Raw genomic sequence first — 57,671 nt, 5'->3', positions numbered from 1 at the left:
TTCAGAATAAAGCAGCCACGACCTTAGGCCAAACGACAAAGGTATCGTTGGATAAGCTCAATTATGAGTATAAGTGGAATAACAAGCGAATCTTTTTCGCGCCAAAACAGGTATTTGATGATGGCGAAAAAACTTTTATTATTTTGCGGGAAGCTGTCAAGACAAGAGAAATTCCGGTTGTCTATATCAAAGACGAGCAGACTGGGAACTTGGCTATCGTAAATTCCAGAATGAATGAAAATACGATCGTAATTGACAGGCTGTTTGATGCTGCGACATTGAAGTTAGGCAAAAAAGAGGTTGTAATCAAGCGAAAAGGCGCTTATACAAGACGGGCTGACAGTGCGTCGCGGGTACGAAGGTAAGGGGGCGAAGAAAATGGCAGAAAATAATAACGTAACACAACCTGTTGGCGGGTCACAAAACGCAAATACTTCAGCCAAGAAGGTTAAAAAAGTTTTTATCCTTGTCCCGCTTCTGGTGATTGCGGCAATAACCATTGTGACTGTAGCGTCAAGCGGGAAATCAAAGGCCAATGTCAGTATCGCAAAGGAAGAGGACACGCAAATTAGGGCAGAAAATCCTTTTTTCGCTTCATATTCTGAAAATAGAGAGGACGAAGCGATACCTGAGGTCAAAGATTTCACAAGAAAAGTGGAGCCTTCGGCGTCTCAATTTCGGGAAGATTACCGGATGGCCCCGGCTGACGCGAATCCTACGGCTGAATATAAGAAGGAACTTTTGAGAAAGTTCATGGAAGAATCTGAACAGGCCAGAAAGGCAGCGCCTTCATTCAATAGCGTGGGACGAAGTAACGGCGCCCCCAGTCCTCTTGTAGATGTCGGGGCGGCTCAGTCGCCAGAAGACTATGACCAAAACAGGCAAGGAAGCAAAGTAAAATTCTTGGAATCGAAACGAGCGCAAAATTTTTATCTTGGTTCAACCACAATTCCTGCAATTAGTCCCTATGAGTTGAAAGCCGGATCATTCATTCCGGCTGTCTTGATGACGGCAATCAATTCAGATCTTCCGGCAAAAACCATCGTGGCTTTGGTTCGTGAGAATGTATTTGACTCTGTTACGGGGAATTTTCTTTTGATTCCGCAAGGGACGCGTGTAGTTGGGACCTATGATTCGAACGTTACTTTTGGGCAAAACAGGCTTCTTGTGATCTGGCAGCGGTTAATTTTTCCGAATGGTTCATCGCTCAATTTGGAAAATATGCAGGGCATTGATCTGACAGGAAAAGCAGGGCTTACCGGAAAAGTGAATAATCATTTTGCGCAATTGCTGAAAGGCGTTGTGTTGGCTTCTGCCATGGGAGCGGCAGCGGCCATTATGGATAACGATGAAAGATCATGGGAAGGTAGGGCTACAAATGGCGCCGGAGAAGAGATTGTAACGATTGGAAACTCGTTCGCGGAAAAAGCCCTTGGTAGACAACCCACGATTGAAATTGCACAAGGGGCACGGATCAATATTTCGGTTCATTCGGATATGATCCTGGAACCTTACACCAAGTAAGTGATTCTTATGGTTAAGTCAGTCAAAAGATTTTTTTACAGGTGCAAAAGGCTTGGAATCAAAGAAGCTCTGAATGACAGAAAAGTTGAGGCAATTATCATCTTGGCGTCTTTTTTTGTGGGGGCTCTTGTCGCAACACAGATTTTTGCCCGGTGCGTCTATTATAACCCGCATCTTTGGGGGCTGAAAATTGGGAATATCCATCTTTATTTCCCGTTTCAGATATTCTTTTGGGTGTTCCGGTATCAAAAGGCTGCGCCTGCTGCTGTGGGGATATCGTTAAGTCTGTTTCTGTTGATATTTTTGACGCCTGAAATATTGATTTTTTCGCTTTCGAAAAATGAAGAGCCCACAACCCATGGGTCTGCCCGCTTTGCGAATACAAAAGAGATCGGAAATATGCTTTTATTTCCGGCAAAGAAAGAGATTTGGGATTCTTTCCGAAAGGCTGGGACAGATAAGGTCTATAGTGTCACCCTTGCCGGGCGTCCTGAACGTGATCTTGATGGTATTGTAATCGGACGCGATCTCTATGGTCATGAACTTTATGACTTGGAGCCTCACCCTATTGCACTTGGAGCGCCCACGAGATCAGGAAAAGGGGTGTCGGTAATTATCCCGACGTTGCTCACATGGAAATCTTCGGTCATTGTGAACGATATCAAAGGGGAAAATTGGCAAATAACCAGCGCTTACAGGCGCAAAATGGGCCAACTTTGTCTGAAATTTGCGCCGACAGATTTGGTGAGCTGTCATTATAACCCACTGCAGGAAATCAGAAAGGGGACAGTCTATGAATATCAAGATGCTATGGCGATTGCAAATATCATCATTGCACCGGGAAAAGATAAAGATGGGTTCTTTGCCCCAAGTGGCGTCAATTTCTTGACCGGTGTCATTCTCCATGTTCTCTATGTCGTGAAAGATAAAGAATGTGCCTCATTGGCCGATGTTTTGAATTTCGTAAAACCCGCGAATTTCAAAGGTTTCGACGACGAAGAAAGCGAAGCCTTGATAGAGGCTGCTATGAAAGAGATGACGAAAGCTTATCACAATACCACTGCTGATATCAATCTCTTTCACGAGATCTATGGTTCTGTTGTTAAAGATGCCATGGGTGAAGAAAAGCCAAGGATACACCCTATTGCGGCAAGAACTGGTTTTGATATGCTGGGTCGGCCGGGTCCGGAGAGATCGGGTATCATATCAAGCGCAATACTTAATTTACAGCCTTTTGGGTTTCCGACAATCATGCGAAACACAGAAGATTCTGATTTCAGAATAGATGACTTGATGAATCATGAAAGGCCTATTTCTTTGTATTTTGTGATTCCTCCGTCTGAGCTTACCAATACGGCAGTTTTGATGCGACTTATCATAACACAAATCATTTATCACCATACAAGGCAAATGAAAATCGAAGATGGACGTGCAAGCTACAGACACAGGCTTCTACTCCTAATAGATGAATTTCCTGCTTTGGGTAAAATTGAGCTATTGGAAAAGGCCATGGCCTATGTGGCAGGGTATGGAATCAAGCCTTTTATTATCTATCAGGATATCAATCAACTGGCGAGCATCTATACCAAAGACAATTCCATCCTGTCCAATTGCAGGATTTCCATTTTCTACACGCCTAATGACGATAAGACCCCTGGGCTCATTGAAAAGAAGCTGGGGAAAAAGACGGTTATGCAGAAATCGCATAGCTTTTCGGGTATTTTCTCTGTGTTTTCCAAGATCAATTACAGCGAATCGTATATTTCAAGATCCCTGATGACGGTTGATGAGATCCTGACTATGGATAACGATGAAACACTGATCTTTGTTACCGGAGAACACCCGATCCGGGGAGAAAAAATAAGATATTACCGCGAAGAAAGGTATTTGGAACGCCTCCGGTGGGGCGGGAAATTTCAAGATACAATTGATCGGGTTGAACATAATTATTTCGAAGAGTCTAATTTTGAAGCATGAGAAAAGTTATCACCCAATGGGTGAAAAGTTTTTTGGTTTGGACATAACCCATGCCAGCCAGGACCCCGGCGCCCCAACTGGCATGGGAGAGGGGACGTCACTTTGTTGGTTCGGCCTCCGGCCGGCTTGGCAGCGGCGGCGGCTCCCCTGATTTTTTTGGGGTGGTCAACTGTAGGTTGGTTGGCCTTCGGCCAGCAGCAGCGCAGCGGCCCCCTCATGATATTTTTCTTGGGGTATGGACTATCATTAAAAGATTCCTGCTGACTTTCGAAATCAGCCAGAATCTATGCCTGCCGGGGCTCCCGGCTAACCAATGCCGTCGGGGGGGGCCCCCGCCGCCGGAGGCAATTACTTCGAAAGTTTTCACCCAATGGGTGAAATGTTTCGTGGAAATGTCCACCAGTTTGTTGTTTCCAGTACCCGTCCGAGGTCACTGCGTGACCGTCGGATGTGAGCTGATCGGGGAATCCGGCTGATAATTGTGATTGCGAGATAGCTGGGTTTGCTGGCTTTCGTGATCCGCCATAACCAATGCCCGCCGTGGCTCACGGCTAACCCATGTCTGTCGTGGCTCACGGCCCGCCGGAGGCATCTCAAATTAAGTTTTAGTAACAGCGTGAAAAGTTTTGAAAGGAGTTGATGAAAATGGGATTTTTGAAAGAGAAAAAAGAACTTGATGAACGAATTGACGAAGAAAAGGAAGTGATGAATGTGATGGAAATGGAGAAAGAAGAGACGGACGAGATTTTGGATCTCAAAGATGAGGCGTTATTTGACGCAAAGTTGGAAGCTGAAAGGAAACGGGCAAAGTTGGCCGCTGAACGTGCCAAAAAACTGAGAGCTGAAAAGGAATTTGCGGTAGCTTCAAACAAGGCCAAGTTGGAGCGCGTTTTCGATTGCAACGCAAGTGATGCTTTCAGGTGGTATAGGATCGCAAGCCCAGCAAGAAAAAAGGAATTGCAAGAACTGATCAGGCGCTACATAAAAGATGATTTGGGTGCTGAGGGAGTGGGAGGAAATGACAGATAAGGGAACTGATCTGCGGGATATTTTGAGAGATTCGCTGGGTGAAGGGATACTTACTTTTCTGGCCGATGAGGAGGTTACTGATATACTTCTCAATGATGACGGGCATTTGTGGGTGGACAGGCTGGGCTTTGGAATGTCAGATACTGGGTTGCTGGTCGATCCGGATGATGCTCAAAACGCAATCAGGCTTGTTGCTTCCAATGTGCATAAGGTAGTAAATCCGGAAAATCCGGTAATTGATGCGGAATTACCTTTGTCGGGGGAACGGTTTCATGGAGATATTCCGCCAATTGTGAAGATTCCTACGTTCGCAATACGCAAAAAGGCGATTAAAGTGTTTTGTCTTGCGGATTATGTCGCAAGCGGAATCATGACAGAAGGCCAAAAGGCTGTAATCGAAAGAGCGGTCAAAGACCATAAGAATATTTTGGTGGTCGGTGGGACGGGATCGGGCAAAACAACGCTCTGCAACGCTATTTTACGTGAAATGGCGTCTTATCATGAGAGAATCATCATTATCGAAGACACGCAAGAATTGCAGTATTGCGGGGAAAATAGAGTCTATTATAAAACGAGTGAAACAAAATCAATCCGCGATTTGATCGCTCATGCCATGCGGATGCGGCCGGATCGCATTGTGGTAGGAGAGCTTCGTGATAGCGCTGCATTGGATTTGCTTAAAGCCTGGAATTCCGGTCATCCGGGCGGAATTTGCACAATTCACGCAAATTCGGTTATTGGCGGATTGCGGAAATTAGAGCAATATATATCTGAGGTAAGTGCAAATCCACAAAGCAGGACAATTTCCGATGTGGTAGATTTGGTTATTTTTATCAGACGAAAAGATAAAAGCAGGATCGTCGAAGAGATTGTTGCGGTTTTTGGATACAAGGATGAGAATTATATTGTCGAGAAGGTGGTATAAGTGAGAATGAAAATTTGCAAAGCTCTTGTAACGGATGTTACTATAGCCGGCGGGGCTCGTGTTCCCGTTATCTTAAATGCCGGTATTGGATTTTGCATGTTTTATGGTAATGTATGGCTTGTTCCGATTTTTATCATTACGCATATTCTGATTGTGAGGCTTACGAAAAAGGACGCCAAGTTTTTTGATCATTTTCTTGCGGCAATGAAGCATGAAGATCGATATGAAGCGTAAGGAGAAAGGAGAAACGAATGTTTTGGAGAGATTACGAAAAATCCACAACTGATGTGGTTTATCGGGAGTTTAGACCCAAGGGGGCACGATTTTATCATGCCCTGCCATGGGCTTACATCGAAGAAGAAGGAATTGTGGTTAATAAAGCAGGCGGGTTTCAGGTTACTTTTAGGTATAGAGGCGCAGATTTGGCAAGCTCAACCCAAGGGGAGCTTGATAATATGAGCCAGATACTGAATAACGCTTTGAAACGGCTTGATGAAAATTGGGCGTTTCATGTGGAAATGAGACGATCCAAGGCAAATGCCTATCAGGTAACGAAAGGGATCAAAGAAATTCCGGTATTTATCGTTGAAAAAGAAAGGGAAAGTTTCTTTTCTTCTGGCGTTCATTTTGAATCTGATTATTACCTTACGATTTCATATTTTCCGCCAATAGACAATATCAAGAAGCTGAATAACATTTTCTTTACAGCAAGCGCTGAACATGAGCTCAAAGATACCTTTATGGAAAATCTCACGGAGTTTAAGCAAGAAGTCTCTAATATCAGACAAATGTTGAGCCCGGTTTTCCCAAAATTGTCGCTTCTCACATCGAAAGAACAGATCAGATATTATCATTCAACGGTTTCGGATGAAGATCATCCGATTGCAGTGCCGGATACGAAAATCTCTTTTCAAATGCTTGATAGTTATCTCTCAGATTGTGACTTGGTTACTGGATTAGAGCCTATGCTCGGCGAAAGGTATTTCAAGGTTGTTTCAATTCTGAATTTTCCCTCCGATTCGTATGAGGGAATCCTTGATTCACTTAATTCACTCAATATGGAATATCGTCTGGTAACAAGGTTCATACCGCTTGATAAACTGACTGCATTGAAAGAGCTCAATACCCAATGGAAACGTTGGTTTGGGAAAAGATACAGTTTCAAAGATTCTATGATTGCGGCAATGACTGGAAAACAGCCGTCAAATGTGGATAGAGATGCCGTCATAAAAGCCCATGAAATCAAAGATGAAATGTTGAATGTGCAAAATGACGCAATTTCAATAGGATATTATACGCTTACCGCTGTGATATTTGATCGGGATAAGGATGTGGTTTTAAAGAAAGCGCAAACTGTAAAAAATGTCCTCAATACAGCTGGATTTACAGCTGTTGTCGAGACTTATCACGCAGTCGAGGCGTTTATGGGAACAATTCCTGGAAATATTTTATCTAATGACAGAAGGCCGCCAATATCATCTTTTTCTGTTGCTCATATGCTGCCAACTTCGGCCATTTGGGCTGGCAATGTGAGAAACAAGCATTTGAATGAACCGCCTCTTGTATATTGTCAGACGACAGGAAACACGCCGTTTCGGCTAAACTTACATTTTGGGGATGTCGGGCATACTTTGGTGTTCGGGCCAACGGGTTCTGGTAAGTCGGTGTTTTTGGAGCTTTTGATTGCTCAATTTCTGCGATATAAAGAGGCACGTGTGTACGTATTCGATATGGGGGCATCTTCAAGAGTTTTGGCTTATGCGGCCGGTGGTGAATTTTATGATCTGGGAGAAAATGACGATCTTGCTTTTCAGCCGCTTATTAATGTTGATGATGAGAAAGAGCGGGAATGGTGTCAAGAATGGATAGAAACTCTGTTGGAAGATCAAAATATGATTCTGGATCCTCAAAAGAAGATAGAAATATGGGAGGCGTTGACTGGTCTTGCAAAATATGATCCTGAGAAGAGGACAATCAAGACGTTTAAGTTTTTGTTGGCCGGTGTTGATCCAAAACTTGCCGAAGGGCTCGCCCAATATTGCGGTTCTGGGACTTACGCAAAATATTTTGATGGAGCAAACGAGAGATTCAGAGCTGCCAAATTTACTGTTTATGAAATGGAAAAGTTGGCTGAATCAAAGAATGCGGTTGCACCGGCTCTGGATTATTTGTTTCACAAATTGGAATCATCTCTTACAGGGTTTCCCACAATGATTGTGCTGGATGAAGCGTGGCTGTTTTTGACAAATCCGAAGTTTGAACATAGGATATCAAGGTGGCTTAAAACATTCAGGAAATTAAATGCTTTTGTTGTGTTTGCCACGCAGTCAATCAGTGATGCCAAAAATTCCAAGATTTTTTCTGCGTTGAAGGATAATTGTCCGACAAAGATTTTTTTGCCGAATCCGAATGCAAAAGAACTTGACCAGAAGGAAAGCTATGTTGGATTTGGCTTGAATGAAACCGAAATTTCGAGAATTGCGTTATCAATTCCCAAAAGACAGTATTATTTTAAGAATCCGGAAGGATCACGACTTTTTGAGTTGGCGCTTTCCAAATTGGAGCTTTGTTATGTGGCGGCTTCCAGCAAACAGGATCAGGCCAAGGCTATAGAGATCAAAGTGGCTTGTACAAAGCCAAACGGTACATTTGATGTTGACCGATTCAATTCTCTGTGGCTTGATTACAAGAGCTTGAATGGGGAAATTATATTGCGACTTACAAAAAAACTCATGGCTGCCGAAGATGAGACAGAAAAGAAAATTTCTCGTAATTCTGTATTCTCGGTTGCATAAATCTAATCGAAAAGGAGCACAAAATGAAAAAAATTCTGATGATATTTACTTTGCTTACAACTTCTCTGGCTTTTGCCGGAGATGAGATTACTCCAGCCAATTCAGTAGGACTTATGGGGAGCTATAACAAAACACTGTATCACGCTGATGCGGCAATTGTCGCAATTCCCGCAGTGAATTTTGAATTTGATCGCGTCTTCTTACGAAGCCCGCTTGAATTTGGTGTAATCGTATATGAAGAATCTGGATTTCGCTTTTCACTTGTGGCCAATCCCTTGATTGGATATTTTGATGGATGGTCAGCCAAAAGTACTGATTTCAAAGGTGGGTATGATGAGATCAGAGACAGAAAATCTTTCCCGGCTGTCGGAGGATCAATTGAAGCCATGTTCTCTGATGACTTTTTTACTGATTTCAGTGGGTATTGGGGAGAAAAGGGAATCAAAGCAACGGCTTTATTTGGGAAAACATTTGAACTACCCGATAGGTTCACACTTATTCCGTCTCTTTCTGCGAGATATTATAGTAGAAGCTATATCGATCACTTTTTGGGAATAAATGCTCGGGAAGTAGCAGAAAATTTGGGAATTACGAAGACTTATAGGGGAAAATCCGTTTTTAGCGGCTGTTTTGATCTGTCGCTGGAGATGGGAATTACAGATAATGCGGCGCTAAATCTATTTGGCGGCATGGAGCTTTTTGAAAAAGAAGTGCAGAAATCTGACATCGTCAAAACGAATGTTCAGTTTTATGGCGGTGTTGGATTGAGGTTTGTTTTTTAAGGAAAAGTTATCGCCCAACGGGTGAAAAGTTTTCACCCAATGGGTGAGAAGTTTATGTGCTTGGACATAACCCATGCCAGCCAGGACCCCGGCGCCCCAACTGGCATGGGGGAGGGGACGTCAGGTTGTTGTTTCGGCCTCCGGCCGGCTTGGCAGCGGCGGCCCCCCAGAATTGCACGCGAATTAAGATCAACTTGCATGAGGAGATTTCGCTGACGGATAATGCCCGCCAATAACCGACGCCGTCACGGGGCTCCCGCGCTGTCGGAGACAGTCATAATTTTGTGGAAGTGTCCACCAGTTTGTTTCTGTTTCTAGTACCCAGACCGAGGATCACTGCGTGACCGTCGGATGTGGGAATTACTTATTTCCATTTGCAGGTCGTGAAAGTCGGATAGTAGAGTTCAGCTGGCTTCAGTGATCAGCCAATAACCGATGCCCGCCGTGGCTCACGGCTAACCCATGCCTGTCGTGGCTCACGGCCCGCCGGAGGTTTATAAAAAGGATCGGTTTTTGTGAATTTTGGGAGTTGGACGGCAAGAAAGGGTATCATACGTGATACAATGAAAAAAGAAAAGGAAATTCGATTACGAGTTTCTTTTTTTAAGGATATTAGATTGTTGTTGTGATGGAAATTGTATTATTTTACATATATTGGTATTAAGGAAAAAATATTTTTTACTTTTATTGAGTAAAGTGGCTAAAACGAAATTTGAATTTTCGAAATTTCAAAAATACAGCGGATTAGATTGTGGCCACACGAAAATTTAGCTTCAGTGTTGACAAAAGGCCGTGTTTATGCTATAATTGTGGAGGTTATATTTTTCCGGAAAAATATTTACCGTAACAGAAGGAGCAGAATATATGAGACAGAAAACCGGACAGGAAATTGAAAATCGCAAGATTATTGGTAAAAATTTACAACTTGTAAGAATCAAATTTGATATTGGGCTTATGCAAATGGCTCAAATAATAGGGAGATCTGAAAAATCAATTATATCAAAGATTGAAAAAGGATTGAGGCCTGTGTATTCGGAGGAACTTGATCATTTGAGTAATCTTTTCGAGGTTGATTTTTCTTTATCCGAAAAGGATTTTACGGAAAAATTGGAAGCGCTTGATCTTGATAGGATAAGAAAGAAACATCCGATACTTGCAGAATCAAAGGTAATATGGGGAAAGACTCCAATAGGGCGAACACATATAGAGCTTGAAAGACAGATAAAATATATCGAAAAAAAGATGGAAATCTACAGTACAAAAGCAAATACTTTAGCAAAAAAAATGCAGTTGCTTGAAGAGATAAAAACAAAAGTTGTGCATCAGTTACAAACATTGTAACATAAATTTATATGGGTTATGGGAGAGTGAAAATGCGAAGATTTGAAGATTTGGCCAGAATATTTTGGCTGGATGTCGAACAGGTCAGAGTGATAATGGGATGTAGCAAGTGTAAGGCATATCAGGTCGTCAGAGAATTCAACAATGAACTTGAAAAAAAGGGAAAAATAATACGGCCGGCTTATGTGCCAGCGAAATTATTTTTACAAAAACTTTTTTTGAATGATGAAGAAATCGAACTGATATTGGAAGATCTGAGAACAGGAGTACGAGAAGATGCCAGTATACGAAATAAGCAAGAGAAAATCATATCAGAAACTGCTTGATGAAAAAAAGAGGAAAAATAAAAGCAAAAAAAATTGGGGATATAAATTTCAAGGATTCAACCCTGAGACAGGAAAAAAGAAGGCATACACCAAAGAAGGTTTTTTGACGAAGGATGAAGCAGAAAAAGCCGAACGGATAAGAAAAAATGAACTTGAAGCGCTTGAAAAAGAATTCAAAGAAAACGGATGTTTGGTAAAGCCTTTCATGTTTTCTGAATTGATCGAAAAATTTCTGCTTGAATCCAAGAGCAGAGTTCGGCCGGGGGTTCAAAGAAATAAGGAAGTGTTTGTTAGAAATCATATAATGCCTGATTTCGGTCATTACGTGGCTTCAAAGATTTCTAATTACGACATTATCGAATGGCAGACGAGAAAACGAACAGAGTTGTCTGCCAAAACTGGACAACCATACGAAAAAACAACCCTTAGATCAATGAGCTCGATATTAAGTGGTATATTTAACTTTGGAATCAAGATCAAAAAACTTGCCGTCAACCCGCTTCGTGATGTTAAACACATGGGCACTGCTCGAACTCAGCATGAAATGTCTTTTTTGACATTAGATGAGTTCAAGACCTTTATCGCAGCATTTGACGATAGTACTTCAATGGGGCGTGTATACAAGTTGATCTTTGAAGTTCTCTTCGGTACAGGAATGCGAATTGGAGAACTCTTGGCACTGAGAGTCATGGATGTTGATTTGGAAAATAGCATAATCAACGTTCGTCATACATATATAAGGTTATTTGGCCATGATCTTGTTCAAGACCCCAAGACAGTTAATGGAAAGCGCCAGATTGCAATTACGCCTTCACTAAAAGATTCATTGAAGACTTATATTGATCGATTGGTCGATCCTGATCCACAATTCCGGCTTTTCCCTTGTTCTAAAGATCAGATAGAACGACAAAAAAATTGGGCACTACGTGAAGCCTTTGGAATAGTTGAAGGAACACAAAAGATTGGAAAAAAAGGCAACCGAGGATACCCCGGAGATCCAAAAAAATTTGTGCGTCTCCATGATTTCAGACATTCGCATGTGTCTTTACTTATTAGTAAGAATATGGACGTCATCTTAATTGCGAAAAGACTGGGACACGCAAGTCCGGATATCACACAAAAAATCTATGGTCACTTATACCCGCATAAAGAACGGGAAATGATCAATGAACTGATGAAACTCAATTTGTAAGTTAATATGGCTGATCAAAAAGCAGACCAATTATAAAAAATTCAATAAACCAAGTCATTATATTGACAAATATTTTGTTTTGATAAAATTGTTTTGATGTAGGTGTGCGATCAGAGAAAAAAGATTTTGATGGTTTCTTTGAATGCTGGAGATTGGAAATCTATAATTTGGATGTCCTCTTGGATGGAAGAAAGTCTTTTGCGTCCTGAAATGCCAATTTAATGCAGTTGATGAGTTTTGCAGGATAATCTCTTTACGATTTACATAATTTATTAGATGAAGCGAGACCCAGTAAACAAATTTTTTTGAGAATGAAAAAATTGTCTATCGTTTTTTTCTTCCGCAGGTATACCAAGACGAAATTTTGGTTTTTGTCGGTTTCTTTGGACGTTGAAAATTGGAAAGAGCTGTCTTTGGATGTTCCTTTGGATGGAAGAAAGTCTTTTGCATCCTAAAAAGTCAATTTACTGCAGTTGACGAATTTTTCACGACAATCTGTTCCTGATTTGCGTTATTTATTAGATGAAGCGAGACCCAGTTAACAAATTTTTCTGGGAACAGAATAGTTTCCTGTCGTCTTTATCTTCCGCAGATATATCAAGAAAAAATTTTGGTTTTTGTCGGTTTCTTTGGACGTTGAAAATTAGAAAGTGCTGTCTTTGGATGTTCATTTGGATAGAAGAATAATTTTTTCCCCGAAAGATGCCAATATATCCCAACTGATGAACTTTGTCCGACAATCTCTTTACAGAGCTCGGTTTTGACTGGGTATACAGCAGCAATGGAGGCATTACCGAAGCCCGGGGAACAAACGCGTCTCTGCTGAAAAGCGCCGTCGTCGACGGCCTCGGCTCCAATTACTCCGCCGGGTTCGGGCTCGTCCGCCAGTTTCGCGGCGGGAAAGACATGCTGAGCGTGGGCCTCCACATGTTGGAAGCCAATCAGGATCTTGTCATTAGCGCCATTCCCTCGATTCTCATCGCGGACGGCGAGACAGGAGAGTTCAAAATCGCCGAAGAAGTCATCGTAGGGGAATCCAAGGATGAAAACGACGAAACCGGAAAAACAACCTACACCCCGCTGTTTCGGGAAGCGGGGATTATCCTCAACGTCCAACCCTTTATCCAGGACGACGACACAATCCTGCTCAAAGTCAAGATCGAAGTCAGCAATTTCAAGCTCCGGAAGGAAAACTCCTCCGAGGATACGGGCACCTACAACGCCGAGGGCGGCTCCAAAGTCGGGCGCTCCGTCGTCACCACGATTCGCGTCAAAAACGGCGAGACGATTTTTATCGGCGGTCTCAAGCGCGCGATTATGCACAACCTTCAAAGCAAAGTGCCGGTACTGGGCGATGTGCCGCTGCTGGGAAAATTGTTCCGCAGAAAGTCCGTCAAAAACGAAACAACCGACATCTACATCAAAATGACCGTCGACGTCGTCGGGACGGACGCGAGCACGGGTTGATCCGGTCGGGACCGGCAGATTCCCCCGACAGGTTTCCCCCAAAAAAACATTTGACAGAAATTCCCGGGAATGTTATAATATGTATCGGCCATGCAAGGCATTCGGAATATAGCGCAGCCAGGTAGCGCACCTGCCTTGGGAGCAGGGGGTCGCAAGTTCGAACCTTGCTATTCCGACCATTTTTGCGGGAATAACTCAGTTGGTAGAGTGTCAGCCTTCCAAGCTGAATGTCGCGAGTTCGAACCTCGTTTCCCGCTCCAAATTCATAACTTTCAGACGGTGACTGTAGTTCAGTTGGTAGAGCGCCAGATTGTGGATCTGGTTGGCGCGGGTTCGAGCCCCGTCAGTCACCCCAAGTGCGTCATTAGCTCAGCTGGTAGAGCACGCGACTTTTAATCGTGTTGTCACAGGTTCAATCCCTGTATGACGCACCATTTTATTTGCCTGAGTGGTGAAATTGGCATACACGCCAGACTTAGGATCTGGTGCCGCAAGGCTTAAGAGTTCGAGTCTCTTCTCAGGCACCATGAATCGGATAAAATCAATATAAAATAAAAAAGACATCCGTAACGTTGTCTTTTTTATTGGTCTTCCGTTATTATTTCGCCAAAAGTTTCGTAATCCTCGGGCTCAGCGTTTCGCTGTTTTCCTTCAGATACTGCATTACTTCCGCCTCGTTGGAACTCTTCAATTTCTTCAGTGTTCGCGCGCAAACCTTGATTTTAAGCAGATTTCCATTTATGTTTATGGTCGCAACTTGAAGATTCGGCTTCCAGACTCTCTTCGTCAGTCTGTGCGAATGCGAGATCAGGTTTCCGCTGGTAAGACCGGTCCCGGTTATTTCACATCTTTGCATCGTAACACCTCTTTTGAAAATTTATCTCCGGCTTATAATTATAGCATTATTTCGGAAAAAATTCAAATAATTTTTTGAAAATTTGAAATTTTCTTTGCGACGTGATAAAATAAGATAATCGAATTTGTAGAATTTTCAGGAGGAACCATGGATATCAGAAAATTGTCCGAAGATGCGAACCCCTACATCATCGGAAAAAGAAGGGAGTTTCACGAGCACCCGGAACTGTCCTTTGAAGAAGAATGGACGACGGGGCATATCCTCGAGGCGCTGGCGGAGCTGGGCATTCCGGCCGCAACCGTCGATGGCGTCTATGGTTGCGTCGCAACCATCAAGGGCGGTAAAGCGGGAAAAACCGTCATGCTCAGGGCCGATATCGACGCCCTGCCGGTGTCCGAAGAGACCGGCCTTCCCTTTTGCTCAAAAATTCCCGGAAAAATGCACGCCTGCGGGCATGACGCCCATACCGCCATGCTTCTTGGAGCGGCAAAAATCCTGGTCGCCATGAAGGACGAACTGCGGGGCGACGTGAAGCTATTGTTTCAATCCGCGGAAGAAAGTTGCTTTGGCGCGAAAAGCTATGTAGAGCGCGGCGTCCTCAAAGGCGTCGACGCCGTTTTCGGCATGCATGTCTGGGGAACGCTGGAAGCGCCCTATATCAACTTTGAGGCGGGAAACCGGATGGCGTCCTGCGACAATTTCAAAATCACGATTCACGGCAAGGCCGCCCACGGATCTACGCCCCAACTGGGACATGACGCCGTGGTCGCGGCGGCTTCGGCGGTCATGAATATCCAGACCATGGTCAGCCGTTTCAACAACCCGCTTAATTCCCTGGTCATTACCATAGGAACCATGAAAGGCGGCGAGCGGGCCAATATCATCTCAAACCACGTGGAGATGGAAGGGACCGTCAGGACATTTTCCCGGGAACTGCGCGGACAGATCGAGGAAAAACTCAGGAAGATCGTCGAAGACTCGGCGGACGTCCTCGGCTGTACGGCGACCCTTGACTATGACAGCCTCCTGGATCCCGTGATCAACGAAGACCCGGATCTTGTCCGGATCACAAGGGCTGCCGCCACAAAGCTTTTCGGAGCGGAAATCCTCAAAGACATGCCGCAGCTCATGGGTTCCGAAGATTTTTCCATGCTGATGAAGGAAGCGCCGGGGATTTACGGCTTCATCGGCTCCGTCAATCCGGAAAAGGGGACGATTTACAGCAACCACGACAACAAATATACCGTAGACGAGGATATTCTCCATATGGGCGCGGCGCTGTACGCCCAATTTGCCTGTGATTATCTCGCCGAAAAAGGGGGGAAATAATCATGGATATCCGAAAACTCGCCCAAGAAATAAAACCGTACACGATCGCCCGCCGCAGATGGTATCACAGCCATCCGGAGCTCTCCATGCACGAAACGGAGACGACAAAATCCCTCGTCAGGGACCTGGGGGAAACGGGAATCCCCGTCGAAACCTTCCGGGACGGACTGCCGGGCTGCATGGGAACCATCACCGGCGGCAAAGGCCCGGGAAGGACGCTTATGCTGCGGGCCGATATCGACGCCCTGCCCGTAACGGAAAAAACGGGGCTGCCCTTTGCCTCGGAAAATCCGGGCGCCATGCACGCCTGCGGACACGACACCCATATCGCCATGCTCCTTGGGGCGGCGAAAATTCTGAATACCGTAAAGGATGAGTTCCGCGGGACCGTAAAGATTCTGTTTCAACCGGCCGAGGAATTTATCGGCGGCGCGAGACAGGTCATCCATCAGGGCTTCCTCGAAGGGGTCGACGCCTGTTACGGTCTTCATACGATGCCTGCCATGAATACGGGCAAGATCAATTTTGAATACGGCGAGCGCATGGCTTCGGCCGACGGGTGCACAATCACCATAGAAGGTTACGGCGCCCACGGCTCGGCGCCCCATTTGGGCAAAGACGCCATTGTGGCGGCTTCGGCGGTTATCCTGGCCGTACAGACGCTGGTGAGCCGCCTGAACAATCCATTGAACCCCCTTGTCGTCACCATCGGGAAAGTAGACGGCGGACGGCGTTTCAACATCATCGCGGACAAAGTGACGATGGAGGTCACGATCCGCTGCTTCAACAAGAAAACCCGCGAGGACGTCAAGGCCAATATTGTCAAAATCGTGGAAACCGTGGCGGACGGCTACGGCTGCAAGGGGACGGCGACCTTTATCGGAGGACTTCCGGCCGTTTTCAATAATGACAGACGCATCGTGGACATCGCCCGGGCGGCCGTCGTCAAACTCTACGGGGAAACGGGACTTTCCGATATGGAAAAGCTCATGGGCTCCGAGGATTTCGCCTGGTATCTGGACAAAATCCCCGGCGTCTACGGCATCCTGGGCGCAAAAAGCGACGATGTCCCGGGTTCCGACATCAGCCTGCACAATGAGTGCTATTCCCCCGACGAGAACGCGCTTGAAATGGGGGTTGCCGTGACCGCGCAATTCGCCTGCGACTATTTGAATGAGGAATAAAAAGACATGAACGGAAAACACGCTGGAGGCAACATGGAACTGCCGGAAAATCCGGAGCTGATCCGTGAAAAAATGGAAACTTTGCGGGCTGATCTGCAACGATACAGCAACGCCTATTACGCGGAAAACGAGTCCCTGATCTCCGACGTCGAGTTCGACCGGATGCTCCGGGAATTGGAGGAACTGGAAGCGGCCTATCCGCAGTACAAAGCGGCGGAATCGCCCACGGCCCGCGTGGGCTCGAGCCTCAAGGACACAAAATTTCAGAAGGTCCGGCACAAAAAGCCCATGTTGAGCCTGAGCAACAGCTACAACATCGGCGAAGTGAAGAGTTTTGCGGAACGGGTGTACAAAACGCTGGAATACCGCTATAAGGACCTGCCTTTTGTGCTGGAGTTGAAACTGGACGGCGCGAGCATAAGCCTCCAGTACGAGAACGGAAATCTCGCCCGGGGAGTCACCCGAGGAGACGGAATCGAGGGGGAGGACGTGACGGAAAATATCTTCGCCGTGGCCTCGATCCCGAGGACGCTGCCAGAGCCGCTGACCCTTGAAGTCCGGGGGGAAATCGTCCTGCCGAAATCAAAATTCGCGAAAATCAATGAAATCCGCCTCGCCCGGGGCGAGGAAATCTTTGCCAATCCGAGAAACGCCGCCAGCGGAACGCTCCGGCAGATTGAATCCCAAATCGTCGCCGAACGAGGACTCGACGCCTATTTCTATTTCCTCGTTGACGCGCCGGCGCTGGGCCTCCACACCCACAGCGACAGTATTCGCTATCTGAAGCGGCTGGGCTTTCAGACGACCGGCATTTTTGAGTTGATCAGTGATATGGACGAAATGGAAGCGCGGATCGCCTGGTGGGAAAACGCCCGGGAAGAGCTCGATTACGAGACGGACGGCATGGTCATCAAGCTTGATGACATGGATCTCTGGGAAGAAGTGGGCTATACGACAAAATCGCCCCGCTGGGCCATCGCCTACAAATTCCCCGCAAAGCAGGTCACGACGCTGTTGGAAGACGTCACTTGGCAGGTGGGGCGCACGGGAAAACTGACGCCGGTGGCGGAACTGGCGGCCGTGGAGCTTTCCGGAAGCCGCATCAAAAGAGCGAGTCTGCACAATCTGGACGAAATCCGCCGGAAGGACATCCGGATCGGCGACAGGGTCTTTATTGAAAAAGCGGCGGAAATCATCCCCCAAGTCGTCAGCGCCGTCAAGGAGCTCAGGACCGGCAAAGAACAGGAGATTCCGGAACCGGCGGTCTGCCCTGTCTGCGGCGGAAAACTGGAACGGGAAGCGGGGCTTATCGACCTCAAATGCGTCAATCCCCAGTGTCCCGCGATTATCCAGGGAACAATCGAATATTTCGTCTCTCGGGACGGTATGAACATCACGGGCCTCGGCGCCAAAATCGTCGAAAAATTCCTGAAACTGGGGTATATCAAAGATGTGAGCGACATTTACCGCCTGGACCGCTACCGGGACGAACTGATCGCCCTTGACAAAATGGGCGAAAAGAGCGTCGACAACCTGCTGGCGTCCATCGAGGCCAGCAAGGCCCGACCTTACGCGAAAACGCTCTATGCCCTGGGCATCCCCAACGTGGGGAAATTTCTCGGCAATCTCCTCGCGAAGAAAAGCAAAACCCTCGAGCGCCTCGCGGAAATGACCGTTGACGAGCTCCTTGCCATCGGCGACGTGGGCGAAAAAATCGCGACGGCCGTCTATGATTTCTTCCGGCAGCCGGAAAATCAAGCGCTTATCCAAAAGCTGAAAGACGCGGGCGTCAATTTCTCCGAAACCGAAGAGGCGCCTTCTGACATGGCGGCGGATACGGACAACCCCTTCAGGGGAAAGACCTTTTTATTTACCGGAAAACTGGCCCGATTTACCCGGGAAAACATCAAGGATATCGTCGAGCGCCTGGGCGGAGAGAACCTGTCCGGCGTCAGCAAAAAGCTCGATTATCTCATCGTCGGCGAGGACGCCGGCAGCAAGCTCGCCAAAGCGCGGGCTCTGGGAACGGTCAAAATTCTCGGCGAAGAAGAATTTTTTGCCCTCTGCAAAGACAGGATAAATATTTGACTATCCTCCTGATTTGTGGTAGCATATAACATAGAGAAAGACAGAAAGCATCGGAAATTTCAACCCAAGAGGAAGCGAGGAAAACATGATCGGATTATTCAAATCAATATTCGGGACAAAAAATGACAGAGAAATAAAACGATACGGCAAAATCGTCGAAGACGTCAACCGCCTGGAACCTCAAATGAAGGCGCTCTCCGACGCAGAAATGCGCGCCAAAACAACGGAATTCAAAGAACGGCTCGCGGGGGGCGAGACCCTTGAGGATATTTTGGTCGAAGCCTTTGCCCTCGTCAGGGAAGCGGCCGTAAGAACCCTCGGGCAGCGGCACTACGACGTGCAGATTATCGGCAGCATCGCGCTCCATGAGGGAAAGATCATCGAGATGAAGACCGGCGAAGGAAAAACCCTCGTGGCTACCTGCCCCGTGTATCTGAACGCGCTTTTGGGAAAGGGCGTCCACGTCGTGACGGTAAACGATTACCTCGCCGCCCGCGACCGCGACAATATGGGCAGGATATATGAATTTTTGGGGCTTTCCGCCGCCGCCATCCTCAACGAAATGTCTAAAGAGGAACGTAAACAGGCCTATCTGGCCGATATCACCTACGGGACCAATTCCGAATTCGGCTTCGACTACCTGCGGGACAACATGGTGTCCACCATGGAGGACAAAGTCCAACGAAAGCTGAATTACTGTATCGTCGACGAAGTGGACTCCATCCTGATCGACGAGGCGAGGACACCGCTCATCATCTCGGGCGCCAGCAACGACGTCATCGAGATCTATAAAATTTTCAAACAGGTGGCCAATCTCCTGGAACGGAGTACGGAAACCGAAAAGATCAAAGACATCAAGGCCAAACGCCTGATCCCCATTACGGACAGCATCTGGGGCGACTATGAAATTGACGAAAAATCGAAAAATGTTGTGCTGACGGAAAAGGGCGTCAAAAAAGTCGAAAAACTGCTGAAACTGGACAACCTTTATTCCGCCGAGCACATTGAGCTGACCCATTACCTGACCCAGGCTCTTAGGGCCAAAGAACTGTTTACCCGGGACAAGGACTATCTGATCCGGGACGGCGAAGTCATCATTATCGACGAATTCACGGGCCGGGCCCTCAACGGCAGACGCTATTCCGACGGTCTCCACCAGGCCCTTGAGGCGAAAGAAAACGTTACGGTGGCCGGGGAAAATCAGACCCTCGCCTCGATCACGCTGCAGAATTATTTCCGGATGTATCAGAAACTGGCCGGCATGACCGGTACGGCCGAAACGGAAGCGGCTGAATTCATGCACACCTACGGCCTCGAGGTCGTCGTGATCCCCACGAACCGACCCATGATCCGCAAAGACATGCTGGATCTCGTTTACAAGACAAAAAAAGAAAAAATAGACGCCATCACCCAAAAAATCAAAGATCTCTATGAAAAGGGGCAGCCGATCCTGATCGGCACCATTTCCATCAAGAGCTCCGAAGAACTCTCCGAACGGCTCAAGGCGGAAAATATCCCCCACAGTGTGCTGAACGCCAAATACCACGCCAAGGAAGCGGAGATCGTGGCCCAGGCGGGTCGCTACAAGTCCGTAACCATCGCGACCAATATGGCCGGACGCGGTACGGACATCATGCTGGGCGGCAATCCGGAATTCCTCGCGATCAAACAGACGGGGAGCCGGGAAGCGGACGCTTATCCCGAAGCCTTCGCGAAATATACGGCCCAATGCGAAGCCGAACGTCAGCAGGTTCTGGAAACGGGCGGGCTTTTCATCCTCGGCACCGAGCGGCACGAATCCCGCCGGATCGATAACCAGCTCCGGGGACGTTCCGGCCGGCAGGGCGATCCGGGCATGTCCGAATTCTATCTTTCCCTCGAGGACGACCTCATGCGTCTCTTCGGCTCCGACCGGGCGAAAAAAGCCATGGAAATGTTGAAATACCCCGAAGGCGAGCCAATCATGCACTCCATGGTCAACCGGCGGATCGCCTCGGCGCAAAAGCAGATAGAATCACTCAATTTTGGCAGAAGAAAGAGCCTGCTCGAGTTTGACGACGTCATGAACAAACAGCGTTCGGCTATTTACGCGAGCCGAAACGAAGCCCTGGGCATCGATGATCTCGAGGATACCGTGAAAACCATGCTGCGGGATACGGTTTACGATCAGACGGCAATGCGCTTCCAGGGAGAATTCAAAGAGGATTGGGACATCAAAGGACTCGCCGAATATCTCTTTGAAAAATACGGCTACGACATTGAAGACCTTGAGGAATACAAGGCCCACAGCGTCGAGGAATACAGCGAAATCCTCTATCAGGGCCTGCTCGCCATCTACAAGGAAAAAGAGCGAAATCTCGGGCCCGATCTTATGCGCAAACTCGAAAAATACATCCTGCTGGATGTGGTGGACGGGCGCTGGCGCGAGCATCTGAAGTCCCTGGACGGTCTGCGGGAAGGGATTTATCTCAGGGCCTACGGACAGAAGGATCCCATCGTCGAATACAAGCTCCTTTCCGGCGAGCTCTACGAGCAGATGCTGACGACCATCAAAGAACAGACGACGTCCTTCCTCTTCAAGGTCATCATCCGCAATCCCGACGAAGAAATCCCCGAACCCAAGGAAGAAGAGATCGCTCAGGTCAAATACAGCGGCGGCAGTGAAGCGGCCATCGACAATACGCCCGAGGCCGAAGAACCCAGCAGAAACTCCCTCTGCCCCTGCGGCAGCGGTAAAAAATACAAAAATTGTTGTGGAAGAATCAAAAAATAACTATAAATTTCATCGAAGAAGTTCTGTGATAACGATTAAAATGTCTGTTACGAGGAGGTAACATGAAAAAAATTTTATTGGCATTGGTAATGGCGGCGTCCATCGTCTCCTTCGGCGGAATTTTCTCAAATTCCGACCCCGCGGAACTGCGATATGCCCTGACCTACGCGGACGCGAAGAACTGGGACAAGACCATCGACAAGATCATCCGGCAGGAGGCTTATATCGACGACTGGTACGGTGAAGACGGTCCGATATTGTATTTACGGAAATCCGGCATCATGAAGGAAAAGGAATTCCAATTCCTGATGTCCCTGAGCCAGAAAGACGAATATCAGATCTCTTCCGACGATTTCAAGGAATTCGTTGATCTTGTGGACAAGTACCGGAAAAAGATGCCCCGGACCTTCAGCCTCAAGAACGAAAACATCAAGGATCCCGCGGGTCTCGCCAAGACCATGGTCCTCGAGGGAAGCGTCGCGACCTACAAAAATCCCTCGTCCCATATCCGGCAGATCGCCGATCCCAAGGACTGGTCGACTCTCGTGGCCTTTTCCAAGAAACGGGATTTCACGAAAAAGGAAGTCAAAGAACTGCGGAAGATCCTGAACGATCTGCTGAAAAAAGACGCCCTCTTTGACGCCGATTCCTGGTACCACAAGGAAGTCTCCGCCCGGGTAAAGACCCTCGATGAGCTGAATAAAGGCCTTGGCGTAGGGAAACGGGAGCGGAACAACATCAACGCCAAAGCGCTTTATGTGGCTTATCCCGAATTTCTCTCCAGACCCGACCGCTGGGGCAAATAAGGATCGCGGCTAACATGATCCTTGTAACGGGAGCGGCGGGATTTATCGGAAGCGCCTTTGTCTGGAAGCTCAACCGGGAAGGCTGCGGCGATATTCTTCTGGCCGACAAGCTCCGCAGCGACGACAAATGGCTGAACTTGCGAAAACGGGACTACGCCGGGTGGATAGACAAAGACAGGCTCTTTGACTGGCTGGAAGACACGGAAAACGCCGGGTCTGTGGAGGCTGTCGTCCACATGGGCGCCTGCTCGTCGACGACGGAGCGGGACGCCGATTTTCTCATGGAAAATAACTCCGAATATACGAAAAAGCTCTGGATCTTCGCGACAAAAGCGCGGATTCCCTTTCTCTACGCCTCTTCGGCGGCGACCTACGGCGCGGGAGAATCGGGCTACAACGACGAAGGGACGGCGGCGGAACTCCATAAACTCATGCCCATGAACAAATACGGCTGGTCGAAGAAGATCTTTGACGACTGGGCCCTCAAGCAGACGGAAACGCCCCCCAAATGGGCGGGGCTCAAATTTTTCAATGTCTACGGCCCCCAGGAGTACCACAAGGGGCGCATGGCCTCCATGGTCTTTCACGCCTTCAATCAATTTCGCGACAGCGGAAACGTGCGGCTTTTCATGTCCCACAAGAAAGAGTACGCCGATGGCGGACAGTTGCGGGACTTCGTTTATGTAAAAGACGTGGTCGATATCCTGTACTGGATGCTGACCTCCCCTTTCCCCTCGGGCATTTACAACCTCGGGACCGGGAAGGCGCGCTCCTTCCTCGACCTGGCGCTGGGCGCGGTCCGGGTGGCCGCGGGAAATCCGGCCCTTTCGGAAAAGGACGTCATTCGCTACATCCCCATGCCCGATGATTTACGGGAAAAATACCAGTATTTCACCGAGGCGAAAATGGAAAAGCTGAGAAAAGCGGGCTATTCCAAAGACTTTACTTCCCTTGAGGAGGGCGTTCGCGACTATGTGGCGAACTACCTCGCGACGGAAGATCCTTACTTGTAGGAGAACGCAATATGAACCCGATTATCCTGATTTTTCTCCTTTCGGTATTGGAAGGACTGACGGAATTCCTGCCGATCAGCAGCACCGGCCACATGATCATTTTCGGGAGCCTTTTCGCGAAAGGGCTCCTTTCCAAACATTTTATGGACAATTTTCTCGTGGTCGTCCAACTGGGACCGATCCTGGCGGTCGTCCTGTATTTCTGGCCCGTCCTCAATCCCTTTACGCGGGATCCGGACACGCTGAAAAAGCGCTTCCTGCTCTATGTCAAGCTGGGGGTTGCCCTGATCCCCACGGTCATCGCGGGCCTCTTTCTCGAAAATATTATTTCCGATTACTTCATGGACAACGTCTTTGTGGTGGCCGCGGCTTTGGTTTTTTACGGCGTTCTGTTTTTGATTCCGGAAAGCGCTCTTTGCGGCAAATCCGACCCGATTTCCGCTACGGAAAACCTGAGCTGGTCGAAGGCATTTGCCATCGGCCTTTTCCAGTGTCTCGCCCTCGTTCCGGGCACGTCCCGTTCGGGATCCACGATCCTTGGGGGACTTTTTCTGGGCCTTTCCAAGCAATGCGCGGCGGAATTTTCCTTTCTGCTGGCGATCCCCACCATGTTTGGCGCGACGGGCCTGAAGTTGGTCAAAAACGGGCTTTCCTTTTCGGGCGCCGAGTGGGCCTTTCTTCTTTTCGGAAACGTCGTTTCCTTTGCGGTCGCCTGGATCGTCATCAAATGGCTGATGGCCTACCTCAAGAAAAAAAGCTTCCGGATTTTCGGCGTCTATCGGATCGTTCTCGGCGCCGCGGTTTTGCTTTTTACGCTGTTCGGTAAATAAAATAGACTTATTTTGTATAATTTTACGTAATCTAACCGGAGGGAGGCCCCATGGGAAAAATCATCGTTATCGAAGGAACGGACGCCAGCGGCAAGGAAACTCAGACGGCGCGCCTGTTTGAAGCGCTCGTTTCCCGGGGAACGCGCGTCCGGAAAATTTCCTTTCCCAATTACGGCGCTCCCGCCTGCGCTCCCGTGGAATTCTATCTCTCGGGGGGCTTTGGCGAAGACCCGCTCCGGATCAATCCCTATCCGATCTCGGCCATGTACGCCATCGACCGCTACGCTTCCTACCAGACCGATTGGGGGGCTTTCTACCGCGAAGGCGGCGTCCTAATCACTGATCGCTACGTGACCAGCAACATGATTCACCAGGGCGGGAAAATCAGTGATCCGGACGAAAAACAACGGTATTTTGAGTGGTTGGAAGATCTGGAATACGAAAAAATGGGGATTCCCCGTCCAGACTTGGTGATCTTCCTCAATATGCCGGTATCCGTGGGCATACAACTGATGAAAGCCCGTCAAAATAAAATGACCGGCGGGAAATCCCCCGACATTCACGAAAAAAGTCCCGACTATCTCCAAAAAGCCCATGACACCGCTTGCGAAGTCGCGAGACGCTACGGTTGGAGAGAAATCCGCTGTGTGCGCGGGAATTCCGAAGGCCCCGGAGCGGAAATGCGGGCCCTGAAAAGCGTCGAAGACATCGGAAACGAGATCCTGACCATGGTTCGGGAGCTCTTGTAAAGGAGAATCTATGCATATCTTTCAATTCCTGATCGCCGTCCTCATTCTGGGCGTCTTGGTCTTCGTCCATGAACTCGGTCATTTCGTGACCGCAAAACTGGCCGGAATGCCGGTCGCGGATTTTTCCATCGGCATGGGGCCCGTGGTGGTCGCCTTCGGCCGCGCGGACACGACCTACTCGCTGAGGGCCATCCCCGTCGGCGGTTCCGTCGCCATCGAAGGCATGGACCTCGACAGCGACAAGGAGGACGGTTTCAATAAAAAAGGCCCCTTCGCCCGGATCGTGGTCCTAAGCGCGGGCGTCTTCATGAATTTTCTCTTTTCGATCATTGTCCTATTTTTGAGCGGCGTCCTGATCGGCAAATATGTCACAAGTACGGAACCCGTCATCGGAGGCGTGCTTCCGGTAAGCCACGCCAACATATTCCTGCGCCCGGGGGACCGGATTCTCTCGATTAACGGCGCTCCGGTCGACGTCTGGAGCGACATCAGCAAAAATGTGCGAAAAAACGCGGCGGAAAAGATTTTGACGCTGCGCCTCGAATATCTGCGGGAAGGACAAAAACAGGCGGCCGACATTCCCCTGACCGAACTTCCCGAATCGGGGGACTTTGTGCTGGGCGTCACTTCTCAATCGGTAAAAGTGAATTTAAGCCCGAAAGAAAGCTTTATCCGCAGCCTTACGCTCACCCGGGACATCTTTTTCAATATCTTCCGGGGCCTGGGCAGTCTCGTCCGGGGGAAGGTCAAAAAAGAAGAGGTGTCCGGTCCCATAGGCATCGTGCGCCAGATCGGGCAATGGTCCGAAGACGGCGTCGGTACGCTCCTGTTCTTTGCGGCCATGCTCTCGGTCAATCTGGGGATCATCAATCTCCTGCCGATTCCGGCCCTTGACGGCGGACGGATCCTCTTTGTCCTGCTGGAACTTTTGCATATCCGCGTCAATAAAAAAATCGAGGAGCGCATCCATTACGCGGGCTATTTTATGCTGCTGGCGCTGATTTTCCTGATCACGGTCAACGACGTGGTCAACATCTTCAAAGGTTAAGGAGGAAAGCCATGAATATCCTCGTGATTGACGGCATGGGCGGCGGCGTCGGGAAAGCCATCATCGAGCGGCTCCGGGCCGCGAAGGAAGACTGGATCATAACGGCCGTGGGGACCAATACGGCCGCCACATCGGCCATGCTCACGGCAGGCGCGCACCAGGCCGCGACCGGTGAAAACGCCGTAATTTACAACTGCGCCCGCGCCGATTGCATCATCGGCCCCATGGGGATTCTCCTCGCCAACGCCATGCTGGGCGAGATCAGCCCCGGGATAGCAAACGCCGTTTCCGCCAGCCAAGCAAAAAAGATCCTCGTCCCCACCACGCGCTGTAACGCCGTTGTCGTAGGGACCGCGGATCTTCCTTTGGCCAAATATCTCGATGAGATTCCCGCTATTTTGCGAAAACTTGATCCTATTTTCCCGCCAGGCTCGTATTGAGCTTGTTGAAATATTGCTCGTTTTCCCGTTCGCACATGTTGATGAACAGCTGCATGGGTTTCGAGATGTACTTGTCCTTTTTTGTAATCAGCGCGATATCCCATGGAAAGTCCGGATTTTTCAGGGTAAGCATCCGGATGTTTTTGGAGTTGTATTTCTTCGTAATGAGCCGCGGCAGGATCGTGATGCCGTGATCGAGGGAAACGAGCTCCACGAGATAGTCCCACTGGGAGCTTGTCGACGTGATCTTGGGTGAAAATCCGGCTTCGTTACAGGTCTCCAAAATCTTGTTGTGCAGCATGTAGGTCTCATTCAGGATCAGGAAATTGTCGTTCTTGAGGTCGGCGACGGAAATTTCCCCCCTGTCCGCCAGCGGATGGTTCTTGTTGACGACGGCCACCACGTCGGACGAAAAGACCGATTTTTTGTTGAAATTGTGGGACTGGAACGGCAGAATCACCACGCCGATATCCACCACCCCGTTTTCCACCGAAGTCTTGACGATGTTGGCCCCCACCTCAAGGATGTTCAGCTTGATGTCGCTGTACATATTTTTGAATTTGTGGGCGATCCGCGTGAAATATACCGTGCTGATCACCGGGGGCACCCCCACGTTGATGGTCCCCTTTTCCGAGTTCAGGCTCTCGTTCAGCCGGTCGAAGAGCTCCGTAATCGTCTTGAGCGTCGTATTTCCGTTTTCAAACAGGATCTCCCCCTCGGCGGTCAGCTTGAAGCTCTTGGAGCTTCTGTCAATGAGCTTCAGGTTCAGCTCGTTCTCGAACTGCTGGATAGACTTGCTGAGGGCCGACTGACAGACATATAAATTCTTCGAGGCCTTCGTAAAACTCTTGAGCCTCGCTACTTCCAGAAAATATTCCAATTGTCTCAGATTCATTTGTTCCACCTCCTAACGCCAAAACAGGCAAACGATCGTTAATCATATACGATTAATGTCCATGATACACCGCAGCTATATCATAGCATATTTTTCCGTAAAATTTAAGAGTAATCCTACTCCATTATAATACATTTTTTCGATAAAGTCAATGAATATTTATCATACAACTAATTTTCAATGCCGAATTTATGCTATTTTGTGTTTTATTTTTGCCATATTTCGGTGTTATCGATGAATTTCATTCATAAAAAGACTTGACATCCTCTGACAAAAGGTCTATAGTGTTGGTATAGAATGAAAATTAAGGAATCTCTCAATATTTCTTTTATCCAGTCAAGACCGATTCACCCAAAGGAGGAATCATATGAATTTCAATGAATTGCATGTCGGCCAGAAAGCCAGTGTTACCAAAACCATTACGGAAACCGACGTGATCCTGTACGCCGGCGTATCCCTGGACGTCAACCCCGCCCACATGGACGAATCCTATGCCTCCTCGACATTTTTCAAAAGACGGATTGCCCACGGCATGTTGTCGGCCGGCCTCATTTCGGCCGTGTTGGGGACGAAGCTCCCCGGCGAGGGGACCGTCTACCTGTCCCAGGAATTGGATTTTACCGCCCCTGTCTATTTCGGGGATACGATCACCGCAAAGGCGGAAGTGACTGAACTTATTCCCGAAAAAAAGCGGGTCATCCTGAGCACCGTCTGCACGAATCAGGACGGCAGGGAAGTCATCAAGGGGCGGGCCACCGTTTCCCACAAGTAATTCCCCGCGTATAAACGTTTCAATCAAAAGGGCCGCCCTCACGGGCAGCCCTTTTTCTACATCACGGTTTTCAGATAAGTGTTGAGGAAGAAGATTCCGAAAAAGATCAGGATGAAGATTGCGAAGAACAGAATACTGATCAGGGAGCCTTTCCCGACGGCCTCGGCCGTCCTCGGGTTCCCCTTGCGCCAGACGAACCAGAGGATCACGCCCACATAGGGGAAAAGCAGGCCGAGCAGCGCCCAGAGACAGCCGCCTCTGTCCTGCATCCGTCCGCTCTCTTCCCGTTTGAGTCGTTTGGCCTCTTCGGAAAGGGCTTCATTTCCCTTGACTACCGGCTCTTCGCTCATGTTTTTTTCGTTCTCCGCCATGCGTCCTCCCTAGAATTTTTCCGCGAATCTGTCCTCGTATTCCGCCTTGAGCGCATCCCGGAAATTGGGATGAGCGATACCGATGAGCTGTCTTGCCCGCTCCCGCAGTGAATTGAACTTGAGTTTGGCGACGCCGTATTCCGTCACCACGTAGTCGACGTCGACTCTTGTGGTCGTGACCGGCGTTCCCTCGCTTAGCCAGGGCACGATCTTCGAGATCGTATCGTTTTTGGCAGTCGAGGGGAAGGCGATAATGGATTTTCCGCCCTTGGAAAAGGACGCTCCGCGGACGAAATCCAGCTGCCCGCCGATGCCGCTGAACTGGGTCTTTCCCATGGCCTCGGCGCAGACCTGACCGTAGAGATCCACCTCCATGGCGGAGTTGATGGAAATCAGGTTGTCGTTTTGCCCGATGATCCGGGGGTCGTTGACATAGTCCACGGGCATCATCTGCACCATGGGGTTGTTATCGACAAAATCATAGAGCCGTCTGGTCCCGAAAAGGAACGTCACGACGAGCTTTCCCTTGTGAAAGTTCTTCCGCTGGCAGGTCACGACGCCCGATTCCACCAGATCCACGACGCCGTCGGAAAACATTTCCGAATGGATGCCGAGGTCCTTCTTGTCTTTGAGGAAGAGGAGCACGGCGTCGGGTATGGCGCCGATCCCCAATTGCAGCGTGTCGCCGTCGTTAATGAGGCTCGCGCAGTTTTTCCCGATGGCTTCCTCCACGGGGCCGATCTTGGCCTGGGGAACCAGAGGAATTTCTTCGTCATGCTCCACGATCATATCGAGCTGCGAAATGTGGATAAAATTGTCCCCCATGACTCTGGGCAGATATTTGTTGACTTGCGCGATTACCACTTTTCCGTGGTCCACAATGGCCCGGGCGTAATCGCAGGAGACGCCAAAACTGCAAAAGCCGTTTTTGTCCGGAGTCGAGAGGGAGATCAAGGCCACGTCGGGGATAAACTTTTCCCGCATGAGTTTGGGCGCCTGATAGAAGAAGCAGGGGGTGAAATCCCCGTATTTTCCGGTCATGGTCCTGCGGTTGGATCCGCCCACGAAGGGGGAATTGAAGCGGAAATGCCCCTTCATCTCGGGCTTGGAATAGCTCGAGGGCGTAAGGGCCACCCATTGTACCACTTCGACATTTTCCAGGGAGGCGGCGTTTTTGGCCATGGCCTCCACGAGGTAAGCGGGTTCGGACCCCGCGTGATGCAGGACGACCCGGTCGCCGGATTTGATTACTTTCACAGCTTCCTCAGCCGTTTTCAGTTTTGATTTGTACAGTTCCTTCCAATCCATATTGCTTTTTCCTCCAATTCGTTAAAGAATACCTTATACCGTTTCATAATGCTTGTTGAGGCTGTCCGCCTGATGAGCGGGGGTTACGATGATTTCCGGGATCTGGATATTTTCAGGCAAATTGACGACCCAGGCGATGGCTGTCGCGATATCTTCGGGCGTCAGGGCCTCGATGCCCGTGTAGACTTTCTTCGCTTTTTCCTTGTCGCCCTTGAAGCGCACAATGCTGAACTCCGTCTCCACGAGGCCGGGCTCGATGTTTGTGACCCGGATCGGCGTATCCATGAGATCGACCCGCAGTCCGTCGCTGATAAAGCGCACAGCGGCCTTGGTCCCGCAGTAAATGGCGCCGCCGCCGTAGGCGATGTTGCCCGCCACGGACCCGAGGTTGACGACGACCCCTTTGGCCTTCCGCGCCGCCATCTGAGGCACGACGGCCTTTGTCACATAGAGCAGCCCCTTGACGTTGGTATCGACCATCGCATCGATTTCTTCGACGCTGTTGAGGTAGACCTTGTCGGTCCCTAAGGCCAGCCCCGCGTTGTTGACGAGGATGTCGACGTCCTTCCATTCCGCCGGGAGACCGCCCAGTTTTTCAGCCACGGCCTTGGAATCTCGCACGTCCAGCGCGACCGGCAGCACTTTTACCCCGTAGGTTTTTGTGATTTCCGCCGAGAGATCCTTGAGGATCTGTTCCCTGCGGCCTGTGATGATGAGGTTTACGCCCAATTTTGCCAGCTCCGCGGCGCAGGCCTTGCCGATGCCCGACGTCGCTCCCGTGATGAGCCCGATTTTGCCTTTGACCAAACTGTTGGAATCCATGGTATCATCTCCCTTGAAATTCATTTTATCGTGTTCCCGCAATAGAAATTATAGCACAGAAGCGGGTCTTTTAAAACATTTTTTTCTTTTTCAGAAGCCAAATCAGAAAAATCATCAGCAGGACGCTGATTCCCGTGATCACATAGTAGCTGTACCGCCAGCTCAGTTCGGGCATGTTGGTGAAATTCATGCCGTACCAGGTGGCGATCAACGAGAGGGGGAGGCAAATAATCGTCACGACGCCGAAAAATTTCATCGTATTGTTCAGCGAATACTCGAGATAGGCTTCATAAGCTTCCCGCAAATGGACAAGATTTTCCGAGAGCACTTCGTTGTACTTGGAGAGCCTCAGGGCCTTGTTGGAAAAGATTTTGAAAAAGCGCAGATGTTCCAGTTGGAAAATATTGTTCTCATTGTCCTCGAGTTCTTCCCCGATATAAATCAACTGCTCATAAAAATGGTTCTGGACAACGAGCTCTTTTTTGATGATGAAGATATATTCGTTGAGGTTTTTGTATTCTTTTTTGAGGATCAAATCATCCTCGAGCTGGATGATCTTCGATTCCTGGGCGTCCAGGATACGGGTTCCGTTGACGATCAGGCTGTCCAGTACGCCGTAAATGATTTTTTCCAGCGTCGGGAGCCGTTTGAAGCGCTGGACCGACGCCTCAAACATCCTTTCAAGCTCGTCGGTGGTATCGAAGCATTTGACGAGCAGGAAGAAATTTTCCTTGATGAAGAAGGCCATGCGCTTTTCGGTCGCGTCGATATCATAAAAATTGAGAATGCTGATAAAACCGAAGGTATAACCGTCGTACTGCTCGAGCCCGATCCCGAAGTTTTCGGCCTCGGCCATGCAATGCAGAAAGGTCGCCTCGGCAAAACCGAAGGCTTGGTAGCGCTCCTTCAATTCGCCGGTCCCGATACAGCCTGCCACCAGCTCCTTTCCGTCGATTTCCTCCGCTTTGATCTCAAGGACGTCCTTGTCCCGAAAGCAATAATACATCAACCCTCCTCTGGGATCCACCGGCGCATGTCGGCCGGCAACCCGACTTCCGTTTTTTTTCTTTCCCCGCTTTCGGGGTCCGTCCATTCGCATTTGCAGGAATGGAGCATCTGCCGGCTGACCCGGGGGTCTTCGCCGCCGTAGAGCGTATCGCCGAGAAGCGGGTGGCCGAGAAGCGACAGATGGGCCCGGATCTGATGGGTCCGCCCCGTGAGCAGTTCCGCCCGGATCAACGTCAGATCCTCGGTTTCAAGGCGCTTGAGGACCGTAACCTGAGTGCGCGCCTCCTGCCCGCCTTCTTCGGGGGAAAGCCGCGTCCGTCTCAATTCCTCGCCGCGCCTTCCGATGGGGATGTCCACGAGAAACGCGTCTTCGGAGAGAATCCCTTTGACGAGGGCCTGATAAGTCTTTTTGACCTCGCCCCGTTTTTGCAGGAAATTTTGTGTATAGGCGTTTTTGACCGCGATAATCAGCCCCGAGGTATTCATGTCGAGACGATTGAAAAAGCGCGGTACAAGGATCTTTCCGCTTGTTTTGAGAAAATAGCTGACGAGCCCGTTGGCCAGCGTCACGTCGACCTTTTTTTCCGTCGGGTGGACGACAATGCCGGGATCTTTATCGATGAGCAGCATATTTTTGTCTTCGTAGACGACCCGCAGAGGAATGTCGATAGGCGCAATGCCGGTCTCCTTTTCCCGTTCGACGACGATGACCCGGTTCAGCTTGCGGACCTCTTTTTCGAGGTTTTTGAGCTTTTTCCCGTTGACATAGATGTCCAGGCGCCGCAATCCCCGTCCCGAATAGCCCATGACCCGCTTCAAATAGCGGTCGATCTTGAAGCGGTCAAATTCCGGCGCTACGATCAGTTTGCGGATCATCGCGGCAACTCCTCGATATCTTCAGGTTCGGCGGCTTTCCGCCGCGGGGTCTCTTTTTCCCCGGGACTGTCCACGATCTCGATGTCGGGGATATCTTCATGGGGATCGAAGGGACGGCTCCTCTCTGTGTTCTGATTTTGGGTATTTCGTTCTGTTTTTGTATTATTCGGATAGCGAAAGATGGTCCAATTCTTATTTTTGACGCCGAAAAGGATCAGCATTACGATAAAGGCCAGAAAAATCAGCATAAACATAAAAGAGCCGAGGATAAAGCGCCTGAAAAAGGGGCTTGTAAACAAGAGCAGGACTATGGCCAGCCAAAACAGGGTTTTTCCGTTTTTCATTACAGGTTTTCCTCCGTTTCTTCCGTATCCGGAATTTCCGCGGACGCTTCCGCCGTTCCCGCCGGACTCAGGGGAAATTCGGACGCCGACCAGGGAAAGAGCGACTTTCGTTCAAGGACCTGTACGTCGTCCCGGTAGGTCAGTTCCTTTTCCCAGAGACCGTCCTCCGAGAAAAAGACCCAGGTTCCGTTCCGCTTTCCGTCCTTGTACCAGGCGAGGATTTGCAAATCTCCCGTGTGGGTGTAGTATTTCCAGGCGCCGTCTTTCTTTCCGCCCTTGTACTGCCCGATTTCCATGATGACGCCGCCGGGATAATGTTCCGCAAAGGGCCCGTCGGGGATAGCGAGTTCCGGTTGGGCGCTTGTTTTCTCTTCTTCCGGCGGGACGGGATCCGCTCCCCGGTCCGGTTGATAGCCCTCCAGGGGGATGATCTTCCGGTCATTTTGGGTGACTTTGATTTCTTTTCCGTCTTTGTCAGTAAATTTCCAGCCCGAGAGGAGCTTGTCGGCCTTGAATTCGCCGGTGACGGTAACGCCTTCTTGGGGATACCGGCCTGTCCAGATCCCCTCTTTGGCGCCGCCGACATAGTTGATCTCCAGTTTCAAGGCGCCGGTTTCATCGTATTCCTTCCAGGTCCCGTCGGGCCGTGATTCTCCGTCATAAGCCCCTTCCCGCCGGAGGGTCCCGTCTTCATAGCGCTCCGTAAAGGGACCTATTTTCCTGCCGTTGACGTAAGGAACGGCGCTTTTTTCCCCGCCGTCCGCGTAATATTCCCGGACAAGGCCGTCGGGCTCGCCGCTTTTCCCCATGGGCTCTTCCCTCATGAGACTGCCGTCGGGAGAATAATATTTGAAAACGCCGGTCTTTTTGTCCTCAAGCCAGGCGCCCTCTTCTTTTGTTTTTCCGTTCTCATACCAGGAAAATGACGGCCCCGTCAGCTTTCCGGCTTTGTATTGCTTTTCTTCCTTCGGATTTCCGTTTTCATAATACAGACGTTGGGTCCCTTCGGGAAGGCCCGCCGCAAAGTTCGCCTCCCGGATCCGAACGCCGTTTTCCCCAAAATACTGCTGCAAGCCGTCTGGTTTCCCGTCTTTGAAGTTCTCTTCGGCTTCCTTCTTTCCGTCGCCGTACCACTTCGTCCATTTGCCTTCTTTGCGCCCGAGGACATAAGCGCCCTCCTCGGCGGCGATGCCGTCGGGATAATATTGTTTTTGCGGGCCGTCGAGGATACCCCCTTTGTAATTGGCCTCCCGGACGAGGACTTCGTTGTCGCCGTACCATTTGAAGGTCCCTTCGGCTTTTCCGTCGGCGTAATTTCCCTCAAAGGAAGGAAGTCTGTCCGCTTCCCGGAACATTTTGACCGGACCGTCGAGCCGACCCTTGTCGTTATAATTTTCGGCGGTCTTCAGGGTTCCGTTTTCATGATAATAGCTCCAGGGGCCGATTTTCAGGTCTTCGGTATATGTGCCCTCAACCATGGTATTGCCGTTTTCACAATAGCCCCGGACCGCGCCGTCCAGCTTCCCCTCGCGGTAATGCTCCGAGGCTTTGGGCTCGCCGTCGGGAAAATGGTACGTCCACTCGTCGTTCTTCAGCCCCGCCTTGTACGTCCCTTCGGCGAGAACATTGCCGTTGTCGTAATATCGCGTCCACAGGCCATCCCGGAGGCCCGCGGCGTAAGCGCCTTTTTCCTTGTCTTTTCCGTTTTCATAGAAAGACGCGCTTTCGGAAATCGGGACCCCGTTGTTGAAGAGCTCCCGGTGGCTCGCCACATTGCCCGGGTAGAACCATTCCCAGAGATTGTGTCGCTTTCCTTCCTGAAATTTTCCGCGCAAAAGCGGTTCTTTTTTCCGGTAATAGAGCGTAAATTCCCCCTCGGGGAGGTCATTTTTGAAAACGCCCGTCCCCCGGAGCGTCCCGCCGTAGTCATAGACTTTCCAGGGCCCTCCGCGCTTCCCGGAGAGATATTCCATTTCCAGTTCCTTTTTGCCGTTGTCGTAGTAGCGGATGTAACTACCGTGCAGGCGTCCGTCTTTGTACTCGGCCTTCAGGGCCGTATAACGCTTCCCTCCGGGCGTTTTTGCCGTTCGCCTCATGACGCCCGTATAGGGGACGTTTTTTTCCACATGATACATCAAGAGGGCTCCGTCCGTTTCCCGTTCCTCCAGATGAAACACTTTCCGGAAGCAACCGGCGGCAAGCAGAGCGCAAAGGGTCAGGACCAACAGTATGCAGCGTCGAATTCTCTTCTCTTTCATCATTGCCCCCCTGGTTTGATTTTTCTGAATATATTATATCATATTTTGACTTCAATAATATATATAAAATTTCTGTTGTTCTGAGCGGCGAATTGTATTATAATGTCTGTAATCCTTTGTGATCAAAAATGAAAAGGGGTGTGTCTATGATCCAAAAATTATTATCCGAATTTCAGAATTTTTTCGGCCATGAAGGGCAATTCGGCGTATACTTTGCCCCGGGGCGGGTCAACCTGATCGGGGAACATACGGACTACAACGGAGGGCACGCCTTCCCTTGTTCGCTGGATTTCGGCACTTACGGCGTCGTCAGGAGACGCCGGGACAAAAAATGCAGGCTGTTTTCACTGAACATCAAAAATTCTCCGCTGAAAGAATTCCGGGTCGATCAGCTTGAAAAGCAGGAAGGGGAAGGATGGTCGGCCTACGAAAAGGGCGTGGCCAAAATTTTCTCCGATCGCGGGTACCGGCTGGACAAGGGCTTTGACATGCTGATGTACGGCACGATTCCAAACGGCGCGGGGCTTTCGTCCTCGGCCTCGGTGGAGCTTTTGACGGCCGTTATTTTAAACGATCTGGGCGGATTTGAACTCCCGATGATTGAAATGGTCAAAATGGCTCAAATGGCGGAAAATACCTATGTGGGCATGCAGTGCGGCATCCTCGACCAGTTCGCCATCGGCATGGGGAAGGCCAAAAGCGCCATTCTCCTGGACTGCAACACCCTTGATTATACTTACGCGCCTCTTGACTTGAAAGACGTGGACATCATTATCGGCAACACCAATAAAAAGCGCGGGCTCGTTGATTCCAAATACAACGAGCGCAGAAAGTCCTGCGAGGAGGCCGTGAAACTGCTCAACAAGAAAGGCGTCAAAATCTCGTATCTCGGGGAACTTTCGGCAGAACAATTCGAAGACGTCAAAGGGTACATCAAAGATCCGGAAAAGTTGAAACGGGCCCGCCACGCGGTCTATGAAAACCTCCGGACCGTGACCGCCGTGGATCTTTTGCAAAAGGGGGATCTGGGGGGTTTCGGAAAATTGATGAACGAATCCCATGTGTCGCTCAGGGACGATTACGAAGTCTCCTGTCCCGAACTCGACGTCATGACGGAAGCGGCCTGGAACTGTCCGGGGACAATCGGCGCGCGGATGACCGGCGGCGGCTTCGGCGGCTGTACCGTAAACCTTGTGAAACACGCGGCGGCGCAGGAATTTATCCGGACCGTGGGGGAGACCTACCGGGAAAAGACCCCGCTGAGACCGGAATTTTACGTCGCTTCCATCGGCGACGGGGCGAAAAAAATCGGTGATTACCATGAAGATCTATGAAGAACTGGACCGCCTGTGCCGTTACGCGGAAAAAAACGGCCTGATCGCCGCGCCCGATGCAATTTACGTCAGAAATCGCCTGCTTTCGCTGTTTCGGCTCGAGGAATGGATAGATCCGCAAGAGGAAGCGGTCGACACCCCCGACCGGGCTCAGGAGACGCTTGACAGACTTTGCGATTACGCGGCGGAAAAAGGGCTGATCGAGGATACCCCCACGATCCGGGACATATTCGATACGGAAATTATGGGGATTCTGACGCCTTTTCCCTCGACGGTGACGTCCGCGTTTCAGGACATCCGGGCAAAATCGGGAATAGCCGCCGCGACCGAATGGTTTTACGCCTTTTCCCGCGCGACGAACTACATCCGGGTCGAGCGGATCGAAAAAAATCTTTACTGGCTGGCGCCGACGGAATACGGCGACCTTGAGATCACGATCAACCTTTCGAAACCCGAAAAGGATCCCCGGGATATCGCCCGGGAAAAGACCGCCGCGGCCAAATCCTACCCCAAATGCCTGCTCTGCTACGAAAATGTGGGCTACGGCGGCAGGATCAACCATCCGGCGCGGCAGAATCACCGGGCGATTCCCCTTTCGATAGACCCTGATCCCGCGGAAAAATGGTATCTGCAATATTCCCCGTACATTTATTATAACGAGCACGCCATTGTCTTTTCCGGGGAACATCGGCCCATGGTCATCGACCGCAGGGCCTTCGAGCGAATTCTGCGCTTTGTGGGGGAGATTCCCCACTATTTTCTGGGCTCCAACGCCGATCTGCCCATTGTGGGCGGCTCCATTCTGACCCACGACCACTATCAGGGCGGAAACCATGAATTCCCCATGGCAAAGGCTCCCGTGGAGACCCCGCTGGCGTTTCAAGGCTACGAAGATATCGGCGGGGGGATTGTCAAATGGCCCATGTCCGTGATCCGTCTCAGGGGAGAAAATCCCGGCAGGCTGGCGGAACTGGCGGATAAGATCCTCGGCGCTTGGCGGGCCTGGAGCGATCCCGACTGCGACATTCTTGCCCGTACGGACGATACGCCCCACAATACGATTACGCCCATTGCCCGGCGGAGGGGAAAAGAGTACGAGCTGGACCTTGTCCTCCGGAACAACCGGACCACGGCGGAATTCCCGCTGGGGATTTTCCACCCCCACGCGGAAGTCCACAACATCAAGAAAGAAAATATCGGGCTCATTGAGGTCATGGGGCTGGCGGTCCTGCCGGGACGCCTGAAGGACGAGCTCGCCCTCGTGGGGAATTATCTCACGGAAAAGGACGGGCCCGCGAAAATCGAAGCGGATCCCCTCGTCGCCAAACACGCGGACTGGGCAAGGGACATTGTCGGAAGGCGACGGGATCTCGCGCCCGGTAATATCCGGGAAATCCTGCGGGAAGAGGTCGGCGGGACCATTCTCCGGGTTCTCGAATTTGCCGGAGTATACAAGCGGACGCCGGCGGGGCGGGAAGGTTTTTTAAAATTTATCCGGAATGTGAATCAAATCTGATCAAGCATGGCATAAAGAGGAGGAAAAATGGCAATATTGGTATGCGGCGGCGCGGGCTACATAGGCAGTCACGTCGTTCGGGCCCTTGTGGATGCGGGGGCGGAAGTGATCGTGGCGGACTCTCTGGTCACGGGCCACGCCGAGGCGGTCCATCGGGCGGCGAAGCTCTTTGTGGGAGACCTGCGGGACGGGGCTTTCATGGAGAAGCTCTTTTCGGCCGGTGAAATCGAAGGGGTCATCGACTTCGCGGCCTTTTCCCTCGTCGGCGAGAGCGTCACGGAACCCTTGAAATATTTCGAGAACAACTTTTTCGGGACCCTTTGTCTCCTGAAGCATATGAGGGCCCACGGCGTCAAAAAAATCGTGTTTTCTTCAACGGCCGCCACCTACGGAGAACCGGATCACATCCCGATCCTTGAAACGGACAGGACCTGTCCAACAAATCCCTACGGAGAAAGTAAATTATCTGTCGAAAAAATGTTGAAATGGTGTGACTTTGCCTATGGCATAAAATATAAAGTATTGCGGTATTTTAATGTCGCAGGGGCGCATCCTTCGGGAGAAATCGGCGAGGATCATTGTCCGGAAACCCATCTCATTCCCATCATTCTGCAAGTTGCTCTTGGGAAAAGAGACAAAATAAGTATTTATGGAGACGACTACCCGACGCCGGACGGCACATGTATCCGCGATTACATCCATGTCATGGATCTTGCGGACGCCCACATCCTGGCCATGAAACAACTGCAAAGCAACACGGAAAGCGATATCTACAACCTTGGCAACGGGGAGGGCTTTTCTGTAAAAGAGGTCATACAAATTGCGCGGAAAGTCACCGCACATCCGATCCCCGCGGAACATTCTCCAAAACGGCCCGGAGATCCGGCAAAACTCGTCGCCGGTTCGGAAAAAGCCCTGGAGAAATTGGGCTGGAAACCGCAATTTCAGCGGCTTGAGAGCATAATCGAGACCGCTTGGACCTGGCACAGCAAACATCCCGACGGTTACAAAAGGTAAAAAAAATTCGGGAAAATTCAAAAAAACGTTTGGAAAATTCTTCATTTAGTGGTAAAATATAGAAAATTATCTTGCCGACAAGAAGACCGGAGATGTGTGTTTTTTGTTAAAAGAATTTGTACAGCCCAACGCGAAGATCAACATCGGCTTAAATGTAATCGGACGACTTCCGACAGGTTACCACCAACTGGACATGGTTATGGCTCCGATTGGCATACAAGATAAACTGGAAATAAACATTTCTGACAAATCCGGTACACTGAAAATCAATACGAACAAAGATGACATTCCTACGGATCACAGAAACATCTTATACAAGGTCTACGAGTCTTTCTATACGGAGAGCGGACTGGAACGCAGAGAGACGGCCGTCTTCCTCGAAAAAATCATCCCCCATGAGGCGGGATTGGGCGGGGGAAGCGCCGACGGCGCCTTTTTCTTGAAAGTCCTGAACAAATACCACAATGATCATTTTTCGCCGGATGAGCTGGCGGCAATCGGATTGAAGACAGGCGCGGACATCCCCTTTTTCCTGCTGAACAAAACGGCAAGGGTCGGAGGGATCGGCGAGGTCCTGACCCCAGTCGTCAACAGGCTCAGACGCAAAATTCTCATCGTCAAGCCGCCCTTCGGGGTCTCGACAAGCGAAGCCTATCGCTTGAGCGGAACCCTTAAGGAAAAAAAAGCGGCGGATATCCCGGCAATCCTCCGGGGTCTCGCCGAAAACCGGCCGGATCTCGTCGACGGGGCCGTTCAAAATCAACTGGAACAGGGTTTACTGACCACAAACGAAAAGCTGGCCGCGTTTAAGCGGGAATTGGAAAAAACAGAGACTTACAGGTTTTTCATGTCAGGAAGCGGAAGCGCGTACTATGCCTTTGTCCCGGAGGATACCACGGAGGGAAAGATCGCAGAACTCAAGTACAAGTTAATTAATTGTGAAGTCTTTCTTTGCAATTTCTTATAAAGGATCTTTAATACTATGAAATAAGGGAAGGTGTGCGTGTGATGAGAATTACAGACGTTAGACTGAGAGCAGTCAAGAACGAAAATGAGCTGAAGTTGAAAGCCTACGCGGATGTCACATTCGAGGAATGTTTTGTGATCCACGGGCTGAAAATTATTGACGGCCAGAAAGGCATGTTTGTCGCTATGCCCTCCAGAAAGATGCCGGACGGGGAATACAAGGACATTGCGCATCCGATCACGCCCGAATTGCGAAAGGACATCACGGAAACCGTGATCGCCAAATATCAGGAACTGGTCGAGACAGGCGATCTTACTCCCGCCACCGCTACGATCGTAGCCGTGGCTCAGATCAATTGAACGGAAAATAAAAGCGCGTCAAGGAAAGCGGCGCGCTTTTTCTTTTGTCTCTTTTGGCGTTTCTCTCTATTCCCGCTCGAAATACAGCTCCCCTTCGAACAGATGTCTGGCCGTCCGGATCAGCGTCCCCATTTTTACGTTTTCGCCGCTGATCTCAAGAGGCACGGAAATACAGCCGGCGGGATGGCCGATCACGATTTTCCGGACAGGACCCGAGGGTTTTTCTTTCTCCGTAACGGCGTCGAGAACGGTCCCCGGGATGCAGGCGGCAGCCGCGGCGGCCACGGCGCCTCCGGCGGGAAAGGTCGGATGAAGGCCGGTAAAAATCGCCCGCGCGCAAAAATCCACGCCGGCTTCGACGACTTCTTCCCCCGTCGAGGTCCGGTACGTCGAGGACTTGGCGACTACGGCCAGGTGGGGGATGTAGGTCGAGCTGACCGCGGCTTCCTCCCAGTTTTTCACGAGTCCCAGGAGGGCGGCGGTCTTCCCGCGGATCATTTGCAGCAGGGTCATGGCGTCTTTTGTGATCTCTTCATTTCTGAGCTCCAGTCCCGTCATGCCCACATCGGCCGCCCGCACGACGGCGATGGGATTGACGCAGTCGATGACGGTCGCCTCCTTTTCCCCGAAGACCCCGCAATCGATCCGGTCCAGTTTATGCCCCGTGGGGAATAATTTTCCCGAATATCCTCCGCCCGGCGAGATAAAATCCAGCGTCACGGGGGAGCCGCTTTCGGCGAGACCGGGCAGAAGGACGTTTCCCGTCGCTTCCGCGCGGCCGTCTTTTACAAAAAATGTTGTCAGAAAGCATTTTTTTGTATTTACATTGTAAACTCGAAGTGTATTTTCTCCTTCCTTTACGGCCGCGAGACCGTGATCGGCGGCAAAGGGCCCCACGGCCGAGGACATATTTCCGCAGGTTCCCCTGTCGTCGGCAATGCCGGTGAGGTCATTCATCTGGAAAAAGTGATACTCCACGTCATATCCCGGCCGTCCGGAGGGGGAAATGACCGCGATTTTACTGGTGGGAAGCTGTTTCGGAAGCGCGCTTTTGGGGCCGCCCGTCCCGGGAGGGAGACCCAGGACGGCCTTGAATATGGCGTTCCATTCGTTTTTGTCGTCGGGAAGATTCTTTTTTTCGAAAAACACGGCCCGGCTTGTGCCGCCTCTGATGTAGGTAAAGGGAATCTTTCTCATCGCAAACACTCCTATAAGGCGTAACGCGCATAGTCGCCCTGACAGGGGGGACCCGCGCAAAACCACATTTCACAGTCTGTAAGATTCATGATCGCCGAGGAGACCGTAATCCGGTCCCGTACATAGGCGATGCCGCCGGGGTCGGGATGGGCGCAGATTGAGAGCGGGTGGTACTTGTGGTCGCGCATGCAGGTCATGACGTATTCCGAGGTGATCGCTCCCTTTTTCATCAGAAGAATCTCCCGGAGACGGGCGTCGCGATTCTTGGGTCTGTCCGTCAGGGCGTCCTTTCGGGGATCCACGACGAAGTGATTGGCGTGGGTCAAAAGGCCGTCGGTTTCCTCGATGGCGTCGACGCCGCCCGGATAAGTCTCATAGTCTCTGGCGTGACCGTAACCGTCGGCCACAAGCATATTGCAGGAGACGGTCCGTTTGGCTTTTTCGATCAGATCGCACGCTTCGTCAAAGGACTTTGCCTCCAGGAGCCGGCGGCGCAAAAAAGTAGCCGGAACGCCGATTCCGGGATTGTCTGTCACCGATTGCAGGTTGTTATTGACAAAGCCCACTTTGTATTGGTTGAAGCCGTCTCTGACGAGCTGCCCCGCTTCGGTGATCCCCCAGGCCTTGAACTCGGGCGTGTTGAAGTGCAGAAGCACCACATGGGGCAGAATGTGCGTGCTGTAGTCCCAATTTTTTACCAAAAATGTATTTTTTTTCGCCGTCGACTCCGGCAGTATAGCCGCCGTGGTGCATTCCGGCGTCTTGGGAAATTTGGAAATCTCGTAGCGGCAGTTGACGACCATGATCTCGGCCAGTGTCCGGCCGGATCCCGCGGCGATCCCCTTTGTCTCTTCCATCTGGATCGGCGTCTCCCCCGTCAGGCAGGCGACAAAATCCAGCGCGTAGCGCTCGAGGTCCGTGACTGTATAGCCTTCGTTTTGGAAGCGCTGATAATAGTGCGCTACGGCCAGATCGATCCATTTTTTCGCTTTTTTTCCGTATTCCACGCCCCGTTCGTAGGGCGCGGAGGCTGTGATTTCGATAACGGGATACATAATCACTCCTTTTTTCTGTTTTAGATGTTCCCCGCCCTGAGACAGGCGGTAAAATGACCCGGCTTCAGTTCCTTCAGCGGCGCGTTCCCTTCTTTGCAGGCGTTTTCGGCAAAGGGGCATCTGTCGGCGAAACGGCAACCCGGTTTGGGGTTGATGGGGCTTGTCACCTCGCCTTCGATGATATGAAGCGGCTTTCTGTGCTTCAGGCTCGCGATGGGAATGGAATTCAGAAGCGCCCTGGTGTAGGGATGGACGGGATTTGCAAAGAGCTCGTCCGTTTCGGCGAATTCCACGCACTGGCCGAGATACATGACCGCGATGTGGTTGCTGATGTGCTTGATGACCGAGAGGTCATGAGTGATAAACATATAGGTCAGGCCCATTTTCTCTTGAAGATCCATCATCAGATTGAGGATCTGGGCCTGGATCGAGACGTCAAGGGCCGATACGGGCTCGTCGCAGACAATAAACTCCGGATTTACCGCCAAGGCCCGGGCGATACCGATCCGCTGGCGTCTGCCGCCGTCAAGTTCGTGGGGATAGGTATTCACAAAGCGCTCGGCGAGGCCTACGGTCTCCATGAGCCGGTCGATGACCTCCTCCCGCTCCGCTTTGGTTTTTACCGTATGGCACACTTTCATGGGCTCGGCGATGATTTCGCTGACGGTCATCCGGGGATTGAGGGACGTAAAGGGATCTTGGAATATGATCTGCATTTTTTTCCGCATCTCGTTCATCCGATCCCGGCCCAATTGCAGGATGCTTTCGCCGTTGTAGAGGACGTCTCCGCCGGTCGGCTCCAAAAGCCGCAGGACGGTTCTCCCCAGCGTGGATTTCCCGCAGCCGCTTTCGCCCACGACGCCCAGCGTTTTTCCCTTGAAGATCTTGATGTTGACGCCGTCAACGGCGTGAAGCAGGCCGCGCTTGGTGGCAAAATATTTTTTCAGTTCTCTCGTTTCGATAAGCGGCGCAGGATTAGTCATTTTTCGCGCCTCCTTTGCTTTTTTGCTTCGCGTAAAGATGGCAGCGGATCATGTGATCGCCGAAAAAGAGCTCCTTGGGTTTCACAGTCTCGCAGATTTCCGTCCGGTGCGGACAGCGCTCGGCGAAGGCGCATCCCACAGGCAGGCTCGAGGGATCAGGCATCAGGCCGTCAATGGGACTGAGCCGCGCGGTCTTTTGCACGAGATCCGGGATGGAGCCGAAAAGGCCGTTGGTATAGGGATGCCGGAAATCCGTGTCGAAGATATCTTCCACAGGTCCGCTTTCGACGATTTCCCCGGCGTAGAGGATGGCGACCCGGGTGCAGACCTGGGCCACAACGCCCAGATCATGGGTAATGAGCAACATGGACGTCCCCAGCTGCTCTTTGAGGTCGTTCATCATTTTGAGGACCTGGGCCTGGATCGTCACGTCGAGGGCCGTCGTCGGTTCATCGGCCAAAAGCAGCCGGGGTCGACAGGCCAGAGCGATGGCGATCACGATCCTTTGTTTCATGCCGCCTGAAAATTGATGAGGATATTCGATTTTCCGCTCCGCGGGGATGCCGACCATTTCCATCATCTCATCGACTTTTTTCTCGATTTCCTCCCCTTTGAGGTCCGGGAAATGGAGCCTGACCACTTCCCCGATCTGGTCGCCCATGGTGTGGATGGGATTGAGGGCGCTCATGGGATCGGAAAAGATCATGGACATATCATTTCCCCGCATGGCGCGCATATCCGCTTCCGTCCGTCCTTTGAGCAGATCGACGCCGTCAAAGAGGATTTCCCCCTCTGTGACGAAGCCGACTTTTTCCGGCAGGAGCCGCATGGTCGAAAGGGCGATCGTGCTTTTCCCCGCGCCGGTTTCCCCGACGAGGCCCAGGCTCTCGCCTTTCCAGATATCGAGGGACACGCCGTTCAGCGCGTAAATATTGTCTTCGTCGGTTTTATACATCACATGCAAATTTTTGATTTCCAGTAATTTTTCCATAGTTTCCCTCCCCCTAATTCCTTAGTCTCGGATCCATGGCGTCGCGCAATCCGTCACCGACGAGGGTCAGCGAAAGTACGGAAAGCACGATGGAGATCCCGGGAAATATGGCCAGATGCGGATGATAGCGCATCAGGGATTTGGACTCGGAGAGCATGCTGCCCCATTCGGGCGTGGGCTCCGAAATCCCGAGGCCGATAAAGCTCAAAGACGCGATGGTAATCACGCTCCGGGCGATGGTCTGGGTGACCTGGACGAGGATGGGCCCCATGGCGTTGGGGAGGATATGCCGGAAAATGATTCTCCGGTCGCTGGTGCCGAAGGCCCGGGCCGCTTCCACAAATTCCTGTTCTTTTACGCCCAGGATGGCCGAGCGCACAATGCGGCTCATCCGCGGGATCTGGGAGATCCCCATGGAGAGGATCAGGTTGAAGAGGCTCGATCCGAAGGCCGAGATCAGCGTAATGGCCAAGAGCATACTGGGGATCGCCAGGAGCACGTCCATGATCCGCATGAGGATATCGTCGACTTTACCGCCGTAGTAGGCCGCCGCGGAGCCGATGACGGCGCCGAAGGTCAGCGAGACGAAAACGGTGGCGATGCCGACAAACATGGAAATTCTGCCGCCGTAAATGACCCGGGCGAATTCATCCCGGCCGTTGTGGTCCGTTCCGAACCAGTTGGCTGCGGAAGGCGGCGCGAAGCGGTTTTTGATGTGAATCGAAATCGCGTCAACGTCGTAGTTGAGGTAAAGGTCCGCGCCCAAAACCGCGATCAGCATAATGAGAAAGATCACCATACCCGCGAGGGCCAGCTTGTTTCGTTTGAAGCGCGTCCAGATGACCGCGATCTGGCTCTTTTTCCGGTATTTCTTCTTGGGTTTCAACACAGCCGTGGCTTCACTCATCGCTTCACCCCCTGCCCTTGCGTTTTTTCGAGGCGTACTGACTCGAGAGACGCGGGTCGATAAAGGAATACAGCAGATCGACCAGCAGATTGACCGAGCTCGCGATAAAAGCCGAAAAGATTACCGCCGCCATAACCATCGGCGTATCTTTCTGGCGAATGGAGTTGATCATCAGCTGCCCGATTCCGGGGATCGCGAAGACCTGCTCGATGGCGATGGATCCGCCCAGGGCCTGCCCGAAATTGACGCCGATCACGGTCACCACCGGCAGAAGCGCGTTCCTCAGCGCGTGATGGAAAATGACGGCCCGCTCCGACGCGCCCTTGGCCCGGGCGGTCCGGATATAGTCCTGACGGATGACTTCCAGCATGGTCGAGCGCGTCATCCGGATCAGGGACGCCGTCGTCGCCGAGGAGAGGGCGATGCTGGGCATGATGAAATTCACCCAGGTGTTGACGCCCATAGGCGGCAACCACCCCAATTTCAACGAAAACAGCAAAATCAACAGCATGGCCGTAAAAAAGCCCGGCATGGACGTCACAATCAGCGATATGCCGATGGAGAGCTGGTCCGTAATGGAATATTGCCGGACGGCCGAGAGGATCCCGATGGGGAGGCCGATCAGGACCGCCAGCGTGATGCTGACGACCGAAAGCAGGACCGTATAGCCGATCCGGGTCTGGATCTCGGAAAAGACCGGGATGCCCGTCCGATAGGACTGGCCGAAATTTCCCCGGAAAGCGTCGGCGAGATATCGGAGATATCTGAGAAAAAATGGCGCGTTGAGGCCCATTTCCTCCCGCTTTGCCGCCAGAGCCTCGGCGGGCGCTCCCTCGCCCAGGATCAGCATGACCGGATCGCCGGGCGTCATGTTCATGATCGTGAAAATGATGAAAGAGACGCCCAAAAGCACCGGAATCATGAGCAGCAAACGTCTGAATACATATTTACCCATATCTGACTCCTTTCACAAAAGGGCAGGGATAGCGAAATACCCCTGCCGCCTGAAGTTTTTCTTTCGTAGAGAGTTTTCCCGCGGATTGCGATCAATCCTTGTAGTAGAGCTTGGACCAGGGGGTTCTGTAAAGGGAATGTGGCGTCCATCCGCCGATCTTCGCGTTGACCACCTGCTGGTTGTTTGTGGTGTAGAGCGGGATAAAGGGAACGTCTTCTTTGATAATGTCATAGCATTGTTTGTAGAGCTCGAGACGTTTGGCCGTGTCGGGTTCCGTCCGCGCTTTTACAACGAGTTCGTCAAAGACGGGGTTGGAGTATCCGGCGTAGTTGTTGCCTCCGCCGATCATGCCCGTCGTGAGCCGTCTCGTGAGGATGTAATCCGCGTCCATAACGACGTGGTTCGTCATCCGGAGAGAAGCGACGTAGTTCATCTTTGAAGCCACGATATCGAGCCATGTGGCCCGTTCCAGCTTGTCAAAGGTGACGTTTATGCCCACTTCCTTGAGCTGGGCCTGCATGATTTCGGCCGAAAGCATATAGGTCCGGCTGGAATCCTGGGTGAATACGACGTCAACGCCGTTAGGATAGCCCGCTTCCTTCACGAGGGCTTTGGCTTTTTCCTTGTCCTGCTCATACCATTTGTAATCGGGCATGTAGCCGAAAGCGCCGGAAGCGCAAATTGTGTTGGTTACGACGCCGTCCCCTTCCTGGCCGCCCAAAAGGATCTCATCCCGGTCGATGGCGTAAGCGACGGCTTGCCGCAGTTTTTTATCGGCAAATACGCCGTTTTTCACGTTGAAGGTGATGTCATAGATGCCGGGTCCGTCATGGCTCTCATAGACTTTCAGCGTCGGAACTTCTCTCAAATGGGCGATGTCCCGATTCTGGGCGCCGTAGTAGTAATCGAGGGCGCCTTGTTCGAGGGCCAAAGCGCCGGAAGTCTGGTCGGCGATCAGCGTGCAGACAACGTCTTTTATGGCAGGCGCGCCGTCATAGTAGCCGTCAAAGGCCTTGAAGACCAACTTGTCGCCGCTCCGCCATTCTTTGAGGATATAGGCGCCGGTGCCGCAAGATTCGATACGACCGATGTCTTCGCCTTTGGCTTCGTGCTCTTCCACATATTTTTTGTTGACAATCCCCCAGCAGGGCGTGATCATGACCTCGAGGATCGGGGCATAACCGTATTTTTGTACGAGTTTGATCTGATTGTCGCCGACTTTTTCGAAATGATCAATGGAACCGTCGATTTGGTCCGTGAAGGTCGACTTGAGCGCGCGATTCAGGGAGAACAGCACGTCATCGGCCGTCATTTTGTCGCCGTTCTGGAATTTGATGTCATCCCGCAGCGTAAACAGGACTTCTTTGGAATCGTCGCTGACTTTCCAGGAACTGGCCAGCGCGGGGATGAATACCCTTTTTTCCTGGTCGTATTTGATCAGGGTATCATAGGTTTGCAGGATAAAAATCCAGGTGATCAGGTCTTTGGACTTGGCGGGATCCATCGAGGTGGGCTCCGCGCTCATGCCCATCTTGAAATCCGTCCTGCCCTTGGCGTTCAGCACGCCGCCGGTGAGAAACGCGCACGCCACAAGCAGTAATACCAGGATGCTTTTCAGTTTTTTCATAAAAGATGTCCTCCTTGAATGATGGTGAATTTCCGCAAAACGCCGCGGAGATCGCGGCTACAGGCAAGAAACCGTTGACAGGCGTCGGGGTTTCCTGCTAAAATATAAGATACAGACAAATCCGGCCCCGATGATCCGAATTTTCAGTCCTCTTATACCAAAATCCTATAATCATTATACGACAGAATCGGACGCTTGGGAAATACAAATTTTTGAATCGGTCTATTGATTTTATTGATCACAGGGAGGAATATCCGTCATGGATACCAGCGATTGGGAACTTTTGAAGGTGTTGCGTGAAGAACTGAGCATGACGAAAACGGCTGAAAAATTATTTATTTCCCAGCCTTCATTGACTTATCGCCTCAACAAGCTTGAAACGAAATTGGGCGTGAATATTGTGGAGCGGCATTCAAACGGGGTTTCCTTCACCCCCGAGGGGGAGATCCTCGTGGACTACTGCCGGAAAATGCTCGCGGAATATGAAAAACTGCGCCTCGATTTACACTGCTGCAAAGAGCGGCAGACGGGGACGCTTTCCATCGGAATCACGACGACCTGGGCCAAGTACTATCTGCCCGATATTTTGTCTCTGTTCAAAAAAGAAAACCCGGGGATCCGGATTGAAATGATTACGGCGCATTATTACGAGCTCATGGAGAATTTCAAGAAAAACAAGGTCGATCTTTTGGTGATCCGGGGAGAGACGGACTGGCATGAGAAGAAATTCTTGATCGGACGGGAGACCTACGGCTTTCTCACCGCGAAGAAATTCCATTTTGCCGATATCCGGAAGACGCCCTGGATCCGGCAGGAAATCGCGGGAACGCGGATCCAGTCCGGAGAATTCCTCAAAGACTGGTGGAAGGACCATTTTCAGGATCTCTTCGCGGGGGAGGTTATGACGGTCAATTCCATTGAGACCGTGGTCAATCTGGCGGCCCAGGGGATGGGATGGGCCGTTCTTCCGGAAATCCACGCGAAAAATCGGGACGATCTGCAGTTCCATCCCATGGTCAAAAAAGACGGAAGCCGCTTCTGGCGCAGCAGTTGGGCGCTCTGCAAAAATGAATCCATGAAAAAAGATGCGGTTCGCAAATTCGTCGAAAAACTTCTTGCAATAATCTGAAAAATAGAATATGATACAGACAGTCTTATTTTTCAAACAAAATTTTATGATACAGGAGGGGTTTATGAAAAAAACGATAAGACTTGTTTGCCTTTTTTTGCTGGCTGCCCTTACCCTACCGACCCTGCTCTACCCGAAGGCCACATCCGATCTGATCATTGCCCAGCAGGCCGATCCAAAAACGCTGGATCCCGCGGCTTCCAATGATGTGTATTCCAACAATATCAACATCAATCTCTATGACAGGTTGTTTGACCGCACGCCGGACATGCAGCTGGAAAACAACCTGGCCGAAAGCTACACGCAGCTGGATTCCGTGACGCTGCAAGTGAAGATCAAAAAAGGGGTGAAATTCCATAACGGCGACGAGCTCACGGCCGAAGACGTCAAATTCACCCTCGAAAGAGCTTCCAAAGCGCCCGGCGGAATGGCCCTTCTCGGGGACCTTGACGGCGTGGACATCGTCGATCCCTACACGGTCAACATCAAAACGAAAAAGCCCTACGGTCCGCTCTTTAACGCGTTATCGCATTGGAGCAGCTCGATCCTGAGCAAAAAATACCTCGAATCCGCAGGAGACAAGGCCTTTTTCGAGCCGGTGGGGACCGGACCTTTCCGCTTTGAGTCGTGGAAGACCGGCGACAAGCTCGTTCTCCAAGCCAACAAAAATTATCACCGGGGCGCGCCCGGCGTCGACACCGCCATTTTTCGCCCGATTCCCGAGAGCGACAATCGCGTGATCGCCCTTGAAACAGGGGAAATCGATATTTCTATTACCCTGGAGCCGCTGAATGTACCGATCATCAAGTCAAAAGACTACCTGAAGCTCTACCATGAGCCTTCCGTGGGACTGACCTATCTCGGATTCAACTGTGAAAAGGGCCCCACAAGCGATGTCAAAGTGCGGCAGGCGGTCTGCTACGCCCTCGATCTGCAGTCGATCCTCGACAACGCCTTCAATGACCTCTATTTGCCGGCCACAAGCGTTATCGCTCCCGCGACCATGGGCTTCAACGACAAGATTCCCTTCCCGAAGCGCGACGTCGAAAAGGCGAAACAGCTCCTGGCCGAGGCCGGATACAAAGACGGCTTGAAGCTGCGCCTGTGGACAAACGGCGTGCAAACCAGAACCGACGCGGCCGTCATTATGCAAGACCAGCTGCGGGAAGTGGGGATCGAAATTTCCATAGAAATCCTTGAATGGAGCGCTTATCTCGATAAATTGGGGAAAGCCGAGCATGATATGTACATTCTGGGCAATCCCGGATCCACGGATCCCGACGGCATCATGTTTTTGCTCTATCACTCCAAAAACAAAGGGACAGCCGGCAACATGGCCTTTTACGGCAATCCAGAAGTCGACGAACTGCTCGATAGGGGCAGAGAGACCGTAGATCAGGCCGAGCGCGCCAAATACTATCTCAAAGCCCAGGAACTCATTGTGGCCGACCGACCGATCCTTTCGCTGGGACTGCCGCCGATCCTTTTGGGGACCCAGGCCTACATTGAGGGTTTTGCGGCCTATCCGACCTTTGTGCATTTCTTCCGGAACGTGAAGAAAAACAATAAGTGACGTCCGATTCGTAAAATCAGCGAAAATTATCATAAAACCCTGCGCGATTACGCGCAGGGTTTTTCTTTGGCGAAGGACAACGCGCTGTAAAGCCTCCCCCTCACTCCCCCTCCAGTACGGCCTCTTCCATAAAAAGCGCCGGATTGACGGCGATGGTCCCGATGCTGATCACAAAATGCAGATGAGGTCCCGTCACAAAGCCGGTCGCGCCGCTTTTCCCGACGAGGTCCCCTTTTTTGACGATCTGGCCCTCTTTGACCGCGAAGGCGCTGAGGTGGGAATAGCTGGAAAAAATATTCATGCCGTGATCGATCACAAGGGTGTTTCCTGTGGTGACAAGTTTTTGCGCGAAAATGACCTTGCCGGCGTTAGCTGCCTTGATCGGCGTTCCGACGCCTACGGAATAGTCCAGACCCGAGTGATAGCCCACGACTTTTTTATTCACATAGCGCATGGCGCCGAAGTTATTGCTGGATTTGATCCCCGCGGGATTGACGAATTTGCCGGTCCACTGCTTTTCGACGAGGGAATTTTTCTTGGCTTCCCCGATTTTGTCGGAACCCGCCTTAAGGTTTTCGTCCGAGCGTTTGCCGGCCATTTGCTTTGTCACGGTCAGATAGCTTTTTTTGAAATTTCCGTCGCCCACGGTGATCTCGGCCGTAAAAATTTCGCGCTCATTTTCCTTGACCACAAGGGGATATGTCCCCGCGGGCGTCGAGTAATGGACCGGGACGAAGACAACCTTTTTTCCCTGATGGAGAAAGGGTTTGAGGCTTTTGGGCGCGTAGGGGAAATGAATGGTATACTTTTTTTCTGCGGGATAGACAAGGTAGAAAAAGCCCCCTTGCTTGAGGTGAGCGGTCGAAAGTCGTAAGGACCCGGAGGCCGCAAGAACAAGAGACAAGAGCGTCAGGATGAGACAGACGATTTTTTTCATGGCAACTCCTTTAAGGGAAACGCGAAGATTTTTCCTGTGGTTTCTACGCCTTAATCATACTATAAAAGCGGAAATTTTGCAATTCCAAAATATTTTTGGGAAGATTTGCGGGAAATCCCCTTGACAAAATCGCGCTTTGGGGTTATACTACTATCAGACCGACAATCGAATATTGAACAAACTATTATCTTCAGGGCAGGGCGCAATTCCCGACCGGCAGTAAAGTCTGCGAGGCGAAAGCTTGATTTGGTGCAATTCCAAAACCGACAGTATAGTCTGGATGGGAGAAGAAATAATGGTTTTACGCTGTTATTTTGTTATGTTGCCCGGAAGAAGTCCGGGCTTTTTTATATCTCAAGGAGGAAGAACGAATATGAAGGTTTTGGAAGGAAAATTTCTCGGAAAAGGCTTGAAGATCGGCATCGTCGCGGGACGGTTCAACGAATTTATCACAAATAAACTCGTGGCGGGCGCTCAGGATTCCCTGATCCGCCATGAAGTGGCGCCCGAAGACATTACGGTGGCCTGGGTGCCGGGGGCCTTTGAGATTCCCTTTATTGTGAAAAAAATGGTGAATTCAAAAAAATACGACGCCGTTTTGGCCCTTGGCGCCGTGATCAAGGGCGCTACGCCGCATTTTGAATATGTAAGCGCCGAAGTCTCCAAGGGCGTCGCGGCCGTAGGGCTTGCCAGCGATATTCCCGTGATGTTCGGGGTACTCACGACAAATTCCATCGAGGAAGCCATCGAGCGGGCGGGCACGAAAGCCGGCAATAAGGGAAGCGACGTCGCCGTCGGAGCCATCGAGATGGTCAATCTGCTGAAGGAGATGTAAACGGAATGGACGACAGCCTCTATATGGAAAAAGCCCTGGAATTGAGTCTCCAAGGCGTGGGGCGGGTCAATCCCAATCCCATGGTGGGCGCTGTTGTGGTCAAGGACGGAAAAATCGTCGGATCCGGATACCATCGGGAATACGGCGGTCCTCACGCCGAGGTGTACGCCCTCGATGAAGCCGGAGAAAACGCCCGGGGCGCGACGCTCTACGTAACGCTGGAGCCTTGCTCTCATTACGGAAAGACGCCCCCTTGCGCGGAAAAAATCATTCGTATGGGCATAAAACGTTGCGTGGTCTCCATTTTGGACCCCAACCCCAAAGTCTCGGGAAACGGCATCCGGATGCTCCGGGAAGCAGGCGTTCAGGTCGACGTGGGCCTGCATGCCGAGCAGGCGAGGAAGATCAATCGGGTATTCTTCAAATACATTACGACGAAAATTCCCTTTTTGTTTCTCAAATGCGCCATAACTCTGGACGGCAAGATCGCGACTCGCACGGGGGATTCCAAATGGATCAGCAACGAGGCCGCCCGGGCCCATGTCCAGTACCTGAGGCACAAATACATGGGGATCCTCGTGGGCATCACGACTCTTTTGACGGACAATCCGCGGCTGACGGCGCGAATCGAAAACGGCAGAAATCCCTTCAGGATCGTGGTGGATCCGCATCTCAAGGTGGATTTGCGCGGACATTTCGCAAACTATGAGGACGGCAAGAGCGTCATCATCACATCGGAGGAGCGGGCTTCCGACGAAAAATGCAAGGAGCTGGCCCGGCGAAATATCCGGATGCTCTTTCTGCCCGGAACGACGTTCAAGTTTTCCCGTATTCTGGAAAAATTGGGCGGGCTCAACCTGGATTCCGTCTTGCTCGAGGGCGGGAGCAGCCTCATTTCCAGAGCCTTCGCGGAAAATGTCCTTGACGGCGGGGAAATCTTCATCGCGCCGAAAATATTGGGAGACGACGGGGCGATTCCGCTTGTGCGGGGCTTCGTCAAGGAGACCATGAGCGATTGTTTCGAACTCCCCCACGCGTGCTGCAACACCTGGGGGGACAATATTTCCCTTGAATTTTACAGAAACTGAGGTGAGGACCATTTTTACAGGGCTTGTGGAGGAAATCGGACAGGTGCTCTCGCTCCGGAACGATACGACCTCCCTCAAAATCAAGATCAAAAGCGAGAATATCGCCAAAGTGAGCGCGGTCGGGGACAGCATCGCCACAAACGGGACCTGCCTTACGGCCGTTGAAGTAGGGAGCGATTATTTTATCGCCGACTGTATGCATGAGACCGTGAAAAGGACCAATTTGCGCTATCTGAAGGCGGGAGATCCCGTCAATCTTGAAAAATCCCTGACGCTTTCCACGCCGCTGGGCGGGCACCTGGTCACCGGAGACGTCGATTGCGTGGGGACCATTAGCGCCATCAGCAGAGACGGCATCGCCAGGATTTACGAAATCAAAACGGATAAAAAATATATGAAATACATCGTTGAGAAAGGACGGGTGGCCGTGGACGGCGCCAGCCTCACGGTCATGGGGATTACGGACGACAGCTTTTCCGTTTCGTTGATTCCCCACACGCAGGATAAGATCATCCTCGGCGGAAAGCGGGTCTCAGATCCGGTCAACGTGGAAACGGACCTGATCGGCAAATTTGTCGAAAAACTGCTCTTTTCCCGGACGGAAGCAGAGACGGCCGGAGAGACGCCGGGCGGGATTACCATGGAATTTCTCATGAAAAACGGATTTTGAAGGAGTTGAGTTACATGTTTCATACGATTGAAGAAGCGTTGGAAGACTTGCGGCAGGGAAAGAACATCCTCGTGGTCGACGACGAAAAGCGCGAAAACGAGGGGGATGTCATCTGCGCGGCCGAGTACGCCACCCTCGAAAACGTAAACTTTATGGCCAAATACGCGCGAGGCCTCATTTGCATGCCCATGAACCGCGAGTATACGGAGCGGCTCAATTTGCCCCAGATGTGTCCGGACAATACCGACAATCACAGTACGGCTTTCACGGTTTCCATTGATCATATTTCCACATCGACCGGCATTTCCGCCTGGGAGCGCTCCATTACGGCGCTCAAGGTTGTGGAAAAGGGAGCTAAGCCTCGGGATTTCAGACGCCCGGGTCATATGTTTCCGCTCTTGTCGCGGGATCGCGGCGTTCTCGAGCGGGAAGGACACACGGAAGCGACCGTTGACCTCTGCCGCCTGGCCGGATTGGAACCTGTGGGACTCTGTTGCGAAGTCATGCGGGACGACGGCATGATGATGCGACTTGACGAACTCATCCCCTTTGCGAAAGAACACGGACTGAAACTGATCACGATCAAGGATCTGATCAAATACCGGAAAATGCACGAACAGCTGATGGACGTCATCGTGAGCCCAGATCTCCCGACGCCCTTCGGAGATTTCCGCCTGATCGGCTTTGACAACCGCCTGGACGGCAAGGAACATATCGCCCTGGTCAAGGGGGACCTCAAGGGGAAGGAAAATGTCCTGATGCGGATCCATTCGGAGTGCTTTACGGGCGACGTCCTGGGATCGCTGCGCTGCGATTGCGGCTCCCAGCTGCATCAGGCCATGAAGCTCATTAACGAGGAAGGGGAGGGAATCGTGCTCTACCTCCGACAGGAAGGGCGTGGTATAGGGCTTTTGAACAAACTCAAAGCCTATACGTTGCAGGATCACGGCGCCGATACGGTCGAGGCCAATATCGAGCTGGGCTTTGAGCCGGATATGCGGGATTACGCGGTTGCCGCCCAGATGCTGAAGGCGCTGGGGATCAACTCCGTCCGGATTTTGACGAACAACCCCGAGAAAATGCACGGGCTCGAAGACTACGGCATCAAAATCACCGGCCGTGAACCGCTTGAAATCGGCTACAACGCCATCAATAAAAAATATATGAAGACGAAAAAAGATAAGATGGGGCATTTGCTCCACATCTGAACGTTACAAAACTCACAAAACTACATAGGAGGACACATGAAAGCGTTGAAAAGAACATTCTTTACCCTGGCCCTTCTTGTGACGGCGGCAATCGCGCTGGGAACGAGCGTATGGGCGAGCGCCAAAAGCGCAGGAACAGAGCTGATCATCGCGCAGCAGACGGACGCCAAAACCCTTGATCCGTCCATGACGACGGACGTCTACTCGCAGAATCTGACGCTAAACATCTATGACCGGCTCTTTGACTGGACGGCCGACGTACAGCTGGAAAACAATCTTGCCGAGAGCTATACCCAGATCGATCCGCTGACCCTTCAGATCAAGATCAAAAAGGGCGTCAAATTCCATAACGGCGACGAGCTGACTGCGGAAGACGTCAAGTTTTCCCTCGAACGAGCGTCCAAATCCGGGGCGGTCTCGAGCTTTATGGGAATCATCGACAAAGTTGACGTTGTGGACCCCTATACGGTCAATATCGTCACGAAAAAAGCCTTCGGCCCCCTCGTGGGCAATCTGGCCCATGGCAGCGGCGCAATTCTCAACAAAAAATATGTGGAAACAAATCCGGACAAGGCCTTTTTTGAACCGATCGGCACAGGCCCCTTCAAGTTTGACAGCTGGAAAGCCGGAGACCGGATCACGCTCAAGGCGAACAAAGACTATTTCCGGGGCGCGCCCGGCGTGGACAGCGTCGTTTTCCGGGTCATCCCCGAAGGGACGAACCGCTCGATTGCGTTAGAGACAAAAGAAGTAGATATTGTATTCGCGATCTATCCGGTCGACACCGGTATCGTGAAAAGCAAGGATTATTTGGTTCTCCATGAGGTGCCGTCCCTTTCGACGACCTACATCGGGATCAATTTCAACAAAAAGCCCCTGGCCGATCTGCGCGTACGGGAAGCGCTGGCCTACGGAATAGACCTGCAATCCATAGCCGATACGGCCTATCAGAAGGCCGCCATCGTGGCCGATTCCTTCGTGCCTCCGGCCGTTATGGGCGTAAACAAAGACCTGAAGTACCGGAAACGGGACGTCGCCAAGGCAAAGGCGCTGCTCGCCGAGGCGGGCTACAAAGACGGCCTTGACCTCAAGATCTGGGTTAACGAAAACCCCGCAAGAAAAGACGCCGCCGTCATTATGCAGGATCAGCTGAAGGAAGTGGGGATCAATCTCTCGGTGGAGACGCTGGAGTGGAGTTCCTACCTTGACAGAATCAGCAAAGGGGAACACGATCTCTTCATTCTCGGATGGCCCACGTCTCCCGATCCCAACGAGACCATGTATCCGATCTTCCACTCGAGCAATTTCGGCTTCGGCGGAAACCGGTCCTTTTACAAGAACGAGCGGGTCGACGAGCTCCTGGACAACGGGAGTTCGACGCTCGACATCAACGAGCGGATTCCCCTGTATCAGGAAGCGCAGAAGATCGTCTATGACGACATCGCCGTTCTTCCGGTCCTCTATCCCAGCGATTTTATGGGGACGCAAAAGTATATCAGCGGCTTCGAACCGACGCCGAGAAGCGTATTCATGATCCGCAAGGTCGTAAAAAACAAGTAAACGCAGAGAAACAGCACACGATTCGATTCAATGAAAATAAAACACGGCCCGCTTTCCTATGGGAGGGGCCGTGTTTTTTAGAAAGCGTATTTTCTTATTGCTCAATGTCAATTGAACCGATTTCGTTTTTTTCTTTGACTTCTGCGGTTCGCACGAGAATTCGTTGATGGTTTTCATCGGGCGATCCGTAATGGGTGTAGATGTCCAGATAGAGCGTGCTCGGGCCCAGAAGATCTTGACGGTGATCGCCGTAATTGTTTGTAAAAATACTGTAGTTGCCGGGAATCGCTTTTTTCAGCATGATCTCCTCAGGGCCGTAACCTTGGGTAAAATCATAGGTTATTTTGCCGCCGATTTTTGTCAACGTGTTGTCGTAGAAGCAGACTTCTTCGTAAGGATCTTTCATATGCAGATCGATATCGGTGTTGTTTGAGCTCCATGCCAGCACGATCCGGATATCCACTGGCATTTTATAGATAAAACGTTGGTCAATTTTTGAAAGATCAAGTTTGGGATGCGTGGCGATCAGGTGATTTAACTCCACAAATACAATCTCTTTGATTTCGTTGAACCGGTCCCAATCCCGGAGCAGGATCCCGTACATAAGGTCCAGCGCCTTCTGATATTGCCCGTCG

General features: G+C 51.0%; 53 protein-coding genes, 5 tRNA genes and 1 riboswitch (1 of these 59 running past the window's edge). Of the genes, 40 read left to right on the top strand and 18 right to left on the bottom strand.

Features of this window, described 5'->3' with window-relative positions; genetic code table 11:
* The 17 genes from LBQ97_03705 to LBQ97_03625 form a co-directional block, all read left to right on the top strand.
* On the top strand, positions 1-365 hold the final stretch of the coding sequence (locus LBQ97_03705) for a TrbG/VirB9 family P-type conjugative transfer protein (protein ID MDR1831823.1). 562 nt of this gene lie to the left of the window's left edge; the window shows 365 of its 927 coding nt (coding positions 563-927); its start codon lies beyond the left edge, outside the window; the stop codon is at positions 363-365.
* Between the two features lie 13 nt (positions 366-378).
* Positions 379-1,524 (top strand): TrbI/VirB10 family protein, encoded by a 1,146-nt coding sequence (locus LBQ97_03700; GenBank protein MDR1831822.1) that lies wholly within the window; start codon positions 379-381, stop codon positions 1,522-1,524.
* 9 nt (positions 1,525-1,533) lie between these two features.
* Positions 1,534-3,501, top strand: a complete 1,968-nt coding sequence (locus tag LBQ97_03695; protein MDR1831821.1) for a type IV secretory system conjugative DNA transfer family protein — start codon at positions 1,534-1,536, stop codon at positions 3,499-3,501.
* Positions 3,502-4,146: 645 nt separating this feature from the next.
* Entirely contained in the window at positions 4,147-4,530 is a 384-nt protein-coding gene (locus tag LBQ97_03690) for a hypothetical protein (protein MDR1831820.1), read from the top strand.
* On the top strand, positions 4,520-5,455 hold the full coding sequence (gene trbB, locus LBQ97_03685) for a P-type conjugative transfer ATPase TrbB (protein MDR1831819.1): 936 nt from the start codon (positions 4,520-4,522) through the stop codon (positions 5,453-5,455). Before LBQ97_03690 ends, trbB begins: the two co-directional genes overlap by 11 nt.
* Before the next feature lie 6 nt (positions 5,456-5,461).
* Positions 5,462-5,689, top strand: a complete 228-nt coding sequence (locus LBQ97_03680) for a VirB3 family type IV secretion system protein (protein MDR1831818.1) — start codon at positions 5,462-5,464, stop codon at positions 5,687-5,689.
* 17 nt (positions 5,690-5,706) lie between these two features.
* On the top strand, positions 5,707-8,250 hold the full coding sequence (locus tag LBQ97_03675) for a DUF87 domain-containing protein (GenBank protein MDR1831817.1): 2,544 nt from the start codon (positions 5,707-5,709) through the stop codon (positions 8,248-8,250).
* A 23-nt stretch (positions 8,251-8,273) separates the two neighbouring features.
* The gene (locus LBQ97_03670; protein MDR1831816.1) at positions 8,274-9,032 is read left to right on the top strand and encodes a MipA/OmpV family protein; all 759 of its coding nucleotides are present in this window, start codon (positions 8,274-8,276) and stop codon (positions 9,030-9,032) included.
* Positions 9,033-9,896: 864 nt separating this feature from the next.
* The gene (locus LBQ97_03665; protein MDR1831815.1) at positions 9,897-10,373 is read left to right on the top strand and encodes a helix-turn-helix domain-containing protein; all 477 of its coding nucleotides are present in this window, start codon (positions 9,897-9,899) and stop codon (positions 10,371-10,373) included.
* A 32-nt stretch (positions 10,374-10,405) separates the two neighbouring features.
* A complete protein-coding gene (locus tag LBQ97_03660; protein MDR1831814.1) occupies positions 10,406-10,699 on the top strand; it encodes a hypothetical protein in 294 nt (97 codons plus the stop codon).
* A complete protein-coding gene (locus LBQ97_03655; protein MDR1831813.1) occupies positions 10,650-11,891 on the top strand; it encodes a site-specific integrase in 1,242 nt (413 codons plus the stop codon). Before LBQ97_03660 ends, LBQ97_03655 begins: the two co-directional genes overlap by 50 nt.
* A gap of 729 nt (positions 11,892-12,620) precedes the next feature.
* Complete coding sequence (locus LBQ97_03650) at positions 12,621-13,358, top strand: hypothetical protein (protein MDR1831812.1); 738 nt, start codon at positions 12,621-12,623, stop codon at positions 13,356-13,358.
* 102 nt (positions 13,359-13,460) lie between these two features.
* A tRNA-Pro gene (locus LBQ97_03645) sits at positions 13,461-13,537 on the top strand.
* Between the two features lie 5 nt (positions 13,538-13,542).
* Positions 13,543-13,618 (top strand) — tRNA-Gly (locus LBQ97_03640).
* Between the two features lie 19 nt (positions 13,619-13,637).
* Positions 13,638-13,713, top strand: a tRNA-His gene (locus LBQ97_03635).
* A 3-nt stretch (positions 13,714-13,716) separates the two neighbouring features.
* Positions 13,717-13,792, top strand: a tRNA-Lys gene (locus LBQ97_03630).
* Positions 13,793-13,800: 8 nt separating this feature from the next.
* Positions 13,801-13,885 (top strand) — tRNA-Leu (locus tag LBQ97_03625).
* Positions 13,886-13,956: 71 nt separating this feature from the next.
* Here the strand turns inward: LBQ97_03625 and rpmB are convergent.
* Positions 13,957-14,214, bottom strand: coding sequence for a 50S ribosomal protein L28 (rpmB, locus tag LBQ97_03620; protein ID MDR1831811.1), 258 nt, complete (start codon positions 14,212-14,214; stop codon positions 13,957-13,959).
* A 147-nt stretch (positions 14,215-14,361) separates the two neighbouring features.
* Here rpmB and LBQ97_03615 point away from each other — a divergent pair, with 147 nt between their 5' ends.
* The 10 genes from LBQ97_03615 to LBQ97_03570 all read left to right on the top strand — a co-directional run bounded on the left by LBQ97_03615 (position 14,362) and on the right by LBQ97_03570 (position 26,474).
* Complete coding sequence (locus LBQ97_03615; protein MDR1831810.1) at positions 14,362-15,543, top strand: amidohydrolase; 1,182 nt, start codon at positions 14,362-14,364, stop codon at positions 15,541-15,543.
* 2 nt (positions 15,544-15,545) lie between these two features.
* On the top strand, positions 15,546-16,727 hold the full coding sequence (locus LBQ97_03610; protein ID MDR1831809.1) for an amidohydrolase: 1,182 nt from the start codon (positions 15,546-15,548) through the stop codon (positions 16,725-16,727).
* A gap of 6 nt (positions 16,728-16,733) precedes the next feature.
* Positions 16,734-18,815: an NAD-dependent DNA ligase LigA gene (gene ligA, locus LBQ97_03605; GenBank protein MDR1831808.1), complete on the top strand. Its 2,082-nt coding sequence runs from the start codon at positions 16,734-16,736 to the stop codon at positions 18,813-18,815.
* An 85-nt stretch (positions 18,816-18,900) separates the two neighbouring features.
* Positions 18,901-21,588 (top strand): preprotein translocase subunit SecA, encoded by a 2,688-nt coding sequence (gene secA / locus LBQ97_03600; protein ID MDR1831807.1) that lies wholly within the window; start codon positions 18,901-18,903, stop codon positions 21,586-21,588.
* A 62-nt stretch (positions 21,589-21,650) separates the two neighbouring features.
* Positions 21,651-22,394 (top strand): hypothetical protein, encoded by a 744-nt coding sequence (locus LBQ97_03595; protein ID MDR1831806.1) that lies wholly within the window; start codon positions 21,651-21,653, stop codon positions 22,392-22,394.
* 14 nt (positions 22,395-22,408) lie between these two features.
* A complete protein-coding gene (gene rfaD, locus LBQ97_03590; GenBank protein MDR1831805.1) occupies positions 22,409-23,407 on the top strand; it encodes an ADP-glyceromanno-heptose 6-epimerase in 999 nt (332 codons plus the stop codon).
* An 11-nt stretch (positions 23,408-23,418) separates the two neighbouring features.
* On the top strand, positions 23,419-24,237 hold the full coding sequence (locus tag LBQ97_03585) for an undecaprenyl-diphosphate phosphatase (GenBank protein ID MDR1831804.1): 819 nt from the start codon (positions 23,419-23,421) through the stop codon (positions 24,235-24,237).
* Between the two features lie 50 nt (positions 24,238-24,287).
* Complete coding sequence (locus tag LBQ97_03580; GenBank protein MDR1831803.1) at positions 24,288-24,986, top strand: thymidylate kinase; 699 nt, start codon at positions 24,288-24,290, stop codon at positions 24,984-24,986.
* Between the two features lie 10 nt (positions 24,987-24,996).
* On the top strand, positions 24,997-26,034 hold the full coding sequence (gene rseP, locus LBQ97_03575) for an RIP metalloprotease RseP (protein MDR1831802.1): 1,038 nt from the start codon (positions 24,997-24,999) through the stop codon (positions 26,032-26,034).
* Positions 26,035-26,045: 11 nt separating this feature from the next.
* A complete protein-coding gene (locus LBQ97_03570; protein MDR1831801.1) occupies positions 26,046-26,474 on the top strand; it encodes a DUF3842 family protein in 429 nt (142 codons plus the stop codon).
* On the opposite strand, the gene LBQ97_03565 is transcribed toward LBQ97_03570, so the two are convergent.
* The gene (locus LBQ97_03565) at positions 26,449-27,369 is read right to left on the bottom strand and encodes a LysR family transcriptional regulator (protein MDR1831800.1); all 921 of its coding nucleotides are present in this window, start codon (positions 27,367-27,369) and stop codon (positions 26,449-26,451) included. The genes LBQ97_03570 and LBQ97_03565 overlap by 26 nt on opposite strands.
* Positions 27,370-27,736: 367 nt before the next feature.
* Here LBQ97_03565 and LBQ97_03560 point away from each other — a divergent pair, with 367 nt between their 5' ends.
* Positions 27,737-28,141: a MaoC family dehydratase gene (locus tag LBQ97_03560; protein MDR1831799.1), complete on the top strand. Its 405-nt coding sequence runs from the start codon at positions 27,737-27,739 to the stop codon at positions 28,139-28,141.
* Positions 28,142-28,197: 56 nt separating this feature from the next.
* On the opposite strand, the gene LBQ97_03555 is transcribed toward LBQ97_03560, so the two are convergent.
* The 7 genes from LBQ97_03555 to LBQ97_03525 all read right to left on the bottom strand — a co-directional run bounded on the left by LBQ97_03555 (position 28,198) and on the right by LBQ97_03525 (position 35,128).
* On the bottom strand, positions 28,198-28,512 hold the full coding sequence (locus LBQ97_03555; GenBank protein ID MDR1831798.1) for a PLD nuclease N-terminal domain-containing protein: 315 nt from the start codon (positions 28,510-28,512) through the stop codon (positions 28,198-28,200).
* A gap of 9 nt (positions 28,513-28,521) precedes the next feature.
* Positions 28,522-29,820: a 4-hydroxybutyrate CoA-transferase gene (locus tag LBQ97_03550; protein MDR1831797.1), complete on the bottom strand. Its 1,299-nt coding sequence runs from the start codon at positions 29,818-29,820 to the stop codon at positions 28,522-28,524.
* Positions 29,821-29,853: 33 nt separating this feature from the next.
* Positions 29,854-30,642, bottom strand: a complete 789-nt coding sequence (locus LBQ97_03545; protein ID MDR1831796.1) for an SDR family NAD(P)-dependent oxidoreductase — start codon at positions 30,640-30,642, stop codon at positions 29,854-29,856.
* A 70-nt stretch (positions 30,643-30,712) separates the two neighbouring features.
* The gene (locus tag LBQ97_03540) at positions 30,713-31,648 is read right to left on the bottom strand and encodes a hypothetical protein (GenBank protein ID MDR1831795.1); all 936 of its coding nucleotides are present in this window, start codon (positions 31,646-31,648) and stop codon (positions 30,713-30,715) included.
* Positions 31,648-32,523 carry an RluA family pseudouridine synthase gene (locus tag LBQ97_03535; protein ID MDR1831794.1) on the bottom strand — a complete coding sequence of 292 codons (876 nt, stop codon included), beginning with the start codon at positions 32,521-32,523 and terminating at the stop codon, positions 31,648-31,650. The genes LBQ97_03540 and LBQ97_03535 overlap by 1 nt, the downstream gene beginning before the upstream one ends.
* The gene (locus LBQ97_03530) at positions 32,523-32,870 is read right to left on the bottom strand and encodes a hypothetical protein (protein ID MDR1831793.1); all 348 of its coding nucleotides are present in this window, start codon (positions 32,868-32,870) and stop codon (positions 32,523-32,525) included. Before LBQ97_03530 ends, LBQ97_03535 begins: the two co-directional genes overlap by 1 nt.
* Positions 32,870-35,128, bottom strand: coding sequence for a hypothetical protein (locus tag LBQ97_03525; GenBank protein MDR1831792.1), 2,259 nt, complete (start codon positions 35,126-35,128; stop codon positions 32,870-32,872). The genes LBQ97_03530 and LBQ97_03525 overlap by 1 nt, the downstream gene beginning before the upstream one ends.
* A 146-nt stretch (positions 35,129-35,274) precedes the next feature.
* Here LBQ97_03525 and LBQ97_03520 point away from each other — a divergent pair, with 146 nt between their 5' ends.
* From LBQ97_03520 to spoVG, 5 genes are all read left to right on the top strand, one after another.
* Complete coding sequence (locus LBQ97_03520; GenBank protein MDR1831791.1) at positions 35,275-36,462, top strand: galactokinase; 1,188 nt, start codon at positions 35,275-35,277, stop codon at positions 36,460-36,462.
* Positions 36,449-37,978 (top strand): UDP-glucose--hexose-1-phosphate uridylyltransferase, encoded by a 1,530-nt coding sequence (locus LBQ97_03515; protein MDR1831790.1) that lies wholly within the window; start codon positions 36,449-36,451, stop codon positions 37,976-37,978. Before LBQ97_03520 ends, LBQ97_03515 begins: the two co-directional genes overlap by 14 nt.
* A 27-nt stretch (positions 37,979-38,005) precedes the next feature.
* Positions 38,006-38,995 (top strand): UDP-glucose 4-epimerase GalE, encoded by a 990-nt coding sequence (gene galE, locus LBQ97_03510; protein ID MDR1831789.1) that lies wholly within the window; start codon positions 38,006-38,008, stop codon positions 38,993-38,995.
* Positions 38,996-39,098: 103 nt separating this feature from the next.
* A complete protein-coding gene (ispE, locus tag LBQ97_03505) occupies positions 39,099-39,962 on the top strand; it encodes a 4-(cytidine 5'-diphospho)-2-C-methyl-D-erythritol kinase (GenBank protein MDR1831788.1) in 864 nt (287 codons plus the stop codon).
* Between the two features lie 41 nt (positions 39,963-40,003).
* Complete coding sequence (gene spoVG / locus LBQ97_03500) at positions 40,004-40,321, top strand: septation regulator SpoVG (protein ID MDR1831787.1); 318 nt, start codon at positions 40,004-40,006, stop codon at positions 40,319-40,321.
* Between the two features lie 66 nt (positions 40,322-40,387).
* Here the strand turns inward: spoVG and LBQ97_03495 are convergent, their stop codons facing one another.
* The 7 genes from LBQ97_03495 to LBQ97_03465 all read right to left on the bottom strand — a co-directional run bounded on the left by LBQ97_03495 (position 40,388) and on the right by LBQ97_03465 (position 48,036).
* Positions 40,388-41,518 carry a hypothetical protein gene (locus LBQ97_03495; protein ID MDR1831786.1) on the bottom strand — a complete coding sequence of 377 codons (1,131 nt, stop codon included), beginning with the start codon at positions 41,516-41,518 and terminating at the stop codon, positions 40,388-40,390.
* Between the two features lie 11 nt (positions 41,519-41,529).
* A complete protein-coding gene (locus LBQ97_03490; GenBank protein MDR1831785.1) occupies positions 41,530-42,573 on the bottom strand; it encodes a C45 family peptidase in 1,044 nt (347 codons plus the stop codon).
* A gap of 20 nt (positions 42,574-42,593) precedes the next feature.
* Positions 42,594-43,556, bottom strand: a complete 963-nt coding sequence (locus LBQ97_03485; GenBank protein MDR1831784.1) for an ATP-binding cassette domain-containing protein — start codon at positions 43,554-43,556, stop codon at positions 42,594-42,596.
* On the bottom strand, positions 43,549-44,547 hold the full coding sequence (locus LBQ97_03480; GenBank protein ID MDR1831783.1) for an ABC transporter ATP-binding protein: 999 nt from the start codon (positions 44,545-44,547) through the stop codon (positions 43,549-43,551). The genes LBQ97_03485 and LBQ97_03480 overlap by 8 nt, the downstream gene beginning before the upstream one ends.
* A 13-nt stretch (positions 44,548-44,560) precedes the next feature.
* A complete protein-coding gene (locus LBQ97_03475; protein ID MDR1831782.1) occupies positions 44,561-45,454 on the bottom strand; it encodes an ABC transporter permease in 894 nt (297 codons plus the stop codon).
* A gap of 4 nt (positions 45,455-45,458) precedes the next feature.
* Positions 45,459-46,409, bottom strand: coding sequence for an ABC transporter permease (locus LBQ97_03470; protein ID MDR1831781.1), 951 nt, complete (start codon positions 46,407-46,409; stop codon positions 45,459-45,461).
* Positions 46,410-46,500: 91 nt separating this feature from the next.
* Entirely contained in the window at positions 46,501-48,036 is a 1,536-nt protein-coding gene (locus tag LBQ97_03465) for an ABC transporter substrate-binding protein (GenBank protein ID MDR1831780.1), read from the bottom strand.
* Positions 48,037-48,295: 259 nt separating this feature from the next.
* Between LBQ97_03465 and LBQ97_03460 the strand changes: the two genes are divergently transcribed.
* Positions 48,296-49,165 (top strand): LysR family transcriptional regulator, encoded by an 870-nt coding sequence (locus LBQ97_03460; protein MDR1831779.1) that lies wholly within the window; start codon positions 48,296-48,298, stop codon positions 49,163-49,165.
* Between the two features lie 64 nt (positions 49,166-49,229).
* Positions 49,230-50,738 (top strand): ABC transporter substrate-binding protein, encoded by a 1,509-nt coding sequence (locus tag LBQ97_03455; protein ID MDR1831778.1) that lies wholly within the window; start codon positions 49,230-49,232, stop codon positions 50,736-50,738.
* Positions 50,739-50,838: 100 nt separating this feature from the next.
* Here the strand turns inward: LBQ97_03455 and LBQ97_03450 are convergent, their stop codons facing one another.
* Positions 50,839-51,675: a M23 family metallopeptidase gene (locus LBQ97_03450; protein MDR1831777.1), complete on the bottom strand. Its 837-nt coding sequence runs from the start codon at positions 51,673-51,675 to the stop codon at positions 50,839-50,841.
* Positions 51,676-51,857: 182 nt separating this feature from the next.
* Positions 51,858-51,971: riboswitch (FMN riboswitch) on the top strand.
* Positions 51,972-52,048: 77 nt separating this feature from the next.
* Between LBQ97_03450 and ribE (LBQ97_03445) the strand changes: the two genes are divergently transcribed.
* Genes ribE (LBQ97_03445) through LBQ97_03425 form a run of 5 tightly spaced genes read left to right on the top strand, consistent with a single transcriptional unit; the run spans position 52,049 to position 57,036 of the window.
* Positions 52,049-52,510 carry a 6,7-dimethyl-8-ribityllumazine synthase gene (ribE, locus tag LBQ97_03445; protein MDR1831776.1) on the top strand — a complete coding sequence of 154 codons (462 nt, stop codon included), beginning with the start codon at positions 52,049-52,051 and terminating at the stop codon, positions 52,508-52,510.
* A 5-nt stretch (positions 52,511-52,515) separates the two neighbouring features.
* A complete protein-coding gene (gene ribD, locus LBQ97_03440) occupies positions 52,516-53,598 on the top strand; it encodes a bifunctional diaminohydroxyphosphoribosylaminopyrimidine deaminase/5-amino-6-(5-phosphoribosylamino)uracil reductase RibD (protein ID MDR1831775.1) in 1,083 nt (360 codons plus the stop codon).
* A 10-nt stretch (positions 53,599-53,608) separates the two neighbouring features.
* Entirely contained in the window at positions 53,609-54,268 is a 660-nt protein-coding gene (gene ribE, locus LBQ97_03435) for a riboflavin synthase (protein MDR1831774.1), read from the top strand.
* 14 nt (positions 54,269-54,282) lie between these two features.
* A complete protein-coding gene (locus tag LBQ97_03430; GenBank protein ID MDR1831773.1) occupies positions 54,283-55,476 on the top strand; it encodes a bifunctional 3,4-dihydroxy-2-butanone-4-phosphate synthase/GTP cyclohydrolase II in 1,194 nt (397 codons plus the stop codon).
* Positions 55,477-55,512: 36 nt separating this feature from the next.
* Positions 55,513-57,036 (top strand): ABC transporter substrate-binding protein, encoded by a 1,524-nt coding sequence (locus LBQ97_03425; GenBank protein MDR1831772.1) that lies wholly within the window; start codon positions 55,513-55,515, stop codon positions 57,034-57,036.
* Positions 57,037-57,130: 94 nt separating this feature from the next.
* Here the strand turns inward: LBQ97_03425 and LBQ97_03420 are convergent.
* Positions 57,131-57,671, bottom strand: a 541-nt coding sequence (locus tag LBQ97_03420; protein MDR1831771.1) for a DUF2135 domain-containing protein, incomplete at its 5' end; no start/stop codon positions are given.

Source organism: Fusobacteriaceae bacterium, assembly GCA_031272775.1.
Classification (GTDB): Bacteria; Fusobacteriota; Fusobacteriia; order Fusobacteriales; family Fusobacteriaceae; genus JAISST01.
Note: the sequence above shows the minus strand (reverse complement) of the source record. Positions and strands in the feature narration are given on the sequence as shown.

Excerpts from the sequence above, each read along its gene's own strand:
- LBQ97_03490 (MDR1831785.1), bottom strand. The coding sequence starts at position 42,573 with ATGTATCCCGTTATCGAAATCACAGCCTCCGCGCCCTACGAACGGGGC.
- ligA (MDR1831808.1), top strand. The coding sequence starts at position 16,734 with ATGAACGGAAAACACGCTGGAGGCAACATGGAACTGCCGGAAAATCCG.
- LBQ97_03520 (MDR1831791.1), top strand. The coding sequence starts at position 35,275 with ATGATCCAAAAATTATTATCCGAATTTCAGAATTTTTTCGGCCATGAA.
- LBQ97_03660 (MDR1831814.1), top strand. The coding sequence starts at position 10,406 with ATGCGAAGATTTGAAGATTTGGCCAGAATATTTTGGCTGGATGTCGAA.
- rfaD (MDR1831805.1), top strand. The coding sequence starts at position 22,409 with ATGATCCTTGTAACGGGAGCGGCGGGATTTATCGGAAGCGCCTTTGTC.
- rseP (MDR1831802.1), top strand. The coding sequence starts at position 24,997 with ATGCATATCTTTCAATTCCTGATCGCCGTCCTCATTCTGGGCGTCTTG.
- ribE (MDR1831776.1), top strand. The coding sequence starts at position 52,049 with ATGAAGGTTTTGGAAGGAAAATTTCTCGGAAAAGGCTTGAAGATCGGC.
- LBQ97_03695 (MDR1831821.1), top strand. The coding sequence starts at position 1,534 with ATGGTTAAGTCAGTCAAAAGATTTTTTTACAGGTGCAAAAGGCTTGGA.
- LBQ97_03610 (MDR1831809.1), top strand. The coding sequence starts at position 15,546 with ATGGATATCCGAAAACTCGCCCAAGAAATAAAACCGTACACGATCGCC.
- LBQ97_03570 (MDR1831801.1), top strand. The coding sequence starts at position 26,046 with ATGAATATCCTCGTGATTGACGGCATGGGCGGCGGCGTCGGGAAAGCC.
- LBQ97_03585 (MDR1831804.1), top strand. The coding sequence starts at position 23,419 with ATGAACCCGATTATCCTGATTTTTCTCCTTTCGGTATTGGAAGGACTG.
- LBQ97_03470 (MDR1831781.1), bottom strand. The coding sequence starts at position 46,409 with ATGGGTAAATATGTATTCAGACGTTTGCTGCTCATGATTCCGGTGCTT.
- LBQ97_03675 (MDR1831817.1), top strand. The coding sequence starts at position 5,707 with ATGTTTTGGAGAGATTACGAAAAATCCACAACTGATGTGGTTTATCGG.
- LBQ97_03465 (MDR1831780.1), bottom strand. The coding sequence starts at position 48,036 with ATGAAAAAACTGAAAAGCATCCTGGTATTACTGCTTGTGGCGTGCGCG.
- LBQ97_03425 (MDR1831772.1), top strand. The coding sequence starts at position 55,513 with ATGAAAGCGTTGAAAAGAACATTCTTTACCCTGGCCCTTCTTGTGACG.
- LBQ97_03530 (MDR1831793.1), bottom strand. The coding sequence starts at position 32,870 with ATGAAAAACGGAAAAACCCTGTTTTGGCTGGCCATAGTCCTGCTCTTG.
- LBQ97_03655 (MDR1831813.1), top strand. The coding sequence starts at position 10,650 with ATGCCAGTATACGAAATAAGCAAGAGAAAATCATATCAGAAACTGCTT.
- spoVG (MDR1831787.1), top strand. The coding sequence starts at position 40,004 with ATGAGAATTACAGACGTTAGACTGAGAGCAGTCAAGAACGAAAATGAG.
- LBQ97_03495 (MDR1831786.1), bottom strand. The coding sequence starts at position 41,518 with ATGAGAAAGATTCCCTTTACCTACATCAGAGGCGGCACAAGCCGGGCC.
- LBQ97_03565 (MDR1831800.1), bottom strand. The coding sequence starts at position 27,369 with ATGAATCTGAGACAATTGGAATATTTTCTGGAAGTAGCGAGGCTCAAG.
- LBQ97_03680 (MDR1831818.1), top strand. The coding sequence starts at position 5,462 with ATGAAAATTTGCAAAGCTCTTGTAACGGATGTTACTATAGCCGGCGGG.
- rpmB (MDR1831811.1), bottom strand. The coding sequence starts at position 14,214 with ATGCAAAGATGTGAAATAACCGGGACCGGTCTTACCAGCGGAAACCTG.
- LBQ97_03665 (MDR1831815.1), top strand. The coding sequence starts at position 9,897 with ATGAGACAGAAAACCGGACAGGAAATTGAAAATCGCAAGATTATTGGT.
- LBQ97_03460 (MDR1831779.1), top strand. The coding sequence starts at position 48,296 with ATGGATACCAGCGATTGGGAACTTTTGAAGGTGTTGCGTGAAGAACTG.
- LBQ97_03545 (MDR1831796.1), bottom strand. The coding sequence starts at position 30,642 with ATGGATTCCAACAGTTTGGTCAAAGGCAAAATCGGGCTCATCACGGGA.
- LBQ97_03670 (MDR1831816.1), top strand. The coding sequence starts at position 8,274 with ATGAAAAAAATTCTGATGATATTTACTTTGCTTACAACTTCTCTGGCT.
- LBQ97_03560 (MDR1831799.1), top strand. The coding sequence starts at position 27,737 with ATGAATTTCAATGAATTGCATGTCGGCCAGAAAGCCAGTGTTACCAAA.
- LBQ97_03475 (MDR1831782.1), bottom strand. The coding sequence starts at position 45,454 with ATGAGTGAAGCCACGGCTGTGTTGAAACCCAAGAAGAAATACCGGAAA.
- LBQ97_03700 (MDR1831822.1), top strand. The coding sequence starts at position 379 with ATGGCAGAAAATAATAACGTAACACAACCTGTTGGCGGGTCACAAAAC.
- LBQ97_03485 (MDR1831784.1), bottom strand. The coding sequence starts at position 43,556 with ATGACTAATCCTGCGCCGCTTATCGAAACGAGAGAACTGAAAAAATAT.
- LBQ97_03615 (MDR1831810.1), top strand. The coding sequence starts at position 14,362 with ATGGATATCAGAAAATTGTCCGAAGATGCGAACCCCTACATCATCGGA.
- LBQ97_03690 (MDR1831820.1), top strand. The coding sequence starts at position 4,147 with ATGGGATTTTTGAAAGAGAAAAAAGAACTTGATGAACGAATTGACGAA.
- LBQ97_03515 (MDR1831790.1), top strand. The coding sequence starts at position 36,449 with ATGAAGATCTATGAAGAACTGGACCGCCTGTGCCGTTACGCGGAAAAA.
- ribD (MDR1831775.1), top strand. The coding sequence starts at position 52,516 with ATGGACGACAGCCTCTATATGGAAAAAGCCCTGGAATTGAGTCTCCAA.
- LBQ97_03480 (MDR1831783.1), bottom strand. The coding sequence starts at position 44,547 with ATGGAAAAATTACTGGAAATCAAAAATTTGCATGTGATGTATAAAACC.
- LBQ97_03595 (MDR1831806.1), top strand. The coding sequence starts at position 21,651 with ATGAAAAAAATTTTATTGGCATTGGTAATGGCGGCGTCCATCGTCTCC.
- LBQ97_03555 (MDR1831798.1), bottom strand. The coding sequence starts at position 28,512 with ATGGCGGAGAACGAAAAAAACATGAGCGAAGAGCCGGTAGTCAAGGGA.
- LBQ97_03540 (MDR1831795.1), bottom strand. The coding sequence starts at position 31,648 with ATGTATTATTGCTTTCGGGACAAGGACGTCCTTGAGATCAAAGCGGAG.
- LBQ97_03550 (MDR1831797.1), bottom strand. The coding sequence starts at position 29,820 with ATGGATTGGAAGGAACTGTACAAATCAAAACTGAAAACGGCTGAGGAA.
- LBQ97_03430 (MDR1831773.1), top strand. The coding sequence starts at position 54,283 with ATGTTTCATACGATTGAAGAAGCGTTGGAAGACTTGCGGCAGGGAAAG.
- LBQ97_03580 (MDR1831803.1), top strand. The coding sequence starts at position 24,288 with ATGGGAAAAATCATCGTTATCGAAGGAACGGACGCCAGCGGCAAGGAA.
- LBQ97_03455 (MDR1831778.1), top strand. The coding sequence starts at position 49,230 with ATGAAAAAAACGATAAGACTTGTTTGCCTTTTTTTGCTGGCTGCCCTT.
- trbB (MDR1831819.1), top strand. The coding sequence starts at position 4,520 with ATGACAGATAAGGGAACTGATCTGCGGGATATTTTGAGAGATTCGCTG.
- galE (MDR1831789.1), top strand. The coding sequence starts at position 38,006 with ATGGCAATATTGGTATGCGGCGGCGCGGGCTACATAGGCAGTCACGTC.
- LBQ97_03525 (MDR1831792.1), bottom strand. The coding sequence starts at position 35,128 with ATGAAAGAGAAGAGAATTCGACGCTGCATACTGTTGGTCCTGACCCTT.
- LBQ97_03450 (MDR1831777.1), bottom strand. The coding sequence starts at position 51,675 with ATGAAAAAAATCGTCTGTCTCATCCTGACGCTCTTGTCTCTTGTTCTT.
- secA (MDR1831807.1), top strand. The coding sequence starts at position 18,901 with ATGATCGGATTATTCAAATCAATATTCGGGACAAAAAATGACAGAGAA.